Here is a 57,355-nt window from a genome sequence, read left to right as displayed (position 1 = left end):
CTCTTTGTGTAGGTGTCATATAAACTTCTTTATTTTAATTACGCGAATTATATATAAAAGTTGATTAATTTTAGTTCAAACTATTTTTCTAAATTTAGCCGTAATCTCCTTGACAAAGATATCTTATTTACATATAATTCCACTCCGACAAACGTATTACTTAGTTTGTCAAAACACCGCGGAATAGAGCAGTTCGGTAGCTCGTCGGGCTCATAACCCGAAGGTCATAGGTTCAAATCCTATTTCCGCAACCAATTTACTTTTTTTTAAATGATGGGGATTCGCCAAGCGGTAAGGCCTCGGCTTTTGGTGCCGACATTCATAGGTTCGAATCCTATATCCCCATCCACAAACTCCCCCTATTTTTAGGATATGTCGCGGAATAGAGCAGTTCGGTAGCTCGTCGGGCTCATAACCCGAAGGTCATAGGTTCAAATCCTATTTCCGCAACCAATCAACAACTATTTTACAATCCACAAATGACTATACCAATACCATCTATCGCCGTTTGCTTTTGCAGTACATGTATATTTATCTCTTGGTCTCTTAAGCCTATTTTTTGCAATAATATTTACCTCTGTTTTAGATATCCACTCAAGCGATAACGGCTCACCGCTAGAGAGATAGCATTGTAAGTTTTTTATAGGATTTTTTAATTCAAGAGTAAGAACGGGCGGATTTTCTGATGAGATTAAAGGCTCTTTAGGCGATACAGAGCTTATAGGAAGCGGTAAAGTCTTTAGTTTAAGTACAAAGCTATCTATATCTGCGAAAGCTTCAGCCATTGGAAATCGAGGCAAAGCTTTAGTATCACTTTGCATATCAATAGAGCCAGATGTTTGAGTAACTCCTATATATCCCAAATTTTTAATAAAATCTGATGTTTGCTCACTGTATTCGCCAAAAGGATAAGAAAAAATTTTAGGATTTTCATTTGTATCTGCGCCAAGCTCTTCATGGAGTCTCTTTTGCGCAGTTTCAATCTCATATCTGATTCTATTTTGCCACTGCTCTTTATTTTCGTTATCTTTTGGCAACATGTAATCATGACTTAGAGAATGGTTTGCGAACTCTGCACCAAAGAGCTTTATTTCACGCATCTCGTCCCAGCTCATATAGCTTTTTGATTTACTATCGATTGATGCAGTATTTACAAATATCGTAAATGGAAACTTTTTTTCTTTTAGCCTTGAAAATGCATCCGTATATATACTTTTATAGGCATCGTCTATCGTTAATGCAACAGTTTTCTCAGGAATATCCCTGCCCTCAAGCAAATAATTTACAATCTTTGATAAACTCCAAACGTTATAACCGTTTTTTTCCAAATATGCGAGATGAGCTTCAAACTGTTCTGTCCTTATGCTTGTCGATGGGTATTTTGATTCTCCAAAACGATGATACATAAAAACTGTCGCACTGCTTGAATCTGCAAATATTATCTCAACTGTAAAAATCAAAAATATTAAAATATATCTCTTAATTTTCACTCTTTAGCGCCTATTTCTAATACCTTATTTGATTTATGTTTAACATGTAAATCAAGTTGCGGAAACGGTATCTCTATACCATATTTGTTGAGTGAATTATAAATCAAAATTAAAAAATCTGATTTTAGCGAGTTAGGACGAAGTTTACTATCCCACTCTACCCATACAAGCAGCTCAAAGTCCAATCTGCTGTTGTTCATGCCTATCATCCAAATCTCCGGTTCTTTGGTGCTATCGTCATTTATATAGGTTAATTTACTCTCTTTTAACTCATTTATTATAATTTGTTTAACGTAATCTACATCCGTTCCATATGCTACACCAAAAGGGATATGGAGCCTTCTTGAAGGATCTTCTAGCGTCCAATTAATTACATTGTTTTGTATAAAAGAGGAGTTTGGAATTACTATATCAATATTGTCAAATGTTTTTATGGTCGTAGAACGAATACGCATGTCTGTAACCCTTCCGCGCAGTTTATCGCTTATCTCTATCATATCCCCTATTCTAATAGTGCGTTCAAACATCAATATAACGCCGGCTATAAAATTTGAAACTACCGTCTGAAGCCCAAAACCGATACCGATAGATAAAGCACCTGCAATCATAGAGATAGAGGTCATATCTATCCCCAAACTGCCTATTGCAATAACAAACGAAATTGTTACAATCATGTAGTAGCCGATATTTGAAGCGAGTCTTATTGACATCTGGCTCATATCAGGCCACTTTCTTGATATACGGGCTATCCAGCGTTTATAAAAAATACCTGCAAAAAACCCGAAAATCACTAGTACAATAGCTTTAATTAGACTTATCAAACTTATTGGTTGCTCATTAAAAACAAATATAGCAGAGACAAAATAGCTTTGTATCTGTGTAAAAATACCCTTTATTTCGTGAAGAGTCGATCCAAAAAATAGTTTTGTAGTACCAAATACTCCTTTTGCAATTTCACGAAGAATATTTAACTCCTCTTTATGAACAAAACGATGTTCTAAAGTAATTTCATCAATGTTGAACTCAATCTCACTAATTTTTTGAAAAAAAGGTTTATTTTTTTTCTCTTTTAACATACATAAAGATTGCTCTATTTTATAAACTACTTTTTTATTTATCAACTCTTGATATTGCGTCTCTGCACTATCAAGTTTCTTTTGTGTCTGTTCAACTTTAGTACTATCTTCTATAAGCGCTTTTTCCAAATTTATCTGCAAAGCTACTTTTTGTGAAGATAGCACATTAATATCTTTGTCGTTTAGTTTGAGTTTTTCATCGATACTGCCTATTTTGTCACACTCAATCAAACCAAGAGTACTAAAGAGCATCTTTTTTATCTCTTGCTCATGTGCTTGCAATAGTTTAATTTTTGCTTCTATATTTTTTTCTTGAAGTTTATAGTAAGCATATTGCAGTTGATAAGAGAAGAGTTTAGGCTTCTCCTCTTCGATAATGTTTGTTATAGCTTGTTTTAAAAATAGTGATTTAGAATTAATAGTATTTAAAATTTTACGATTTTCATTCTGTTTAACATGTAGTAATGCGGCAAAATTTACAGCACTGTAATAGTTATCCAAAGTCAAAGATTTGTTAGACAAAGATTCTAAATCATACTTGTCAATTTGAATATCTTGTGAAGCGGCACTACGTACTCTTTGCAGATATAATCTTTCCTCTTTTAATATTTCTACGGTTTTTTTCTTACCCTTTTCATCGGCAGATATCTGATTTTGTATCTCTTGATAATAGCTCTCTTTTTGTCCGTCTTCATATAACTTTGTATCTACGTCCGCTGAAAAGGAGATAGTGACTATAAGAAGTATAAATATCAATATTTTCATATATTTTTTTCCTTTAGATAGCTTTTTTGCTATATCAAAATTATACTCGCTAATCCGAGAAAACTAAAAAATCCTACTATATCCGTTACGGTAGTTAGCAAAACAGAAGAACCGACAGCCGGATCAATATCTGCTTTTTGCAATAACAGCGGTATTAATGAACCAAAAAAACCGGCAGAAATAAGATTTATAATCATAGAAGCTCCTATTACGACTCCAAGCATCGGCATCGAAAACCATATCCAAGCTATAATTCCCATAGCAACCGCAAAGATAGTTCCGTTCATAAGAGATAAATAGACCTCTTTTTTTATAGTTTTTTTAGCATCATCACTGTTAATCTCTCCTAGAGCCATCTGTCTTACCGTTACCGTTAAAGTTTGCGTTCCTGCATTTCCGCCCATTGAAGCTACTATGGGCATTAAAACGGCAAGTGCTACAAGCGACTGCAGCGTAGTATCAAAAAGTCCGATAACAATAGAAGCGGCAATAGCCGTAAAAAGATTTATTGCAAGCCAAAATGCACGGTGCTTTCCGATGTGCAAAAGAGACTCCTCTTGTTCTGCTTCATCATTAACTCCGGCAAGGTTATAAAGCTGTCCTGTCGCGCGTTCTTCGATAATATCGTATATATCATCCGATGTAATACGACCTAAAAGTTTCCCTTTTGAATCAACAACAGGAATAACACCCATATCGTAATTTGATGCAACCTCTACTACATCATGTATATCATCCAAAACATTAACCGAAATGGTGTTTATGCCCTCTTCTACAAGCTCTTCATAATTTACGTTTGGACCAAGAAGAATTAAATCTTCTAAAGGTATAGAACCCAAAAATTCATTTTCTCTGGTAATTACATAAACTTGATAAACGCTATCTACCTCTTTTTTTGCTTTTTGACGTTTTAATCTTCTAATAGAATCCCCTACTTCTTCATCTATAAAAGCAGAAAAAAGCTCGGTTTGCATATATGAACCGGCTTCATAATCGCCATACGAGATAAGTGACTCTATATTTTGACGATCTTCATGCGCCAAACTTTGAAGAACCTCTTCCGCGACATCTTCATCAACATCTTCAATGTTACGAATTAGCTCCGCCGCATCATCCGTGTCAAGATTATTGGTTAAATCTGCAAGTTCGTTAGGAGTAAAATGCTCAACAATCTCCTCATGACAATGACGAGGTAGTTCAATCATAACAAGAGCTTTAAGCTCCTCTGGAAATTTTGCCAACTCTTGCAGATAAATTTTCTCATCATACTCACGTAACTCAAGCAAAAGTTCTGCAATGTCATAGGGATGGACATTGGCATCAAATCCCTCTATATACTTTTTTATCTCATTGTCAAGTTCGTGAATTAATTCTTGTAATGATAATTTCATTTATATTCCAATTCCATAAGATAGGCATCACAGCCGTCTTTATAAAAAGCTCTAAGCTCTTTAACTACTTTAAAACCAGCTTTTTTGTATAGCGCTATTGCTACTTTATTATCGGTACGTACTTCAAGCAAAAGTTGCTTAAAACCTAAAGAAATTAACTCTTTGGATGTCACTTCAAGCAACTTTTGTGAAATTTTTCTGCCGCGATAAATCTCTTTTACCCCGATAGAGTATAACTTTGCTTTTGTACGTTTTATAAGTACCAATAAATATCCGACTACTTTGCCCTCAATCTCTGCCACATAAATCAGATTGTTACGTACATGATATATAAAAGAACCCCTTGAGAGTGGATAATTATCTATCGTAAAGAGTTCTTGCTCTAATGTATAAAGCAAAGAGACATCTGATGATATAGCTTTTCTAATTGTCATTTTTGATAAATTGTATATTTTGGAACCAGTTTGAAAGGTCTATAGGACATTTTCACTTTACGAAGATTTTCAAAGCCCATATCATCGCCGACATTTATATACGCAACACCATAGTGTTCTTTTAGCATTTTAGAAAACTCTCTAAAAATAAACTGCGCACATCCCAAAACTTCAAAATCTGTTTTTTCTATAATAACCGTTGCCGTATCTTTGCTTATACGCTCGCCTACGGTAAAACCTTTTAACTCGCCGTTTATATAGATAACAAGACCTAAAAGAGAGAGAGCTTCATAATGTTTTAGCATCTGTTTTACGGCATGTCTCTCTTGATGAATACCCTCTAGGAAAACTTCTGCTTCTTCTTTTGGCATATACCTAACTCTATCGGATACCCATTTGTTAAAAAGATGCACAATCTCATCTTTATGTTTAACACTGTCTAAAGGCTCAATTACATAATCAGAATATGATTTTATAAATTTATTTATCTCAGTTCTTTTTGTGTGATAACTGTTTCCGCGAAGTTCTATAAGAGCATCTACCTCATAAACATAATCAACCAATTTTTTCTCAACTATATATGATTCAAGCATCTCAAACATACTTTGCGCTTCATCAGCACTCTGAACAAACTCTTCTAACATTGATGATTGCACATAGTCTATACGTGAATAGTATGGCGAGCTGTTATTTGAGTTCATTATCTCAAAACATTTTATAATTGCGTCATTTATATGCTTTTTCTTTCCTAAAGGCGGCAACAGCATTGTGAGTTCACCGCCCGTCATAACAAATAGACAGAAACATTTATTTATAATTGCATAAAACCCGCTGCTGTTTGCAAGCCAAATAAAATTTGCGGCAAAAGTATAGTCGCTTAAATCTACTTCCAATTTTGAAAGATATTTTTCCATCACGGGTTTTGAGGCTATCGCAAATCGTTTTAATTTATGTTTGTTAACTGTTAAACTGCCCATTTTAATCCTTAATAATTTTAAATATAAATGCAACTATACATCTTTTTTTTACTTTTTCGGCAACTATTTTTTAGCACCCCTAAAACAACATATTATAGGGATTTTTTCACAAATATTTTACTATTTTGACTATCTTTTTAAAATATTTAGAAAATAAAAAATCATAGACCAAATTAAGGCTAATATAAGGTGACACTCTTTATAATTCCACCCGTTATATTTATTATAACTAAAAGAAGTATTATTTAATTAAACTATCTTTTTTCTACAACTTACTGGGGATTCGCCAAGCGGTAAGGCCTCGGCTTTTGGTGCCGACATTCATAGGTTCGAATCCTATATCCCCATCCATTTTTAAAATCTCTTACAATGAAAGTCTTTATTATGGAAACGCAAATAGATATGCTTACTTTATCCATTAGAACTACTATTTTTGTCTCAATTGCATTATTATTTTTTTTCGTACTTAAATCTAAAAAAAACTAGCTTTTTACTTCAGTAACATAAACTTCAATTAGACTTTTAATCTTTTTATACACTTTTTCAAAATCAGTTGAATAAACTCTATTGTTTGCTACTGATGTCATAAAATTGGTATCTTTTTCCCAACGTGGAACTAAATGCAAGTGAATATGCTCGGCAATCCCTGCCCCGCCTGCATGTCCTAGATTCATTCCGATATTTACGCCCTTAGCACCAAACCCATCTTTTAAAAGCCTAACACCTTTTTGAGCAAGAGCACTCATGTGCAACCAAATTTTACTGTCTAGTTCTTCAAGTTTATCGGTATGCACATGAGGAATTATCATAAAATGCCCCGGTGTATATGGATAGCGATTCATTACCATAAAGCAATACTCATCTCTATAAAGTACATGTAACTCTTCATCCATATCATGTGAGCTAATATGACAAAAAACGCAACCTTTTATCTCTTTATCGTTTATATACTCATCACGCCACGGTGCGTATAAAATATCTTTCATGACTTACTCCTATAAAAACGCGAATACTAGATTTGGAAACATTATAACCAAACATAATGCTAGAAATTGAAGCAAAATAAAAGGAATAATTCCCCTATACATATCCATAGTCTTTATGCTATCTCCGGCTGCTCCTTTTAGAAAAAAGAGTGACAAACCAAAAGGAGGTGTTAAAAAAGAGGCTTGCAAATTTAGTGCTATTAAGATTCCAAACCAAACAGGGTCTATACCAAAAGCATTCATAACGGGAACTAAAATAGGAACAACGATAAAAGATATCTCTATAAAATCTATAAAAAAACCAAGGATAAAGATACTAACCATTGCTACTGCTATAAAAACCCAAACATCGCCTATATCTTCACTAAAAAATTCTAATATTAAGTCACTGCCGCCAAGCTCGTTAAATACAAGCGAAAAAGCGGTTGCACCTATTAAAATCATAAATATCATACCTGTTAGTTTAACACTTTCAAGTGTTGCATACTTTAACATGTCAAAATTTAGCGACTTGTTTAACAACGAGAGTAAAATAGCACCGACAACACCAAATGCCGCCGATTCCGTAGGAGATGCTACTCCTATAAAAATGCTTCCTAAAACAAAAATAATTAAAAGAAGAGGCGGAACTATGGCAAAAATAGCCTCTTTTAAACTTATATTTTTTGTACCTAAAGGTATCGGTGCAACTTCTGGTTTAAAATAGGATAGAATTAAAATATAGATTATGTAAAGCGCGACCAAAACAAGTCCCGGTAAAACAGCACCCATAAAAAGCTCACCGACACTCACACTCATAACATCGCCCAAAATTATGAGTATTATAGACGGCGGAATAATCTGCCCTAATGTTCCCGAAGCCGCAATAGTTCCGCTAGCCAAGCCTTTGTCATATCCGGCTTTTAACATCAAAGGAAGCGCTATAACGCTCATCATGACAACCGAAGCAGAAACTATCCCCGTAGAAGCGGCAAGCATAGCACCTACTAAAACAACACTAACCGCCAAACCGCCTCTAACACTACGGAACATAGAACTCATAGCAATCAAAAGCTTCTCTGCCATAAGAGACTTTTCAAGTACTAAACCCATCGCTATAAATAGAGGAACAGCCATCAAAGTCGTATTTGACATAATTCCGTAGATACGAAACGGAAGAATTGAAAAAACATCAAAACCGAGTTCAGGAATGATAAAAGCAAAGGCAATAGCAACGCTTCCAAAAACAAAAGCAACGGGAATACCGACTAAAAGCAGTGCTAAAACAACCCCAAACATAAAAAGAGCAATCATAATGCTCTCCACATGTCAAAATTGTTTTTGGCGTCTTTAGCAGCCTGAAGTGATAAAAACAAAAATGAGAGCGGCATAAGAGATTTAACTAAAAATCTATACTCCAAACCTCCTGGATTTGATGAACACTCATTTTGGACGAAGCTTAAGCTTACAAAATCTATCCCTATATAGATAATTAAAAAAGAGAAAGGCAAAATAAAAAAGAGTGAAGATATCATATTTACAAGAGCTTTCTTTTTATCACTAAATGAGGCGTAAAATATATCTACTCTTACATGTGCATTTTCTCTTAGAGTATATGCAATTGCAAAAAGAATTATAAGATCAAAAAGGTGCCACTCAAGTTCTTGAAGTGCTGTTGAACCCTCAGAAAAAAGGTATCTTGCCGTCGCGTCATAAACTACCAACAAAACCAAAATTGCTAATATAAAAGCTGTAAAATAGCCGAGATATTTTATGGTTTTGTCTATAAATCTCATTTAATTAAACTTATATAAAATTCGGTGCATCATTTGCAAAAAGTATAATATCTCCGGCTTTTGTCTGAATTCCAAGCACATCGGTAAGTGCAGATTTATCAGCAAGCATAATTTTATTTTTAACATTTAGATTTTTATCAAACAGCTCTGCATTTAATGCGCCTGTGACAATTACAATATCAAAAACATCATTAATAGCTTTAATCAGCTTCAAATTAAGCTCATCACTGCTTTCAACAAGTCCCGGTGTGACAATAACTTTTCTGCCCTCGTGAAGCGAACAGAGTCTTACGGCTTCAAGCATTCCGTCTATGTTGCCGTTGTATCCGTCATCAAGGATAATTTTTCCGCCTGCCGTTATCTTTTGAAGTCTATGCTCAACAGGCGTAAGTCTGCCGACAGCTTTTATTATCTCTTCATCGCTCATACCAAAAGCTTTAGCTATTCTAACTGCTACGGCAATATTCATAGTTTGGAACGAACCTAAGATATTTGTATGTAAAGACAAAATATTGTCATTGATTTTTAATTCAAAATTAGTCCCGTCTAAATTGGCATCTATATTTTGCACTTCATCCCCAAAAAATGTGACTTTATCGTGAGGCTCATCAGTAACCGAGGTGTGAATAAAAGCACGTTCTAGCTTTGGAGACTGCATGATTTCGAGCTTCGTTGCGATAATATTTTTTAAACTTTTAAAGTACTCTACATGTGCGAGTCCTACTTTGCCGACAACAACGCTCTGAGGCTCTAAAAAAGTTGTGATTTCATAAATATCGCCGCTCTCTCTAGCACCTGCCTCGCAGATGTAAATCTCGGTATCAAGGGGTAGTGATTCGTTTACGTCTTTGATAATTCCGCCAATTGTATTTACGCTTCTAGGAGTTGCATAGACTTTGTACTTTTTGCTTAAAATTTCACGCACAAAATTTTTAATACTTGTCTTACCGTAACTTCCGGTAATTGTCACTATCTGCAGTTTGTTCATATTTTTTAGCTTTTTTTTAGCCTCTTTTTTAAATGCTGCAAATAAAAATTTCTCTATCACAACACTGCCGACATAAGCTACTGCTAAAGGCATAAAAACACCGTAAATCTCACACGCGTCTTTTATAGTACAAAGAATATCTTGAAAGAGAGTCAGCGAAACTAAAAGAATCAAAAATCGTTTTACTCTCCATGTCAAGACAAGTTTTTTATCAAGATTTTTGTACCAAATAAAAATAGCAGGCAATACGGCAAAAATAAAAAAGATGATAAAAAATTCACCCGTCATGTAGTAAGCCCCAAAGGGTATCAAGAAATAGATAATATGCCAATGAGGCTTATGATGTTTTAAAACAACGCGCGAGAGTTTATAGTCATACCATTGAAGATTTGTTATCAGGTACCACCCTAAAACAGTGACAAACAATATATTTGTAACAAATGCTACAAGTATTTCATAGTTTTGCATTATTTATGCTCCAGTGTTTTTAAAAAAGTTTTTTCTATATTCTCTGATACATCTTTGGCATGATTTAAAAAAAAGTAGTGATCCCCAGCATAAACCATAAGCTTAGAGTCTTTTATAAGCTTTTCAATTTTTACGGCACTGCCAAGCGGCGTTGCGGTATCATCTCTACCCCAGCATAAAAGAGCTTTTCCGCTATAGTTTGAGAATTCATCAGACAAATCTTCATCAACTACGTTTTTAAAAGTTTGATACATCGGCTCGCTTAGCTTTTTTGCATCTTGTGCTACAAAAAATTCTCTAAATTTTGCCAATCCAAATGTTTTTAAAATTTTAAAGAGTGCTATTTTTGCTCTTATTTTTAGTGATTTTGGCATATAGATACCCGCACTTGCAACCAGAACAAGCACCTTCGGCTCAAGCAAAAGTGCGACTTTTCCCCCAAAAGAGTGACCCAGAACTATATCTTTAGACGCATTTAGATGAATCATAAGAAGTTCAACTATTCTTGCATAATCTTTTGTATAAAGCGCTAAGTTACATGTAGAGTTGCCAAACCCAGGCAAATCAATATAGATATGACGAAAACCATCCATAAAAGGCGAAAATGCTTTTTTCATTAACCCTTTGTTGCTACCCCAGCCGTGCAAAATAATCAAATCAACTTTTGCATCAGGATTTATAATCTCATAGCTAATATCTAAAGTATGCTGATTAAACTGAATCGACTTTACAGCCATTACTTACCTTTGGCTTTAGAAATAGAGTGAATATACTCATAATTTATTTTTGCTCTTTTTGCATGAGGAAGTGAGTTTGCCAAAAGTTCTAAAGAGTCTTTAAAATCCTCAAAAAGATAATTCGCCATAGACCCCGGAATCGGGTTTATCTCATTTAAATACACTTCGCCATCAACGACAAAAAAGTCGCATCTAATAAGCGCTCCCTCAAATAGATTTTTATAAATCTTCTCAAAATTAGCTTTTAGTCTTGACTCTAAATCTTTTGATATATCAGCTTTTAAAACCTGCTCACTTCTTGAAAAATCCATATATTTTTTCTCAAAATCCAAAAACTCCTCTTTATGAGGCTCCTCTACAATTGAAAAATTAATTTTCCCGTTCGCCCAAAATCCTGCAAGGTTATACTCTTTTACACTTTGTAAAAACGGCTCTACTATAACACTGCTATCAAATTCAAATGCGCTGTCTAGTGCATAGTCAAGTTCACTCTCCTCTTTGACTATACTAACTCCTATTGAGCTTCCAAGACGAGACGGCTTTACTATGAGCGGATAAGGAATTTTTATATTATTATGCTCTTTTACGCTTAACTCTTCATGCTTTAGACATTTTACGCCTCTTGCATTGCAAAGCCATTTTGTATATCTTTTATCATAAGAAAATACGCTTGCATCAATTCTAGGACCTATATATTTGATAGAAAAAAAGTCTAAAAGTGCAGCTATACTTCCATCTTCTCCGTCTGCTCCGTGAATCAGATTTAAAAACATACCGCCATGATCACGAGAACTAAAGAGTCCTTTTTGAACAAAAGCTCCAAGCGAAAGAGATAACTTTGGCATCTTTTTGTATTCGCCTTTTGAAAAGGTAAGAGCTTTCATTTTTGAAGCATCGACTAAATAAAATTGATGATCTTGATCACAAAAAATAAAACTCAAATCAAAACCTGATAACTTTTGTTTTAAAGTAATAGCACTTACAATACTGATTTCGTGCTCAAAACTAGCACCGCCGAATAAAATAGTTAATTTCAATATATATTTCCTTGATTAAATTAAATTGTTTGTAGAAGCTTTAGAGCCTCTTTTACTAGCGAAGCGGTATCACTTCCGCTACATGAACTCAGCGCTTTTGATATCTTCTCTTTTTTAAATCCTAAGGATTCCAATGCCTCGCCTGCTTGAGTAAATGCCAAATTTTTAGGTTCGCTTGATAAGATAAGCTCAGCATCAAATCCGCTAAGTTCTACTAGTATGCGTCCTGCATTTTTGGGACCTATTCCCGGAACTTTTTTAACGCCGTTTATGTCTTTATTGTTTATTATAAGTGCAAACTGTTCAGGCGTATATGTAGAACAGATTGCCATTGCGACCTTTGGACCGACTCCGTTTATTTTTATAAGACGCTCAAAAAGTTTTTTCTCACCTATCTCTAAAAACCCGTAAAGTAGCTGTGCATCCTCTCTAATTACATGTGAAGTAAAAAGTTTTACCTTATCATTTCCTATTGCCGAAAAACTCTGAAGCGATATAAAAACTTCATAAACTATACCACTTACATCTACATGTACAAATGCCGGCTCTTTATGTACTACAACTCCTCTTAGCCCTACTATCACTCATTTACCGCCTGAATTTCATATGTTCCGTTATCCTGTTCTACAACACGAAATATCATATCAGTCGAACCCTCTTTAGGTTTAAAACTCAGTTCAATGCGCGGCTCAATAAGCTTAAATATCAATTCATTATGTCCAAACCATCTGTCTCTGTTGATAATTCTTGCATTTTCAATACTGTCTTGGAAGGATGCGACCTTGCTAGTCAAAAGAGTCAATTTGTCATTTTTGACATTGTACTCTTTTGTTATTGCTTCTAAATGTTCCTGTGCTTTTTGAAACTGTTTATATTTTGTAACAAAAGAGAGAGGCATTTTTATACCGTTCTTTTTATAATGCATCAACCTTTTTTTCACTTCGTTGAATGATGCAGTATTATCTTTAACAAGCTTTATATACTTTTCAACCTCTTTTTTTATCTCATTGACACTAAGTCTAAGCTCTTTAATTTCACTTTGATTCTCACCGAATCCATCTTTTTTATCGTCTTGAATTAACGGGTCTATAGTAAAAACATTTTCACTTCCTTGAAGTTTATGAATCTCAATCAATCTTGAAGCGGTTGCCTTTACATACGAGACACATATACCTATATCTATCTCTTTTGCTCTAATATGACCGCCGATTGCTTGAGAAATTTCTACTTTTTTGCCTTGAACATTTCCTTGCTCGAGTCGTGCAATTTTTACATGTTCGCCAGAAGCATTGCCCTTGTGTATATTTATCGTCAAATCATCTGCTTTTATCTGAGAAGTTTTATGCGTTTGACCCTCTACTGTAGCTCTTCTTGCATGTACTTTAGAGTTTGGTCCTACGTTTCCTTTTATATCTATTTCACTAACTTCAACTTCCATACCGCTTCCGATAGCATCTTTTTGTGAATCATTCTCTTTTACGTTTAAGGAGACATCCGAATCCAAACCTGTAGAGATAGAACCTGTAGTTTTGAAACTAACTTCTCCTACATCCATATCCGATTTTACCATATATGTCTTTCCGTCTTGACTTATATAGCCGCTTGCTTTTGCACGATAAAGTATATTTTCTTTGCTATCTACTGCTTCTATCGTACTATCAAGAGTAAAATCGGGTGCATGACTAACCAAAGGCTCAGTAGGTTCTATAAATTCACCTCGGCAATTTCTACCAGGTTTTCCCTTTTTGGGTTTAATATACTCCATCAATATATCGCCGTCTAAAACACTATGAATAAAACCTCGCTTAGAGTAGTCTATCTTCTCATTTTCAGATATAAGGTTCTCTTTGTCATAGTGCACTATAAGTTCATCATTTATTGTGGGCGTAGGTTCATATGCCTCGGCTATAAGTATAATTTGATTTTTATCATATCTTATATTTCCATCTACTTTTGCTATTGCGGAGATTCTAGAGATAATATCAGGAACCATTTCATCAAAGATATTTACCAATATTCCGGCTCTGATTTTGCTTTTATTTAAGTAGTTTAAAAAATCTTCTTCAATTTTCGGACTAACAACTACCTCAGAACCTGCTTTTATGCTTAAATAAACTTTACATTTTGTTGAGTTTGCTCCGACTGCCGCATGAAAATTTTTAAATACATTATTATCATCTTTGGAGTATATCTCAACTTCATATATCTGTTTTAGCTGAAAATTTTTATTTAGTATAGCGGTAGCATCATCTAACTGATGAAGTTCATCAGGAGTTATCTCTTCCCAATCAGATTCAATATTGTCTTTATTGAGTCTTTTATATGTTTGTACTTCAAAAATATCAAAATCTAAACTGTTTGCATTCACGCCGTTCTTTTTTGCTAAATCCATTAACTCTTTAGCAACATTTTGCGTTTTAACTACTGTAGGACGAATTTTTTTTGCTGATTGTTCTGTATCATTGCTTGATCCAAATAATGCCATAATTTTCTATCCAAAATTAAATTTTTAAAAATTAAACTCTACATTTTAATCAAATATTTGTTAAACTTTCGTAAAAGTTATACCATTCCTCTAAAAGAAGCCCATGTTTAAAGCAATTTTTACCAATAGTTTCGGAATTTTATTCTCAAGAGTTTTAGGTTTTTTTAGAGATTTGTTAACGGCATCTGCTCTTGGTGCAAACATTTATAGCGACATTTTTTTTGTTGCTTTTAAGCTACCCAATCTCTTTCGCAGAATCTTTGCAGAGGGTGCATTTACTCAGGTTTTTATTCCTGCGTATGCACATTCAAAACATAAATCTGTTTTTTCGGCAAACATTTTTTTTATCTTTTTATCAATTATCATCATAATAACTCTGCTTGTCAACATCTTGCCGTCTCTTGCCGCACAAGCCATAGCAGTGGGCTTTGACGAGAAAACAATTGAGCTTGCTTCCCCGTTTATAGCCATAAATTTTTGGTATCTGCCTCTTATCTTCGCAGTTACGTTTCTAAGTACTATGCTTCAGTACAAACGTCATTTTGCCACTACGGCATTCTCAACCGCACTGCTAAATATATCGCTTATCGCAGCACTCTATCTATCATCCGACAAAAGCCAAAACGAGATAGTTTATTATCTTAGTTTTGGCGTAGTAATAGGCGGTATTTTGCAACTAATAGTACATGTACTTGCAATACATAGACTCGGTCTTTTAAAACCTTTGTACGGCGGTTTTAAATATTTAAGAGTTAAATCAGTTGTCATAAAACATGAAACTGCTAAGTTTAAAAAGCAGTTTTTTCCTGCTATCTGGGGAAATTCCACACCTCAGGTAAGCGCATTTTTAGATACGTTTTTAGCCTCTTTTTTAGCAACGGGCTCTATTAGTTATCTTTACTACGGCAACCGCATTTTTCAGCTGCCTCTTGCTATTTTTGCTATTGCAACTTCTATCGCTCTATTTCCTAGCATCGCAAGATATATGAAAAATCAAGATATAGACAAAGCCAGAGTGTATATGGAAAGAGCTTTTTGGTTTTTGACATTTTTACTAACGGCTAGCACCATAGGCGGTTATATGCTCGCACATGAGATTATATGGATTTTGTTTGAGAGAGGCTCATTTACCGCGCAAGACACCATAAACACGGCATCGGTTCTTAAAATGTACATGATAGGACTGCTGCCTCTTGGTCTTCAAAAACTCTTTTTACTTTGGCTCTACGCAAACGAGCAACAACTCCGCGCTGCGAAAATAGCAACATATTCTCTTACGTTTTACATAGTATCTGCTCTTGTTCTTATAACTCCGATGGGAGCCGCAGGTTTGGCACTAGCAGGAACTATAAGCGGATTTATAGGCTTTATCTTAACCGTAAAAGAGTTTGGAGTAAAAGAGTTTTTTAACATGTTGGTATCTAAAAAAACTATTTACCTTGTGGTTGGATCTATACTACTTACGGTTTTACTGGCTATTTTAAAGGATTTTATTATTCAATACATTTCATAAACTATTATATGTGATATAATAATGCACATACTTTATACACATAGGAAATGTAAATGACGGCACTGTATAATCTTCATGCAAAGAAAAAAGCGACAAATCTTAGTATAAATTCAGACCTGCTTAAAAAAGCAAAAGAGCTTCACATAAATATATCCAACTCTTTGGAAAAAACACTTATTGAGCTTATAAAAGAACAAGAGATGAAAAAATGGGAAGCCCAAAACAAAACTTCTATCAACAGTTACAACGAAAGAGTTGCAAAAAACGGCACTTTTAGCGATGAGATAAGAAGTTTTTAATGGCTCAATTCGATGTTTATGAGAACAAAAATAGTAGAACAAAAGAAGATATACCATACTTGCTAGATATTCAAAACAACATGTTAAAAGAGCTCTCGACAAGAGCGGTCGTGCCTTTGGTTTTAAATATGAAACCTGCAAAAATATTAAATCCAAAGTTTGAGATAAATGGCTTAAATCTTACTATGTCAACAGCAGAATTAGCGGGTGTATCTATGGATAATTTAGGTACATGTATATGCTCATTAGAAGATAAAAGAGATGAGATAATCTCTGCAATAGACTTTATGATAACCGGTTTTTAACAAGGAAATAATTTAATGACAATTTACGATTCAGTACAAAAAACAAAAAGAGAGTTCATCCCTCAAGACGACAACAAAGTATCGCTTTACGTATGCGGCCCGACCGTATATGACGATGCCCATCTAGGACATGCAAAAAGCGCTTTGGTCTTTGATCTTCTAACTCGTGTTTTAACGGCAAACGGCTATGATGTAACTTATGCCAGAAATATTACGGATATTGACGACAAAATCATAAAAAAAGCGCTAGAGCAAAACAAAACCATCAAAGAGATTACGGACTTTTATACGGATGCTTATCACGAAGAGATGTCGCAGCTTGGTATTTCACGTCCAAATATTGAGCCAAAAGCAACAGAGTCGCTTGAGGCAATGTTTGAGCTTACCAAAAAGCTTATTGCTTCTAAACACGCTTATTTGACCTCTGAAGGCGATGTATATTTTGACACTTCAAGCGATAGCGAATATCTCTCACTCTCAAAAAGAGTCCAAGATGAAGACGAGAGACAAAATAGAGTAGAGAGTTCGTCACACAAAAAAAACCCTGCCGATTTTGCTCTTTGGAAAAGCGTACATGACAAGAGCGTAACATTTGACTCTCCTTTTGGAGCCGGTCGTCCGGGATGGCATCTGGAGTGTTCAGCAATGATAGAAAAACATTTAGCCAAACCAAATATGAAATTTGCGGTGGACATTCACGGAGGCGGAGCCGACCTGCTCTTTCCTCATCATGAAAACGAAGCGGCACAAACTAGATGTGCTACAAACCATAACCTAGCAAACTACTGGATGCATAACGGTTTTGTAAACATAAACGGCGAGAAAATGAGCAAATCTTTGGGCAACAGCTTTTTCTTAAAAGACGCACTTAAAGAGTATGACGGAGAAGTGCTACGCTTTTACCTTCTAAGCACTCATTACAGAAGCAACTTTAACTTTAACACGCAAGATTTGGCGATATCAAAAAAACGTCTGGACAAAATTTACAGGCTCAAAAAACGTCTTTTTGGAATACAACTTGATTCAAAAGATACTGATCCTGCATGGAAAGCGATATTATTAGAAGCTTTAAATGATGATATGAATGTATCATTAGCCCTTGCACATATAGATGAAATGGTTTCTGATGCAAATAATACATTAGACCAACCTGGAAAACATCAACTTATAAAGAAAGAAACTGTCTCACATCTAGCTTACATTGAAGAAGTTTTAGGTTTTGGAGTTAAAAACCCGTTTGAGTATTTTCAATTCGGTATTGATAAAGAGACAAAAGCAAAGATTGACATGTTGATTGAAAAACGAAATGAAGCAAAAAAAACCAAAGACTTTGCAGCATCGGATAAAATTCGAGATGAGATTTTAACTTACGGTGTAAGCATTATGGACACTGCACAAGGCACTTTTTGGGAAAAGGTATAAATGACTATTTTAGATATACAGTCACATTTAGAAGAAAATTCAAAAAATCCAACAAACGAATTTAAGAGGCTGTTTCACGGTCGCGGCGGACTTTATGACGGTTGGAAGCATCTGAGTATCGACTCGATAGATGAGATTTTAAGCGTTGCTTTATACATGCAAGAGTCATCAGAAGATGAACTGCTTGACATGTTAAAAGAGTTTATAACTTCAAGCGGACATAAAACTATCGTAGTTCAAAGACGCTATATAAAAGGAAGTCCGAGCGAAGTTATAATCGGAGAGATTAAAGAGAATCTACATGTAGTCGAAAACGGCATGAAGATAAAACTTAATCTTCTCTCAAACCAAAACAGTCTCTATTTTCCGGATATGAAAAACGGCAGAGAGTTTGTTAGACAAAACTCAAAAGATAAAAATGTCTTAAACCTTTTTTCTTATACATGTGCTTTTAGCGTAGCCGCAAAACTAGGAGGCGCAGCGAGCGTTTCAAATATCGACATGAGCAAAAGCGCACTTAGCGTAGGGAGTGCAAATCATTATCTAAACGATATAAATCCAAAAGGTGTAAGTTTTCTACCTTACAACATTTTAAAATCGTTTTCGCGTATAAAGAAAAAAGGTCCGTACGATTTGATTATAATCGACCCGCCGACTTTTCAAAGAGGGAGTTTTGAAGCTACAAAAGATTATGAAAAAATTGTAAAAAAACTCCCTGAAATTGCATCAAACGAGTGCGTGATTTTGGCTTGTCTAAACTCGCCTGATTTGGATGCAAATTTTACGATTGAGCTATTTAAAGAGTTTGCGCCTGATTTTAGATTTGTAAAGAGGCTTGAAAACGTGCCTGAGTTTGCAAGCGCCGACGAAGAGAGAAGTCTAAAAAACTTGCTCTTTACTAACTGCTAGAGCTATTTTTTAGGTCTAAAAGCTTTTATAATATCTTCGTTTGTCTCCATATAAGGACCTTCTATAAGGTCTATACAATACGGAACGGCAGGAAATACCGCATCAAGACACTCTCTTATGGATTTTGGTTTTCCCGGTAGATTTATAATAAGAGATTTTCCTCTTATTCCGGCACTCTGACGAGATAAAATAGCAGTAGGTACATACTGAAGGCTTACTTGACGCATAAGTTCGCCAAAACCGGGCATCATCTTTTGGCAAACATTTTCCGTCGCTTCAGGAGTAACATCACGAAGTGCAGGACCTGTTCCGCCTGTTGTTACAACTAAACAACACCCTTCTTTGTCACAAAGCTCTATCATGGTCGCTTCTAAAACATCCTGTTCATCGGGAATACATCTGTAAACTATCTCAAACTCGCTTTTTAAGTACTCTCTCATAGTGTCTTGAATAGCAACTCCTGATATATCCTCATAAATACCCTTGCTTGCTCTGTCGCTTGCTGTTATTACGCCTATTTTTATTTCACCCATACTTTGTACTCCATCTAATTAAACTAATTTGTTAATAAAAAATGATTTGCATCTTTTATATATGTTACGGTAGCAACATGTAAAAAAAACTCTCTTGCTCCAAGAACGTCTATTATTTTATCTTCGCTGCCGAGGTAAACCTCTATCTTTACACCTTTTTGCGCAATGCTTTTTAACTCTTCAATATTCCATTTAAAATACAAAAGCTCTTCCAACTCTTCAACACTATTCTCATTATACTCAACTACTTTTTTTTCATACGGTAAAAAACATGCCGCAGAAAAATTTTTTAAATACGCCTCTTTATCTTTTTTATATCCCATAAGCTGTATTTTTTTAAACTTTTCATCTTTTGTCTGAAAAAAGGCAGGAGAAAAAAGCTGCAGAGTATCTACTCTTTTTCCAATCTCAAGCTGCTCTTTTACATGTAAGAATGCCTTTATCGCTCCGTAACTAAAACCGCAGACAGAGTACTGTGAAGAGTTTATGTACTCTTTAAAATAGTGCTCTTCATCCTTTAGAGCAAACCCGCTATAAAACTTCATTTAACTGCTTTTTTACATCCGCTTTTGTTATGCTTTCTCGCTCGTTTAAAACGCTCTCTACATACTTCATAACATCTTGCAATGACTCTAAAAGATTTCTTGTCTCATCATAGAGTTTTTTCATCATAATCTCTTTTTCATGCTCGCTTGAAATCAAAGATGAACCCATACCGTACTCTTGAATCATCTTATCTACTATCTCTTTTGCTTCATCCAAATCATTTTTTGCACTGCTTGCATGTTCGTTGTACTTAATATTACAAGCAACTATACCGGCAAGAAGCATTTTTATTCTTGACTCTAGTTCATGCTTGATAAGAGGCTCATCTGTTGATGGAGTAAGTTTTTCATTTGAGAGAAGCAGTTTTTCAAAAGGAAGGTCAAAGTAAGTTGCACAGATTACCTTTGCCGCCTGATACGTCACACGATAACGTTTTTGCTCTTCACTTAGCATCTGCAGTTTTTTCTTGCCAAACATTACTTTGTCTTTTACCTGATGAAAATGTTCAATCGTTACTTGAAAATCATGTTGTCTTATAGCAAGAAGTGAAGCTTCATTGACAAGAGCGGCAAGTGATGCGCCGTTAAATCCGACCGTCATATTTGCTACCGAGTCAACATTTAGTTCATGCGGAACTTTGTCTAAATATTTCGATAAAATCGATGCTCTCTCTTTTTTTGTAGGAAGCTCGACAAATATTCTTCTATCAAAGCGTCCTGCGCGAAGAAGTGCGGAATCCAAAACATCAATTTTGTTAGTAGCGGCAATAACAATTACCCCGCTTGAGTTTTCAAACCCGTCCATCTCAGTTAAAAGCTGATTTAGAGTTGCCTCTCTCTCATCATTTCTCTGACCGTCTCTCTTTTTTCCGACTGCATCTATCTCGTCAATAAAAATAATAGAAGGCGAGTTGTTTTTAGCGGCAACAAAAAGCTCATGAACTCTTTTTGCTCCCATACCTACATATATCTGAACAAAAGAGGCTCCGCTTTGATAGTAAAACGGTACGCCTGCGGCATTTGCAACCGCTTTTGCTATCATAGTCTTTCCTACGCCAGGAGGTCCTACGAGCAAAACACCACGCGGCATTCTTGCTCCAAAACTCTTATAACGTTTTGGTTTTTTCATAAAATCAATAATCTCTTCAAGCTCTATTTTAACATCGCTGATTCCACCGATATCGCTAAACGTAACATCACTTTTTATGGACTCAATAGGTTGTGTATTTTCTAATGAGGAGCTATATTTATTACTACTTACGTTCTCTCTTTGCAACAGCTTTCTTTTTTTAAACCAGATAAATGCAAACAGAGCAAAACCTAACAATAGAAGTAAAAGGAGGAAGTAAACAACTATCTCAAAGCCGCCTTTAGTTACCACTTTATAATTAGCAAGCATTGAGGGATTAAGTTGAGATGATGCAATTTTATATATATTTTTATCGGTCTTTAGATAGACATACTCTTTTGAGACTATTACACTTTTAACGCTACGGTTTTCTAAAATTTTAGTTGCTTCTTTAAGGGTAATAGAGTCTGAATTATCTCTAAGAATAGCAAATAAAACTAAGACAATTACTAAAAAAGCAGATGCAAAAAGGGCAACTTTATTTGACTTAGACCCTACCATAGTTAGACTCCTTTTTAACCTCATAATCCTCTAAATTAACCCAATTTCCTATTAAATCCTCATCCGAGTCAATCAAAATCTTGTTAAAGTGCTGATCATATCCGACAAACAAGCCCTCTTTTTCGCTCTCAACCAAAATATCGAGATTGCCTTTAAAAGCATTTCTAAACTCAAAGTTTTTCGCCTCAACAATTGATTCAAGCTCATGCAGTCTCTCTTTTGCAACCGAACCGTTTACTTCCGGCTTCATTGTAGCCGATGGCGTATTGTCACGTTTTGAGTATGTAAAGGCGTGCAGATGAGTCAGAGGCAAGTCTCTTACATTTTTCATAGCTTCATCCCATAAAGCTTGAGTCTCTCCCGGATGTCCGGTTATAAAATCGGTTCCAATCGCAAAGCCTTTAGTTGCCAAAAGCTCAAAAAGTTCTCTGTCTTGTTTGTAAACATTTCTTCTGTTCATAAACTTTAACATCTGAGGCGAAGTGTGTTGAAGAGCTATATGAAGGTGTTTCTCAAGCCATGGCTCACCTAATATCTCTTTAAACTCATCAGTTATCTGAATAGGCTCTACGCTTCCTAGTCTTATGCGTCTTACACCCCTGATTTGAGAAATTTTTTTCATAAGTGAGGCGATTGAACTATCCGTTTTTTGACCATAACTTCCGACATTAGTTCCGGTTAATATAAACTCTCCAAAACCGTTTCGTGCAAGTTTTTCAATCTGTTCTAGTATCTTACTCTCATCCATACTTCTTGCATCACCGCGCACATGCGGTATGATGCAGTATGAACAGCGAAAACTGCACCCCTCTTGAATCTTTATAAATGCTCTGCTCTTACCTACAAAATCATCCACAACCGCTTCGTCTATATAGTTCAAATCTCCCGGTTCGTAAAAAGGTTCTTCTTTATTTAGCAGTTCATCAATTTTTAGTTTTTCGCTCTGCCCGAAAACGCCTGCAACTCTGCCTTGTTCTAGTAGTTTTTCACCTTTTGTATGAGCGCCGCAGCCTGTTAAAAATATTTTAGCTCCGCCACTGTTTTCTACATGTGAAATATATGAACGTACATGTGAATCTGCTCCGTTTGTAACTGTGCATGAATTAATAACTACAACATCTGCTTCACTCTCAATTTCGGTTACTTCGTACTCTTGCATTGCGCTCATCATAACCTGAGAATCATAAAGATTTGTTCTACAGCCAAAAGTTTTAAAATATACTTTTTTCATAATTTAGACAACTTCTTTATTAGTCGCAAACGGCGGTTTTCTTTTAGCAGACTCTTCCATGTGAAGCATTTGGGTAGGGTATGCAATGGTAATATCGTCTTCTGCCAAAAAAGCATCCACAATCTCTGTTGATATAACGCTTCTTAAGGTAAGAGTACCGTAAGCATTTGTCAAATACCAAGCATCGATAGTAATACCGTTTGGCTCTATAAATGAAAAAATTCTAGGCTCTACATTCGTATTTTTCAGACTGTAATTATTTCTTAGTTTATTCAACTGCTTTCTTGTAATATCCGTATAACCTTTTGAGAATTTTTTAGTTATCTCCTTAGCTATGTGCATAGCTTTTTTATGATTTGAGTCAAATGTAATAGTTATATAAACACCGTCCCAAACAGTCTTTAGAGAACTATGCGTATAGTTTGCAATCATTCTTGTAAAAACATAATTATTCGGTACAAAAATAATTCTTCCGGCCCTTCTGTTTGTCATAACGGCGGTAAGCGTAATATCTTCTAATATTGTCATTCTAAGCAGTGAGATATCCATAACATCGCCTACATACTGCATACCGTCCATATCGACACGAATTCTGTCTCCTACATGTATGCTGCCGCCAAAAACAATTACAAGCCATCCGAGGATACTCATAAACCAGTCTTTCATCGCAATTGCAATACCTGCAGATGCAAATCCCAAGATAGTAACGAGATAACTTACATTTTCTATATAACTAAAAAATAAAATTAAAATAATGAGTGTAAAATTAATAAATGTGATTATTTTATTTGCCATGTAAAAACGTTCATTATCTGTTATATATTTTTTGATAATTAATTTAAGCAAAAAGAAAATAACAAAAACGACCAAGACAATAACACCTATTTTAGCCAGTTTGAGTATTTGAGCTTCTACATCTTTGTTTATATTTATTCTAATTATGTCTAATCTTTTTTGATAAACATCTATCGTAACGTTCATTGTATCTAGCGCAGATTCAAATCTCTCTAACTGTTTGATTTTTAAATTTGCCTGCTCTTTATAGAAAGCATCTTCATTAATACTCTCTATCTCTTTGTAAATGCGTACCTCTTCTCTTAAAAGAGCAATAAGCTGATCTAACTCCTCTTTCTTTAATGAATAGTCATTAAAGCCTTTATCAAGCACTTTAATCAAAGAGATACCTGCAAATATATCAAATGGGTTTTTTATAGGCGCTATTTCATCAATATTTGGAGGAGTCAAAAGGTTTGAAAACGGAGAACTGTCTTTTTTCTTTAATTTTTCAATCTGCGATGTTAAAATCTTCTCTCTTGAAGATAACGCATTTAGTTCATCCATCTCGGTAAGATTTTTGGCTCTTTTTTTCTGTAGATAATCCATTCTCTCTTTTATTTTTTCAAGGCTCTCTCTTACATCCAAAGATGTCAAATATGAAGCATAATTTTTCATCCATACGCTATCTTTTTTTGTAATTTTTGATTCAATCTCTTTAAGTTCAAGATTATATTTTGCAATTTGCTCTTTTTTCGCACTCTCTTGTGCAAGTTTTACGCGCTGAATCTCTTGTTCATCTACTTTTGAGACATTTTTTGCGTTATCCGAAAATAGCAAAGAGGTTGTTACAAAAAAGTAAAAAATTATTTTTTTCATATATCTCTTCCAAATTTGTTTAATGTACACAGAACTGTTTCTATATCTATTTTATCGGTAATAGTAACATCTCCGATACCAAGGGGAAGAATAAAAGTAATAGAAGAGTCTGAGCTTTTTTTATCCAAGAAAAATGTATCATAAAATCTTTTAACATCTTTTATCTCATAAGTTGTAGGAAGGTTATATTTTTCTAATAGATTTTTGACTCTTAGTGCCTCTTTTTGGCTCATAAAGTTCATTTTAACTGCCATCTCGTTTGCCATAACCATCCCGATAGCTACTGCTTCTCCATGTAAAAACTCTTTATATTCAGTCTCATTTTCAATAACATGTCCAAAAGTATGCCCATAGTTAAGAGCTGCTCTTATACCATGCTCTTTTTCATCCTGAGTTACGACTTCTGCTTTAGTTTGAACTGCTTGTTTTATAGCTTCTTGCAAAATTTCAGGGTTTTTCAAGTCAGCTCTTTCTAAAAACTCAAAAAAATCTTTGTTAAAAGTTACAGCCATTTTAACTATCTCTGCAATTCCTGCACCAAACTCTCTTTGCGGAAGAGTAGTTAAAAAATGCGGATCTATATAAACGGCGCGGGGCTGATGAAATGCACCTACCAAATTTTTACCGTATTTGTTGTTCATCCCCGTCTTGCCGCCGACACTTGCATCGACCTGAGATAAAAGCGTAGTGGGAACTTGTATAAAATCAATTCCTCTTTGATAGATACTAGCAGCATATCCGCTCATATCGCCGATAACACCTCCGCCAAAAGCTATTAACATTGATTTACGGTTAAAACGGTGCTCAAAAAGAGAGTCTAAAATAGTATCTATGCTCTCTTGATTTTTATACTCTTCACCGTCTTTTAGAGTTATTACATGTAACTCTTTTGCACTGATTTTTGTAAGAAAATACTCCAAATGAAGTTTTGAAACGGTTGAATTTGTAACAACTGCTACTTTTGTATCAAAATGGAGTTTTGGTAGCGTATCTATAGTTATATCGTATGAGTTATCGACGATTTTTTTAAGAGGAATATGTACCTGCATTATTTGTCCAAAATTTAATTAAATAAGAGGATATATAATACTTAAAAAATAATAAAGAATCGCTAAATTAGCGACTCTAAATCTGCACTGGTATAAAAACTTGATGATAATTGCTAAGCTTGTGATAAAGTCTTTCGCTATCTGCCGATAAAATAGAGTAAATCTTTCTGCTTGTCAACTTTTTCGTAAATGGTAAAATCTGAATAAAATCCTCTTTTTGTTTTAATTTTTTTATAGGATTTTCACTCTTTTTTATAACTTTAATATTTTTTGAAAAAATAGTAGAGAGATTATAGTAATGCTCAATAACCTGTTCTTTTGCCTCTTGATGTTCGTTAGTATAGTTATAAAGTTCTATATTAAGACTCATCTGTTCAGATATGTCAAATATCGTAGATGATATCTTCTCTAAATCACGATTATCACTTAAAATAATGGAAGCATCTTTTACGCTAGAGAGCTCTTTTTGCGCTATTTTAAGAACAGGTACATGCGCTTCATATAAGCTGTTTCTCATCTCATAATCTTCAAACAGCTCGTTTGATACAATAATCAAACCTACATGATAAGCTTTTATATCATTAAAAAAGCTCCCTTTTAAATTGACGCTATCATAATTTATATCTATAATAATATCTTCATCTCTATACTCTTTAATCTTCCAGATAACATCTATATTGCTCGGATTTACAACCCTTATTATTAAAATATGCTTTAGCCTGTTTTGAACAAACATTGCTCTTTGTATTAACTCTTCAACGGTATCTAAATTTAGTAGATTCATATCCAGATAAAGATAGATATTTGAACCAAAAGGCTCCGGAAACTGCCCAAGTTCTCTCTTAATTGCCTTATAAACAGATTTTAAAACGGCAGGGTCTCCTACTAAGACTAAAAGGTCGTTTGGCTGAATCATTCTGCGGCGGTTTGGCATAATTAGTTTTCTGTTTCTATATATTGCAACTATACGCCACTCTTTTTGCTCTATAACGCCTATATGTTTATAAACAAAAGAGCTTCCAAAGGGAACTAAAACTTCCATTATTTCGCCCTCGCCTATTCCGACATTTTGGGCAATGACCGGAACATTTGGCAGATAATCAATGAGTCTTGAAGATAAAATTTCGTTAGAGTTGATTAAAACAACGTTTGGGTCTTCATTTTTCATATTCCACTTATTTAAAACTATAGTTCGCAGCTGCTTTTTAATGGTTCTAATGTTTTTAATGGTGTTTTCGACATCCATTTGATTATCCATGACAATTATTGCCTGAGCAAACTCCATCTTTAACAGATTTGCCAGTTTATAGAGGCTTGTCGGGTCAAACTCATAAAATTTAAAGCGTGAAAGATTTACGTTTTTATATTTTTTTGCTTTTGTCTGAACTATATAGTATATATTTTCACTTGTGTAGGTATCCATGACCCTGTGTATAAAGTGATGAGCGATTTCACCGTCGCTTATAATTAATATTTTTTTCATTTACACTCTTTTAAATGTTTTTTTGAAACTTGCGAAATCTTAATCCACATCTCTTTTTTAGCGCTTTTCCACTTTTTATCTACAAAATAGCCGCCTATTTGAATCCAGTTAGACGTTTTTTTGTTTGAGGTAAATGAGGTATTTTTCTCCCATTTATCAATTCTTTTGCCATCAATCGCATCATATATAACACTCTCTTCTTTTAAGTAAAAGGCTGTTGCTTTAAATTTTATAACACTGTTTTTTTCTAAGTTCTCTTTTTGAAACTCTTTTTTCATCATCAGTTTTGGAAATTGATTTTTAGCCATATTTTCTTTGAGTTTTAAAAGTTCATCTTGTTTTTTTACTATTTTTTCTAATTTTTCAATCTTTTTGTTTAATTCTTGATTTATTTTTTGATTCTCTTGAGTTTTACCTAATAACAACTCAGTCTTACACTCTTTATAGTTATTTCTTAGTTGAGTAATTTCAAGAATTACTGCTTCTATCCTCTGTATCTCATCAGAGTGCAAAAATGACAAAATAACTAAAGTTAAAAATACAATTCTCATAAGTGATTCCTTTTTTTAGTTAGTTTTACACCCATCTCAGCGTGATGTGTATATGGAAATTGATCAAACAAAGCCATCTCTTTTACTACATGTGTTTTGCATAAAATAGTTAAATCTCTAGCCAACGTCTCTGGGTTGCATGATATATATATAATATTTTCATACCTTGAAGCAAAGTTACATGTAGTTTCATCCATTCCGCTTCTTGGGGGATCTACAAATATAGTATCTATAGTATATGATTTTATATCAATACCTTTCATTCTGTTAAACTCTCTAACTCCATCAAGTGCTTGAATAAACTCTTCAACACCCATTCTAACAAACTCAACATTTTCTACGTCATTTAAGCACATATTTACTTTAGCCGCATTAATGGATGATTTTGATATCTCGGTAGCTAGTATTTTATTGTATTTTTTTGCAAAAGGTATAGTGAAATTTCCTGCACCGCAGTAAAGTTCAAGCAAATCTTTATCAGTACCTGACAAACCACTTAAAGACCACTCTATCATCTGCTCGTTTACTATAGAGTTTGGCTGTGTGAAACTGTTTTCTATATAGTTAAATTTAAATATTTGCGAGTTGATATTTAAAATTTCCGTAACATAGTCTTGCCCAATTACTACTTTTTGTTTTCTGCTTCGCCCTATAATATAGATACCGAGTTCGGAGGCAATTTTAGTTGCGATATCTCTCCATAAGCTATCCAGAGGTTTATGATAAAGCAGCGAAACAACTATTTCACCGCTGTTTGAGCTTAAAAAATCAGCACCGAATAGTTTAAAACCTATATTGTTCTCTTTTATAGCCATTAAGAGTTTCGGCATCAAATCAAATATAGGTTTACTTACCTGTGGGCATTCATCTATTAAAACTACGCCATTTTTATCTATGTGGTTCATAGCATAATGAAGTTCATCTTCGATATGCCAAATCTTAAACTCGCTTCTTGAGCGATAATTGCTCTGCAATGACTTAAAAACTGATATTTCATCGCTAAAAAAAGGACTAAATCTCTCTTTATTAACCTCTAATTTTAAAAAGAGTTGATGTTCATAACCATTCTCGTAAACTATACATGCACCGCACTCTCCAAAATATTTACAATTCATAATTTCTACTTTATACTCTATTTTATTGAAGCTATTAGATTGCCGATTAATAAATTCCAACCGTCAATAAGTACAAAAATAAGTATCTTAAAGGGCAGCGCTATCATAATTGGCGGGAGCATCATCATACCCATAGACATAAGAATAGATGCAACAACCATATCTATTATTAAAAATGGCAAAAAGAGCAAAAAACCTATCTCGAATGCAGTTTTTAGCTCACTTATAACAAAAGCAGGAATAATTATGGATAACGGCACATCTGCAACACTTGTAGGATTTTGCATTTTTCTGATTCTAAAAAAAAGAGCTAAATCTTTCTCTCTAGTATTTCTAATCATAAAATTTTTAAAAGGCAATGCAGTTTTATCAAATGCCTCTTCATATCCTATCTTCTCTTCTATATATGGCTTTATACCATCCTCATAGGCTTTTATCCCAACTGGCTCCATTACAAAAAATGTTAAAATCATGCCTAGCATTACAAGAAGTTGCGTAGGAGGAACCTGCTGCGTTCCAAGAGCCTGTCTTAAAAAACCAAATACAATAACAAATCTTGTAAAAGTAGTCATTACAAGAACCATACTCGGTGCTAAAAAAAGAAGTGTTAAAAGAACTAATACATTTAATGAACTGACAAGCTGTCCAGGAGTATTAGGTGCTGAGAGCTCGAAATTCATCGTAGGAATAGCAACACTCTCGGCTCCCAAAATTGAGAATGCACCCAATCCTAAAATTAGCAAAAAGAACTTCAACATTACTTCTGTGCTGCCTTGTCTAAAACTGTCTGCTTGACTTTTGATTTATCTTCAGGTTTTGCCCCGAAAAAGTGCAACTCTACTCTGCGGTTTTTTTCTCTTCCTACTTCAGTAACATTAGTTGCTTTTGGAGAAAACTCGGCAAATCCTGCTGCATTGATACGTTTTGGATCTACACCGTCAAGAAGCAACTCTTGTAAGACTGATATAGCTCTAGCTGATGAGAGTTCCCAGTTATCTTTAAACGGACTGTTTGAACCGGGTCCTTGATTGTCGGTATGCCCATGTACGCTTACTCTTGTCTCATTTGGAAGTTCTCCAACAATAAGAGCTATTCTTTTTAAAAACAGCAGCGCATCCTCATTTTGAATTACTGCACTTCCTGACTTAAAAAGAAGTGAAGCAGGAAGTTCTATAACAAAGCCATCTTGAGCTTCTTCGAGAGATACTACAGACTCTTGCCCTTTTCCCATCATCTCATTTGCTTCCATTATTGCCGCAGCAACTCTGTTTACCTGTTCAGAAGTCTCGTCAGTTACTTCTATAGGAGTTGATTCTTGGATACGCTGTTTTGAAACTTCGGTTTTTACACCGCCTTCTAAAACACTCATTGCACCGGATAGTGAACCGATTGCTTCGGATACTTTTTTAGCATCCATACTAGACATTGAGAGAAGTAAAACGAAAAAGCATAAAAGAAGAGACATCAAATCCCCGAATGCCGCCAACCATTCAGGCATACATGTAGGACAATCAGGACACTTATTTTTAGCCATTAGTTAAATTGACTCACACGCTCTGAAGGCGCTAAAAAACTTAAAAGTTTCGCTTCTAATGCTCTTGGTGCATCTCCTGATTGAATAGACATTATCCCTGCTAAAATCATCTCTTTAACAAGCGTCTCTTCATCGTTTCTAATACCTAATATATTTGCTATTGGATTTCCGACAACGTTTCCGATAATAGCGCCGTACATGGTAGTAAGTAACGCAACCGCCATTGATGGACCAATTGCAGACGGGTCAGCCATATTTAAAAGCATCGCAACCAGACCGATAAGAGTTCCAACCATACCCATAGCTCCTGCAAGTCCTGCCCACTGACTAAATATAGAACCATTAACTTTGTGTCTGGTACTTGTCTGTTCCATCTCAATCTCTAAGAGATCTCTTATACTATCCGGTTCATTACCGTCAATAGCCATAGAGAGCCCCTTTTTTAAAAATTCGTTCGGTTCGCTGTTTACTTCACCCTCTAACGCCAAAATCCCGTCTTTTCTGGCTTTTGTGGCAAATTGCACAAGTTTTTTAATAAGTTCTGCCTTATCCTCTTCTGGTGGCTTAATCGCTATCATAAAAATTTTTACAAAAGATTTCATCTGTGCAGGTTTAAACGATATCATCAACGCACCGATACTACCGCCGATAACAATCAAAACAGACGGTATATCGATATATGCACCGACACCGACACCCATTGCCATAGCGCCAAGTAAAAGCGCTATGATTAAAACCATACCAATAACCGTACCTAAATCCATTTAAATACCTTATGCCAAAATATTGGGCTTATAATACCACAAAAAATATTAGCCTCAACAATTAAAAAGAATTTTTCGCTTATTTTATTTCAAATATAAGAGCTAAAGGATATAATCCCACAATTTATTTAAAGAGCAATTATGAACAAAAATATGATAAGTATAGTAATTTTAGCTGCAGGAAAAGGGAGCCGTATGAACTCTTCCAAAGCAAAGGTTTTACACACTATAAGCGGCAAACCTATGCTTTATCACATCATAAAAGCAGCTCGTAAAATCAGTGATGACGTAACTGTTGTCGTAGCACATCAAAAAGAGGTTGTAGAGACTCTTATGCACTCTTATTTTAATGATATAAACTTTGTAGTTCAAGATACCGAGAACTTTCCTGGAACCGGCGGAGCTATGAAAAATGTCAGCACTAAAAATGAAAAAATATTGGTTTTAAACGGTGATATGCCACTAGTTACTCCTCACTCTTTGGAAGTTTTTTTACAAAACGATAATGATATTATGATGTCTATATTTAATTTGCAAAATCCTAACGGTTATGGTCGGGTTATAATAAAAAACAAACAAGTTAAAAGAATAGTTGAACAAAAAGATGCTTCAGCCTCAGAACTACTAGTAACAACCGTAAATGCAGGTATTTACGCTTTCTCAAAAGATGTTTTGGATAAATATATTCCTCTTTTGAATAATGAAAACGCTCAAAAAGAGTATTATCTAACAGACATAATATCTATGGCAAAAGCCGACGGTTTAAATATCATTCCACTTTTAGTAGATGAAGAGTATTTTAAAGGGGTAAACTCCAAAAAAGACCTATCATCTGCAGAAGAAATTATGCAAGAAAGAATAAAAACTAGATGGATGGAATCAGGCGTAACAATGCAACTTCCATCTACCATTTACATAGATGAAGGAGTGGTTTTTGAGGGCGAATGCACCGTTGAAAACGGATGCCGCATAACCGGAAATACTCTCATAAAAGAGTCACACATAAAAGCACACAGCGTTATAGAAGATAGCATTGTTAAAAACTCTGACGTTGGACCATTAGCACATCTTCGCCCTGCTTCACATATTGAGGATTCACATGTAGGAAACTTTGTAGAAGTTAAAAAATCAACTTTAAAAGGCGTAAAAGCCGGTCATTTAAGCTATATTGGCGATGCAACCGTCGATGAGGGAACAAACATAGGTGCAGGTGTTATTACATGTAACTATGACGGAATTAACAAACATAAAACGGTTATCGGCAAAAATGTTTTTATAGGAAGCGACTCTCAGCTTATTGCTCCCGTAACACTTGAAGATAATGTTATGATAGCTGCCGGAACAACTGTAAGAAGCGGGAAAATAAACAGCGGAGAACTCGCGCTTAGCAGTGCAAAACTAAGAGTTATAAAAGATTTTTACTATAAGTTTTTCTCTAATAAATAGATACATATCTTCTACCAACCATATTACTTGATAATAAATATCAAAATCATAGAACTTTAAGCTTCACTCCGTTATTATTATGATAACTATTATCATAATAAGGATTTACATGTCAGATATAGCTATTACAAGTGAAATAAACAAGCTAATAAGAGAGTCAGGGTTTACAAAAAACCAGAAGATGCTTTGTCCAATAACAAGAATATTTAAAATGCGATATCCGCATGTTGATAGTTCTAAAGTCTGTATTATTGCAGGCAAAGTTTTAAAATAGAGAATTGGCTTATGAGTATCCTAATAATCGGTGGAGATAAAATCAGCTCCATAGAGTCAATATTAAAAGCTCTAGGAGCTTCATCAATAGTTCATTGGAACGCAAGAAAAAAAGCAAGTACATGTAAAAAAATCATACCTATAAATATAGAGTGTGTAGTGATGCTTACCTCTTTTTTAAATCATAATGCTATGAAACACTTTAGAAGTGAAGCCAAAAAACGAGACTTACCCGTAGTTTGTTCCAAACACAACAGTAGCTGCTTTTATGATGAATATATAAAAGTAATGGGAGCTTCTAACTGCGTAGATTGCGATAAATACAGTAGTTGCAAAATAGATAAAGGATAAAAAATGGCGCTACAAATTATAAATGAAATAAATAAATCCGTCACTTTTAGGTTTGACGATGCAAAAAACAGAGTTATAAATATAAAAACAAACAGAGACGTTGAAGTAGATGAATTTTTGGATATCCAGTATATACTTGACTGCAATAAAATCAGGTATAGTTTTGAGAAAAATTTTGAAATACAGATATTGAATTGAGAAAGAATGTGCAAATTAACTATACCAAATAAAAATCTTATAGATTTACAAAACATAAAAGATATTTTAGTACAAAAAAACTTGCGCACGAAGTATCAACCGATAGTCTCTTTAGCTGATAAGAGCATATTGGCTTATGAAGCACTTGCCAGATTTTATATTGATGGCAAATCAATACCGCCTGACATTATATTTGATGTTTGTCATAAAGATTTATCTCTGTTTTACGAACTTGAAATGAATGTAAAAAAACATCAATTTCAAAATAGACCAAAAAAGAAAAAACTTTTTATAAATTTTGACCCTCATATTTTGCACTATAAACAAAGAACAAAAGAGATTTTTACTCTTATGTCAAAGCAGAGCGATTTTGTTATAGAACTTGTTGAGAATTCTCATGAGAGCATCAATATAGAAAAATTAATAGAAGTGTTTAGTAAATTAAAATATCAATTTGCAGTAGATGATTTTTTTAAAGAAAACAGCATTATTTCGCTCTATCTGCTTAACTTAAGGAGTGTCACTATTTAAAACTTGACAAAGATATTTTAAAGCAAATCAAAATAGACAGTGCATTTACGGAAGTGGTAAGAGGGATTTGCAATTATGCACATAAACTAGGAAAAGAGGTCATACTAGAGGGCATAGAAACCGAGGATGATTTATACTTAGCTAAAGAGTGCAGAGTCGATTTTGTTCAGGGTTTTTTATTTAAAGAGCAGTTTATTTTGGCATAAATAATCATGTATTTTTCTCAAATAAAATTTATGACGGATTTAGCTCTCACTTAGAGCAGCTAAATCCTAAGAATTTCTTATCTTTCTAAGCTCATAAAGAGCACCGCTTATCATAACCGCAAATAACATCATGAGCGTAAAATAGATTGAGTAATCATTCTCTTTTTTTAGCACTTCTTGTTTTTGAAGCTTTTGTCCTTTTTTCTGCTCTTTTGCCTCTTCTTGCAGTTTTGCCTGAGCATTTGCAATAGTTGTTTTTGCAAAAGCAAGACCGAAACCGCCTACTTTATCGCTCTGTAGAAGCTCCTTGAATTTTTCGTTATAGCTTTTGATATTATATTTTTTCTCAAGCTCCTTGTACCTCTCTTTTAGCTCTTTGATTGTGGCTTCGTCGGTTTGCCAATACCCAAGTCTTGCGGCTTCAAGCATTCTCTCCATGATTTGCGCAAGATTGTCGGGGTTGGAGTTTTCAAACCACTCTTTAAGATTCATATCATACTTATCTTTTACATAAACTTCAAAAAACTCTTGCCACTGATCGTCTCTTACAACATCCGGATCTACGACTTGCCAGCCCCAAAAGTTATTTACTACGTCAAGCACGTTTTGTGTACCGCTGTAACCTTCTGCTTTCATCTCTTTTATCCAGTTTGGATGAAAATATCTGCTTCGCAACTCTTGTGCCATAAACTCCGCACTTGATTGCATCTTTGCGTTGTTTATATCTCTTAGATTAGATATATATGTCTTTGGATTTTTCTTATCTATGCTTCTTATAGCCAAAGACAATGCGCCGAAGTAACCGTAAGGATCATCGCTTGTTAACATTCCGTAAAGATTTGAACTTCGTGAAAAGATAACCGCGTCCGTTTTACTCAGATTTTTGGCATAGAGATCAACTCCCTCAATCTGCTTATTCCATGAGCCTTCATCGCTTCCAAAATAGTATCCCCGCTCTTTGAGATAATCTTTTGCTATCTGTTCATCCGCATCTTGCGTAAAGTTCTCTGTTTTTTCTATCTTGTTTACACCGCTGCCGTAGTAGCCTGTTTTATTGGAAAACACTCTAATTGTTGAGAGCGTTTGCGCATCTTCTTTACTTAAATTTTGGTCAACAAGAGTCTGCTTTAACGCCTCTGAATTTATATAAACAAAATTGTTCTCCTCTTTTAACTTAGCAACTTTTTCTACTGCTTTTGCAAGCAGTTTCATAGCTTGAGGAAAAGTATCACGGTAAAGTCCGGTTGCCGATATAACGGTATCGACCCGCGGTCTTTTAAGTTCACTATACGGGATGATTTCAACATCAACTATATCTCCTTTGTTTGCAGATTTTGCATGGGCTATCATCTTTTTTGGTTTTTTAGAAAATCTATTGGGCAGCAAATCAAGAACAAATTCAACTCTTGGAAGCGTTATCATAGAAGCTATCCACTCCGCCATAAAAGTAGGAAAATAGCTCTTGAGAAAAGGCAACGCCATATCTTGAATAAATTTATCGCTAAAACCCTGTTCATTCCAAATGGGTTTAACTCCCATAGCATAAAGAATCTGAGCCTCAACGACGCCATGATGACGCATAGTCTCAAGCGACCAAAGGTTAAAAGTCAGCTTTTTTGGATATTCGCCGTTCTCTTTATAGTGGTTCTCTATAAACTCTTTCATGAGTTTTGAACCTGTCTCATAAGCCGCTTTTGTCGGCACTTTATTTGGGTCAAATCCGTACATGTTTCTTCCCGTAGGCAAACATTGGGGATTTCTTATGGGATCGCCTCCCGTGCTTGTCTTGATATACTCGCCCTCTAATGCTCTGAGAAGATTTATAATCTCCTCTTGATTTTTAAAAGAATTTACATACTCTTTTGCTTTTTGGATATATGGTTTAAACTCCGCCTCGGCTTCATCTATATTTGCACCATCTATTGCATATTTTTTAATGAGCGTATATGAGTTGGATTTGTTAAAATCTTTATACTCTTTAGCACTATATTTCTCTCCATCCGCTTTTTTCATAAACTCCTTGCCCACCATCTGCATAACGGTAGTTATAAGATGCTCCTCTTTTGGGTATGTGCCGAAAGTGTGCATTCCAAGAGGCTGTGCAGAAGCAGAAGTTCCTAAAATATAATCTTCTATCTTACTTAGAAAATCAACAAAATCACTCTCTATTTTTTCAAGCGTAAATCCAATATCCTTATGAATATTTGTAACTGTTGCTTCATGTATAATACTTTTTTTAAGGTTTTGTTTTACAGCTCCCTCATCTACTGTTTTATATTGAGTAATCAGTTCCATAATTTTTGAGAGTTCATTATATGTTCCGCTTATAGCAAACGGCGGTGTCTGATGTGATATAAGTGTTGCTCTGCCCCGTCTTTTTACTTGAAGAGCTTCTGCGACATTGTTTGTGATGTAGGGATAAAAAATAGGAACATCTCCTAAAACGATAAAAGGGTCATCATAAACACTAAGCCCTCTCTCTTTTCCCGGCATCCACTCCTGTGTTCCATGTGTTCCAAAATGAATAATTGCATCGGCATTGAAATTTTCTCTGACATAAAGGTATGTTGCAAGATAGCTGTGATTTACCGCTATTTTTGTGTTATGCCAAAGTGAACCTTCACTGTTTTTGGAAGTTTTTTGCTTGTCTCCGCGACGAGGCTGCGGAAGAAGCAGAACATTATCTAGCTCTATAGCCGGAACTAAAAAATATTTTTTACCGTTTTGTTCTACTATCATAGCACTTTGTGAAGGCTCGCCCCACTCCAAAATCATTTCTTTTGATACTTCACCCGGAATTGTTTTTAAAAACGCCTCATACTTTTCAAGCGGATACAAAAGAGCACTTTTTTCTTTAAGCATCTCATCTTCATGTCCTTGTTCGTAGTAGGCTTTAAGTGTTTTAATAGCCTCTTTTTCAAACCACTCTTGCGATTTTTGTTCGGTTTTATAGCCCTTTTTAACAAAAGAGGCAAAAAGATTTTCCAAACTTTGCGGAATATTCATAAACGAAGCACCCATATTACTAATTCCGTGAGGGTAGTTGTAAAACATTACCGCAATTTTTTTCTCGCTGTTTTTTGCTCTTTTGAGTTTTGACATGTTAAGTGCTTTATTTGCTAAAGATTTCAGCTGCGGCACTATAGGTTCTAATGTTTTGGTTGTTTGATTCTGTGCGGCGGTTATCATAGAATCGGTATAGCCGATAGTCTCAGGTATAATGTAGCTCATGGGAATCATAGCAGTCGTAGTGCCGCTATTTGACTTCTCCCACTCTGCTTGTGTTCCTTCAAAGTTTAAAGCATGGAGTATCGGGATATTTAACTTCTCATATTTTGGTTTCAGGCTCTCATGGTCTATTATCATGATTTGAAAATTGATAAGTATATCAGCTACCGTTTTGCCCTCAAGCGTTAAAAATTTTTCGCCTATAAAGTCATCTCCGTCAACTTGCGTAAAGTATGGGATTGTAATAGCTCCTTTTTTTTCAAGATACTCTATAGCCCATTTTATATGCGCGAGAGAATTTGAAGAGATGGCGTTTCTATGCATACCTAGAGCGATTACGGGTCTCTTAGCCTCATTTTTTAAAATATCTACTCCCAAAAAAGTTTGATACTCTTGTAATGTGTTAAACACTATATTTGGGTTTTTCGGATGGTAAATTCCCTCTTCCGGTATTACCGAGACAGCTTCTATAACATCATTGTTTCTTTTTAAAATATGCGTATTGATATATTTTGCAAAATTGGTAAAGTTTTTTTCCCCGCCGTTATGCCAATAATCATTAAGCATCTTGTTTTGTTCAAGTGTAATACCGTTTCGATAAGGAGTTTCATCTAATATAGATATTGGCAAAACGATTGTACCTTTTTGAACCTGCTCTATTGCATCCGAAAATTGCGACAAAAGCGCTCTAATGCTTCCTGCACCGGCTAAAGAATCAAACATAACGATTTTGTATTGATTTATTTTTGAGATATATTCATCTTTTTTTAACGCTGTTTCAAATAAAAAATCAACACTAAGATTCTCTTTTTTAGCAACTTCTATAAAAGCATGTACTTTAGCTTCTTGGGGCAGCGCACCCATATTTGTACTTATAACAAGCATATCTTTTTTTTCTGCCGTATTTGCAAAGAGCCAACATACAAAAAGTAGTAAGAGTGCTATTTTTTTCATTAAAATTTTCCTTTGTTATTCAGGTACATAGACCATATTGCCGTCTTTTAGCTTGTATGTTATACCCGCTTTTATACCGTCACCGTTCGCTATATTTCCTTCTGATTTGTATGTAATCATCTCTTTGCCTTTTTTGACTATAACTTCCATATTTTTTTTGCCTGCATTTTTAACTACCGTTACATCGTCGTTGCTAAAGGGATTGAGCGGATTTTGCGCTATGGAGATAAGAAGTGCTGCGATAATTACCAAAAAAACATCGATTAGATTTACCGTTGACAATATAGGGTTTAGGCTCTCATCATCACTTAGTAGTTTCATCTTCAAACCTTTGCATATACTCTCTTATCTCACCTGCATACCATCTTTTTCTCACGGCAGTTATCCAGTATGTTATAGAGGCACTTATGAGTGAAAATATAACCGCACTAAAAGCAACTATAAGATTTTCGCTAACTCCTGCTATATTTCCATCGGAGAGTGCCTTAAATGCCGGTCCCATAGGTATCATAGTCGCAACAAGACCTAACATTGGGGCTATACGAGTAGCGATTGATATTGTTTCTAGTTTTGAAAAAGCAAACAGCTCTAAATCATCACTGTTTGTTATATTCTCATATTCAGCATAATTTAGGACTATATAGCCTTTCTCTTTGTTAAAAGTATGTTTTTTCCTAACATACGACTGCATCGCAAACACTCCGATTTGAAAAATGGAGTAGAAAAAAAGAGCCAGTATGATAATGAGTACCGGCAACAAGAAAATATTTGAGACTTCGTACATTAACGATTCTATAAGACCACTCATACACGCTCCTTAAAATTTATAATTAAGACGGCTATAAACCAATCTTCTTTTTAATGCAAAATCATAGTCATCATCCAACTCTTTATCGGTAAGATTTTCAACTCCCGCATAAAGCGTTAGATTTTTCAATATCTCTTTTGAAAACTGCAACCCAACCGTTGCATAGGCACCTATATCTTTATTACCGTTGTACTGTTTGCCTATATAATTGACTCTTAAAGTACTTTTAATGTCATAAGGCAGCTGTGTAGTCAATTTTAGATTAACTTTATGAGATGGTCTAAGCAACAACTCCTCACCTGTTGACTCATCTTTTGTATGGAGGTAACTATAACCGACGTAGATGTCTAAGTTTGACAAAAGCCTCTCTTTTTCATACTCAACTTCTAACCCATAAATAGTGGCTTCATTGACATTTGAATACAATTTTTCTTGATATGTTATTGGTCCGCTTACCGTAGTGCCATTATCTTTATATGTTATCAAATCGCTTACTTTCGTATAAAAAGCAGTTGTTTTAAAAGAGGTCGTATCTTTTGCATACTCATATCCTAACTCATAGCTATCTGAGACTTCGGGTTTTAAACCGCTGTTTCCATGAAATCTATAAAAGAGCATTGGAGGTGTTGTCGTAATCGGATACGAGAGAACATAAGCATCTGAGTTTTGAGTTAAAGATGGAGCATTAAATCCGTGTCCATAGCCGCCTTTAAGTCTGTTTGCTTCGTCAAGTTTATAAACAAGATATGCTTTTGGACTAAATTCTCCGCCAAATTTCTCATGTTTATCATATCTAGCACCAAGTGTTAAGAGTGTTTTATCCATCACTTCTATTTCGTCTTGCAAATATAGCGATGTATAATCTATCTTATCTTTAAAATTTTTTGCAGGAGTATTATCATACGCTTTGTGATACTTTTCCGTCCTTCTCTCAGCTCCGACAACTATGTAGTTTTTTGCAAATGCACTTACGGCAAACTCGGCATTGGCAACCTCATCATCCATTTTATGTTGATATAAAAGACTTGCATCATCACTATGAGCATCAAGAGATGATACATAATATTTTAAGTTTATCTTTATATCATTAAACCTTTTTTCATAACCTATGGCATTGTGAGATTTATCGATATCATAATACTCATCATATTTAATGTTATCCCTTATCTCGTTACCAAACATGGATGAAATGGATATCTGCTGCGTATCGTCGATGTCATACCAAAGATTTAATGCACCGTTTTTACTATCTCTGCCTTCCATCTTTGCCAGTATAGCGTTTGGGGTATCTCTTGTAGGTTCTATATCTATTATCTGCCCTGAGAATATAGCAGATAATTTATCGGTTATTTTGCCGCCAATGCTTATGGAGTACTCTTGTTCATCTCCTCCATCTGCACTACTTATGCCGTATTTTGCACTAAACTCACCCGATAATTCATTTTGCGGTTTTTTTGTTATGATATTTATGACTCCGCCGATTGCCGATGAGCCATAAAGCGAACTCATAGGACCTTTTACAACTTCTATCTTCTCTATTGCATTTAAAGGTATCCAGTTATATGCAAAATCGCTCATTCCTATAAGTGCATCACTTGCACTTATTCTGCGTCCGTCTATTAGTATCAAGGAGTGTTTAGAATCCATTCCTCTTAGGTTTATAGATGATCTGCCGTATTGTGAACCTGAATTTACGCCTGTACTTATTCCTGCATACTCTTGCAGTACTTCTGCTATATTGTTTGCATTCATCTGCTTTATCTCTTCTTGCGAGATAATTGTATAACTTCCTGCCGTATCTATAGCCGCAGAGGGAGATTTTGCAGTAATGACAATACTCTCCAGTTTCTCTGAAGCGCCAAGTTGGCTAAGAAGCAACATGCTTGTAATAATACTGATTGGTAGTTTTTTCATAGTAATCCTTCGTAAGATTTATTATCTTGCTGGCTACTATCTGTTGTGGATTTTGCTGGCTAACTGTTTTTTTAATATATATTTTTTATATTATTTGCAAACGAATCCGTTCGCACCAAGTGTCAATACGATTGTTAGTTTCATCACTTTGGTTATCATCATCTAGTGCCAAACCAATGAAATTCTCTCCATCTTGCGCTTTTGAGGAGTCATGATAATATCCTGCGATAGACCATCCGCCTATAGTTTTTGCACCTTGTGATACAACAACTTCATAAAGTATGCCCATAGCGCTTAAAAACTCATCCGGATACTCTTCTTGATCGCCCAAGCCAAAAAATGCAACGGTTTTGTTGCTAAAATCAACCTTTTTAAACTCTTCAAAAACATCTTCCCAATCATCTTGAAGATCTCCGTCACCCCAAGTAGATGTACCGATAATCAACTTTTCATACTCTGACATTTTTTCTAAAGAAACATCAGCAATATTGTAAATATCCACACTCTCTTTACCGCCTAAATTTTCTAAAATTCGCTCAGCGGCTCTTTGGGTATTTCCCGTACTGCTCCCATAAAAAATCGCGACCTTTGCCATTTATATTCTCCTAAAAAAGCTAAAGCACACACAAAGTGTGCTTTTTTATTGTTATTTTTGTCTTAGTAGAGCCTCTATCTCTCTATCTATCATGTAAAGACCTCTTCCTTCCATGCCTATTATTTCAAATTTATCTAAGATATCTTTAAAAAGTTTCTCTTCCTCGTGTTGTTCACTCACATACCATTGCAAAAAGTTAAATGTCGCATAATCTTTTTCGCTAAGTGAAATATCAACCAAATCCAGAATTGATTTTGAAACCAAAAGCTCGTGATTGTAAGTTTTTTCAAATACATCTTTTAGGTCTTTAAAACCACCGTCAGGTTTTGCTATAGCATCTATTTGTGCAATCGCACCTGTAAAACGGTTTTTGAAATGATAGTATTTTGTATTTAAAATGAAAGTCCAACCTTTAAAACGGGTCGGATACTTTCATTCTATGTGCAAAATTAAACACCGTTTAAATGGTATTTAATAGTTAGTTATAAAGACTTCTTGAACGCTTTTCTTAACCCCGGACACATTCGCACCAAGTGTATAATCAATCTCTTTGGTCTTTGTGATAGTGAACTCCTTATATAGCTCTCTAACCAGCCGACAATCATTATATGATACAAGGAACTTTCCTTTTGCTTTTGCCAGTGCGCTTGCAAGTTTCTCATGCTCTGCATGACCAAAGCCTCCAGTGTTCTTATAATATGACTCAGTGTCAACATAAGGCGGGTCACAATAAAAGAAAGCGTCATCGCTGTCATAGGTTCGGATTAGCTCTTCAAAGCTCATATTCTCAATAGTAACCATCTTGAGACGAGAGCTCCACACCTGAAAGCTTTTATAAATGTTTTTAGGCTTTCTACTCTTGGCAGACATAGCAAAGTTATCTCCTTTTGAGCCAAAGCTTTGAGTCAACTGGTAGAAATAATAAGCCGCTCTCTCTATCTTATTGCGTGGGCGATAAAAGCCTTTTTTGATGCCGTCGAATATAGCACGGCTTATAAGCATGTTATTGAGATAGAACGAGAGTGTTTGAGGCTGAGTTTGTATCATTCAATGCAGATTGATAAGGTCTCCATTGATGTCATTGACGACCTCTGCTTGCTTTGTTCCGGTAGGCTTTGGTTTTGCATAAAGAACATTTAATGCGCCTCCAAAGACTTCAACATATAGCCTATGATCCGGCATTGCCGCAACGATGTCTTTTGCAAGTTTCGACTTACCGCCGACCCAACCGAAAGGTGCCTTGAGCTGTTTATTTGTAGTGTTCATGTGTACTCCTCATTGATAAAGATTAACGGCGCAAATGCCGATATAGTCAAAGCAGCCATGAGGAGTTGAGGGTGTGGCTGCTTCTCGCTTAGTTAGTTTTCAAATTCTACGGATGTTTCCCAGCCACTTGACGAAAATGTGTGGCTCACGCTTTTTATGCTGTAAGTTTCATCGTCTTCACCTCCTAATGTATTTGATAGAGTCAACTTGCCTCCGGCATATATCTCAACGCCAGCACATGAGAATGAGCCTGATTTTATGCCTTGATTTGCTTTTTGAAGCTTCGCCTCTGCTTTTATCTTTGCGTCTGCTTTATCCTTGAAGCTTCCCTCGAGGACTAATTGAGGAGCACCTGAACCGACAACAACTTCCTTTTTTACATTGTCTTTTGTGTCGTGCCAAACAGCTTTGCAAGAGTAGTACAAAAGCTTATTTGAGTGCTTTATGGTAAGACCTGAGACTTTGTTTGCGTCAATAAAGAACTCAGGGAGCGCATCATTCTTTTTGCCGTCTTTTTGTTTCTTCAGAAAGACCAGGACATTATTTTTTATGCTAAAAATCGCATTAAGCTCTCCAGCGAGTCGCTTTAAAAAATGCAAGTCGCTTTCATTGTTTTGAGCCTGATGAGAGATGAAGACATCATCATAGTCACTATTAAGCGTAAGACCGTTGTGAGATGCTATTTGCTCGCACAAAGCCTTAACACTCATCTTCTCAAAACTTCGACTCTTCTTTTGCTTTATAGAGTCACCAAAGTCCGCACCAGTTGCAGTTATTTTGAGTATATGGTTGTCAGTTCGCTCGCTGGTTTGCACCTTAAAGAGACCGCAATAAAAAACACCGCTTTCTTTGTAGCCAAGCCAAAGCTTGAGCTCATCTTGATACTTTGGACGCTGGAAGTCTCCATAAACATTGATTGTCAGCTCATCACTAACATTGCCGTCCTCATCTTTAAATTGTAAATCAATAAGGTTCTTGGCGATATGACCGGTAACATCGGTACCGTTTGCCTGAATGGCGAAAATTGGTGTCAATTCCATAGTGATTTAAGCTCTTTTACTTTGATTTGATTTTCTATTGTCGGTAGATAGACAATATCTCCAGCGTCAAGTATTGTCTTGCCGTATATATGTTTATTAACATCCATAACCGACTTAAAAACATCAAGCGTCTTGTAATTGTCATAAATGATTTTGTCTAATCTATCGCCATCATTTGCTATATATCTAAGCATCGTAATACCTTGCCAGTGAGATTGATACATCACGCTTGACAGCCTTGCCGTCTCGCACAAAGTCTCTACTTGTAACCTGAATAGACTGCACCAATACATTTCCGATTACCTTGCCGTATCCAAGCACCATAAAAAGAGGCTTTTTCTCTTTTGCGGTCTGTATGAACTCATCAAGCACGCTTTGCTTTTGCATAATCAAAGAAGCCTTGAGCTCTATCGTTTCCGAATATTCATTGACAGACTGAAAAGCCGGTAGCGTTGCAAGACGATCAATCTTTTTCCAACCAAACTCAAGTGAGTATGAAAGTTCATCAAGCTGATGCTTCGTGAGCTCCAACTGATACTCTCCTATCATTGCGTAAAACATCAAATCACCTCGTCTTCAAAACTTCTATTTTTTGCACTGTCTTTAATCCTTGAAAGAGCAACTCTAACCTGGTCTTCAAGATTGCTTTTTAACTGCCCGGCTTCGACCACTTTACCGTCAGTAGCTTTGACGATGATGTCTCCGGTGAAAGTAACATCGATTTTATACTGCTGTGGAGACTTTGACTCTTTAGCTGTTTGTGTAGCCGGTGCAATGTGAGTCTTAGGCATTACGGTACTTGCTGGCATACTTTGAGGCGCAGCAACGAGAGAGCCTCCGATCATAACAGCAGCCGCAGTTTTTTTGGCAGCAGATGAACCGCCTCCAGCACTTACCTCGGTGTTGTTTACTGGTTTTATGCTTTGTTTCCTTGACTCAGATAATGCGATTGGTTTTGGTTGAGGTGCCTGATACCCCTTATCCGATACCGCAATCGGCTTAATGACTGGAGCTACTGTCTTGCTCTCGGTGACCTTGACATCTTTTTTAAATACCTCACTACCTATGTTTTGAGTATTATTTGTCAGCTTGACGGTTTTCTTTGTGTCTTTGTCATCCCCAAAGCCCAAGAAGCTTTTGACACTTCCCCACATCTCTCCGACTTTTTCAAATGTCTTGACAAATCCAGCAACAAGCCCTTGCCATAGATTGATAAAATAAGTCTTTATCCCTTCCCAGCTCTGCATGACGATACCAATTGGATTAAAGCCAAGGACTCCAGTGATTGCCGTCCAAGCCTGACCAAATACGGATAAAACAGAGTTCCAAACCCAAACAAAAAAGCCTCTGATTGGTTCCCAGTGCATAGCAATTAAACCAATAGGGCTAAAAGATAAAGCCATTTTTATCCCGTCTTTAGCTGCACCAAATATCGATAAAACACTATTCCAAACGCTTGAGAAAAAACCTTTAATTGGCTCCCAGTAAGTATAAATAGCGTAAGCGGCTCCAGCTATTGCGAGAACTGCCAAGCCGATCCAAGCAATGCCACTGCCAACAAATCTCAAAGCGGCACCAAACTTTAATGATGCACCACTTCCCACAGTTGCAGCCGTATTGTAAGCCCATTGCATAGCTGTTAAAACTCCAGTTTTTGCAGATGTCAGCATCTTTGTGAGACTCAATCTGTTAAAGGCTAGTCTGAGACCATTTACGACCGGTATTTGAGCAAGCAATGAGCCCCTCAAAACAATTGTTGCCATTTGGAAAAGTGTTTTTGTTATCGTAGCAATTTTAATGACTGCGACAAGTCCAAAAAATCCCATTGCAACACCGCCGATAACAGAGCTAAGAACGGGAAATGTATTGATAAAACCATCAACGCCGTTTACCATCACGCCGATACCGCTTGCAAGTAAAGTCGCTGCCGGCATGAATATTTTTCCTATGCTCGCTCCGAGATTTCCAATTTGCTGACCAAGCAGCTCAAACCCCTTGCCTCTTTGCATTGCATCAGCCATTTGCTTGGTTATGCTAGTGCCTTTTTCCATCTCATCATTAATCTGTTTTTGGCTCGCTGTCAAATCTTTTGTTTTATCAATAAGAGCGGTCACGATCTTAACTGCTTCATCACTTCCGAAAGCTTCTTTGAGCTTGTCCATGTTTTCAACTTTTTCCAAGTCTCCAAACTTATCCTTTAAACTCTCAAGAATTTGAGACATAGGAAGCATCTTGCCTTGAGAGTCTGTCATTTGGACTCCGAGCTTCTCTTGAGCTTTTCCAACATTCATCAAGAACGCACGATAACTGGTTGCGGCTTCAGATGCAGAGTTAAACGCACCTTTGGCATTTCCTATAATTGAAAGCTGCTCAGATAAACTAACGCCGAATTTTGTTGCGACTGCACCAAGAGTTGATAAGCCTGTGCTTAAGTCAACACCATCCGTTCTAAATGCCATAACCGAGGTAGAGATTGCTGCACTGAATTTCTCACCAAAATCAAAGTCACTTTTAAACTGGTCTCTATAAATTCCATATCCAAGCGCAAAAAGCTTTGTCATTTCAGATGTTGAAGCTTTTGTCGCAGTAGCTGTCATCGCTGCTAAACTCGTAAACTTAGCAACACCCTCATCAGATAAAGAGGCTATACCGGATTTAATGTCGTAGCTTGCTTTGATAAAATCGCTTGTAGTTGTACCGGCAAACTGATTACTAAATTCTCGACCGGCTTTTGTGATTTTTTGGATACCGGCTTCGTTAATGCCAAGAGATGATATTTCGCCTTGAGCTTGCTCGACTTGCATTTGAGCCATAATGGGAGCCCTGATAACCATTGCAGTTCCAAGCACTCCCAAAATAGCGTTTTTCTGAGCCAAAAGCTCTTCTTTTTTGGTCTCAAATTTCAGATGAATAATTGCATCTTTTTTGAGCTTTAGAAGCTCAGCATTAACTTTTCTAAGTTCAATTTTTGAAGACTCAGTGTCCATTTTACGAAGCTCAACCCTTTGAGAGTTGAGTCCGTTTATCTTTTCTTTAAGTCCACCTATGCTATTAATTGCGGTACCAATTGAGGATTTAAAAGATGATGAAACAGCTGCTCCAATTACGATACCAAGTCCCATTGCTTTCAATGACATCTCTTATCCTTTCTATTTTATTAACTATTGCGGTGAACTACTACTGGAGAACGCTACCGGATTACAATTTACCTTTTGCAATCAGCTTCAGCATTTTCTTTTTCGTTCCACTCTTTTATAAAATCATTGCTTCTTTTAAACACTCTGTAAACAGCTGATAAAACACTTTTTTCAACCGTTTAAACACCGTTTAAAGCGAGGGTTTATTTAACCCTCAGCTCTTCTTATCATCTCATCTTGAGCCATTTTATTAAGAACCACAAAGTCCGAAACAAACATCTCGAGAGAGTCGCAATACCCTTGATTAAACATATTGCCCAAAGAAGCTATGCCGATGAGCATGTCGCTCCACGGCACGCCAATTAAGCCAAAAAATCATGCAACTCTTTTTGTAGCTTCTTGTAATCTTGGACACTTAAGTCATCAATCTCATCGACACTCATACCGGTAAGATTTGCAATCAAATGTACCTCTTTATCCTCTTCGCTTGCATGATGTGCAACTGCACGCATATCTCGCACTTTTGGCTCTCTAACCGTTACTTCTTTTCCGTTAATAGTAATTTTTTTCACTGTTTACTCCTTATAAAATGTTTTCTCGAAGCTCTTGCCACACATCTTTGCCGTCAATCTCACACACATAAGCGTCAAGGTCAATAAGCAGTTGAGTCGTGCCGTCCTCCTCAAGCTTATAGAATGAGCAAGCCAGCTCCATACTAGCCGCCGTCTCTTTGCCGTATTCAACCTTTGGAGACTCAAACTTCTTAATTTCTCCTCTGAAGGTTGCTACATGAGAGAAGTTTCCTTTTTTACCGGTGACATTCCATTTAACATAAATGCTTGTCTCTTCCGTCCCATGTTTGCCTAAGCTCTCGTAAAGAACCTTATTGTATTCGCCGAACTTTAGCTTTGTTGTCAACGCCTTGAGCATCAAAGTGTTAATGTCTCTTTTATAAACGCCGCCGTTCCCTTCAAATGTCTCGAACTCAATTGCCGGAAGCTCAACCTCTGAGGTTGTGCCGACAAAGCCCATTCCCTCAACATAAACTACCGCCCCGTTGATTGTTTGTGATTTTCTTACATCAGCCATGATCTACTCCTTTTATGAAATTTGTTTGATGAGAACATCAGCGTATTTGTCAACATAGCTGAAGTTGACCTCAAGACGCTTGACGATAGGCATGTTTTGCATCTCAGCAACCATGTAAAACTTACCGGCTGTAATGTTCGCCCTGGTATTCTTGTTTGGATCCCAGTACACATTGAAGCCGAGCAATACTTGAGAGCCTTTAAGAGCCAAGAGCATTTGCTCAACGGAGTCTTTTGCACTTTTTAAAATGTCAGCTCGACGGTCAATTGCCCAAAACAACCCCTCAAGAGCAGCCTCACATACACGGTCGAATACACGCACTCTTGTAAGGTCTTGCCAAATCGGGTCAATATCAGTCGTCTCGCCGCCCCATGCTCTGAAGCCTTGATAACGAATAAGCGTTGTTACCGCTTTGGTTCTCAAGCGATCAGCTTCACACTCTTGCCCTGGAGTAAACTCAACATCACGCTTTGTTCCACTGATGCCGTTTACAACTCTATTGGAGAAGCTGTCAGCCCATCCATACTCAACCTCGCTGTCAGTTCGTGCGATCATACCCGCTATCCTTGCAGACATAGGCTCATAAGCTGCTGCACTTGCAACCGTATCCCAAACCTTGACATAAGGGTCACAAATCAAAAGGCGTTTTGTGCCGTAATTTGCAATCTTAGTGTTTGCGTCAGCCTCATCGTCTGCATTTAGATCGATGATACCAGTTGCAAGAAGTCCATCTGCAACCGCTTTGAGTTCAGCATTAACATCAAGGTCATGTGAGAAATATGGAGCGATTAGTAAGTTTGGTTTAACTCCAAATCTTGCAGACGATTTTCTCAAAGCTCCGATTGCAGTGATGATGTCACTTTTAATCTCAGGCTCAGCGTAAAACTCCTCCGGCTCTCCAGCTGCTTTTTGTAGCGCAGTGATTTGAACGATTGAGAGAACAACCGGACAATTTACATTTTGATCCACAATACCGTCAAGCGCATTTCGCACGGTTCCGAGGTTCTCACTGAATACCTCAAGAGCTTCGTCAGGACTTCCGTAATACAAAAGACCGCTGTTTTCTGTAAGCTCTGCAATGATTGCAGCATCAGCCGTATTGTTTATGTCAAGTAACGCTGTCGCAGCGATACCGATTGGAGTGGAGCTTGCGATTTTAATTGGTCTCGCAGCGTTGACCGTTGTGATGGTATTTACACCGTAATTTGATGCCATGTTATCTCCTTTGAAGTAGTTTATAGAGTCTATTTGGGCTTATTCTCCCTGGATTAAACTCACCTAATTTGACGCAACCGGCGATTTGAAGTATTCGGCTTGATAGCTCTGAGCAAAACCACTTTGACTCATTATCCCTGACCGCCACAACAAAGCCTGAAACACCGAACCAGTCATAAGACTTACCAAGCTGTGTCTCGGCAAATACCCGGGCAGTTGACTCGTCCAAGCCTGAAACATCAATATAATCCCATGCTTCAGTGTTGATCGTATGCTCTTTGGCTCTAACTGTCGCTTCTCTTGGAGATGATGAAATCATCACTCCATCCGAGAAAACAATCTCAGTGTGAGAGTATCCGAGCTTCCAGCCACCGTTAAACTTTTCTTTAAAATCACTCGTCCACCAAGCAATCACTTTGTCAAGAGCGGTTGCATTTTGCTGAGTGACTTTGTAAAAAGCTACTTTCATTCGTATTTCTCCCAAACGGTTTTCATTTTATTGATTGCCGCTTCTTGAGCCTTAGCAAGGCTTTCAATTTGAATGTCGTGGAACTCGTTATCTTTGCCTTTCCAAACAACGGTCGTCTTGTAAACAGCCGCATAAGCTTCAGCTGCTGTCATACCTCCGGCAACGGCTTGATTGAACTTCCAATTTGCCAGCGTAAGGATACGGTCAACCCTATCCATTGCGGTCTCATCAGCATCGTACTCAATAGAGTTCACGACAACGGTTGCGATTGTAAGCTCAGACGCACGCTGTTTTTTCATAAACTGCCACTCGAGCATCCACTGCTCGCTTTGTGATTTTCCAAGCGTAAAAGCAGCAACATCGATGTCAGTCATTTCGACAACCTGAGCATCGAGCCACTCCAAGATTTCTTCATCCGTACCATCAACCGAGCAAACCTTGCCCTCTGCTGTCGGGTAGATTTTGATTTTGTCATTTGGCAAGTTGTGATAAACCAAGCTCAGTGTTGCATCGCTTGTCTTTTCATCAACAAAACTAAAATATCTCATGTCAGACTCCTTTGAATTTTTGTGGGTAACTTTTGAACCATGTCGCACTCCTCCAAGATTCTTTTGTAATAGGGAATTGTTTGCGTGTTTTTCGCATGACCAAGCATGCTCGCAATAGACTCCACTTTTTGTTTTTTGCACGCTCTTCTAAATTTGTGCATCGCATACTTTCTGACAAGCCTATGAGATTGCCAAGTGCGATACCCTACGAAGTTAATGCCCCGTTTGATTTTGGCTCTTGTTGCTTTTGATAGCTCAAGACCAAGCTCACTTTTTAGAAAATCCGTAATCCGGGACAGATACTCTTTTGACTGCTCAAGCGTCAAACCAACCAGGACAAAATCATCAACATATCTGACATAATTTTTAACCTTGAGTTCTCTCTTCACAAAATGGTCGAGAGGGTTAAGGTAAATCAAGCCATAAAGCTGAGACAGCAAGTTTCCAATAGGCACGCCCTTGTCAGAGTCATATTTGGTAAATTGCATCAGCAGATCAATGACCGCCTTGTCTTTGATTTTTCTCTCAAGCATGCCTTTTAAAGCTGCTCTGTCAAACGAGTAAAAATACTTTCTAATGTCCAGCTGGAGAAAGTAGCTCTCCGGGTCAGAGTCTCTCATCACCGTTTGCAAATACTCACTCGCACTTTGACATCCGTGATGTTTTCTGCATCCATGTGATTGTGTGATAAAACCCTTTTCAAAGATAGGATAAACCACTCTATACAAAGCATGCTGCACAACAATATCTCTAAACGCCGGAGCAAATATCTCTCTCTTTTTTGGTTCATAAACTATAAATTTGTTGTACGGTTTCGGCTCATAAGTGCCTTGTCTTAACTCAAGGATTAAGTCGCCCATCTCTTTTCCAAAGTTGAGCTCAAACTGGTAAACGGTCTTTTTGTTTCGCTTATTGTTCTTTGAGTCTCGAAAGGCATTAAACATATTCTCACTGCTTATGACCTCTTCGTATAAATTTCCATAACGCTTCAAATGTAATCCCTTTAGAGCTTCGGCTGTGCCTACCACAATCGAGGTCTTAGTATATTTCGCTAAAAAGCCAGACACCATATCCCTGTCGATCCACTTTTTGAAATACGAGGATTTGCAGTCACGCCCGCCAACATTGTTGTTCGAGTTCGAGCGAACATTATTCAAATTCCGAGTCCGCACGCCGGACAGACCGGAATTGTTCCAATTGCCGCCGACAATCGGACACAAACATAATCGTATGGTGCCTGATGGTGTTACCATTGATTTTCTTCTTTGACCTTTTTAATCCATCCTCCAATCATGCGCCCGAGCTCATCAGCCATTCTTGAAAGAACGGCAAAACGCTTTTCGCTCATGGTCGTTGGATTTTTCTCATCCGTCTTCCCGTCTTTGAACTCAAAGTAACCGAGATGATAAGCCAACAAAATCTTTGCCTTAAGCTGCTCAAATTGAACATCCATATTTGACAAAGAGGTCTTTTTGTAATATCTCTTTTGACCCTCAACCATCAAGTCAAAGACATTGTAAGCGTCTTGCCTGATTGACTGACACAAAGCATATTTCTCATGCCTTGGAAAGTGATTGAGATAGAGATTTAACTGCTTGAGAAAATCAATGTATTTTCTGACAAATGCAGTCTCCGCATCAACTGTCATAACTCTCCTTTATTTAGGATTCGCAGGGTTCTCACCCTGCTACAGAAGGCACCAAACAGGCACGGCCGCCAACATCGGTGGACGAGCTCGAGCGAACATCAACCAAATTCCGAGCCCGCACGCCGGACAGACCGGAACTGTACCAACCGCCGCCGACAAACGGACACATTTCGTTCACCTGGTATCGCCAAAAACCATCGCCGCCAAATCTATCCGTACCGCTTGCACTGACTGCACTATCATTGAGAGGCAAGCCAAGATTATCAAGACGATAAGCGTTGTTAGTTCGGACGGTCTCACCGCTGAAAAATTGATTTGTTCCATTGCCGAAAGCGACTTGAGTGTTGCTCAATGTCAGAGGCATAGTCAGTGCATCATAATTGGTCGTTGTGTAGGCTACCGCCGCAGTGAGGTTCTTGACATCAATGCTCTCTTTGAGCACCAAATGAGCTCCAGCGGCACTTGTAATGTAACCGGCTGCAACCTCATGCATATTTCCGTTTAGGTCAACTACACCGCACTTTTGACCGTTGTGAGCAATTTTTGCAAACACCGTATCTGTTACGCCTCCCGTCAGACCACATGTACTGTATGGCGAAGTCGTATAAACAACATTCGCATCATTGACATCCTTGAGAGCATTGTTGTTACACCCTTTCGGCTGATAAGGTGCAATGTCAGCCCATGCACACGGAGCAAAGTTATTGTTGCGATAGCACGCTTGATAATGAGCATCGGCAAGGTTTGCCAGCATCGTATAAGTAAAAATGGTCGTGAGCGAGTAGTTAGCTCCTCTCGTTTTAACTGCTGCATACATACCCTCATAAGTAGCCGCTGGAGCTTGAGAGTTTGCAGTCAGTGTTGTAATAGGATTGTGAGCTGCTGCCGTACTGACTGGATCAAGGTTTCGCTTAGAAACCATCACCGTTCCCTCTTTACCACCAAGGTACTTATCAACGAAAATACCGGCAACCTCTACACCGTTATTGACAAAACATCTCGGCAAGCCGTACCCAGCTTGAGCAGAGCCGCTGATGTCAACTTGCAAGCCGTTGTAAGGTGCAGCCGTGTTGAGCGAAAGTTTCACATAGTGCTTAGGAATATAAACCATCACCGAGCCTGAAGCATCAGTATAGTTTCCAAAGTTTGCGTGTGCCGGGTCATTGTATCCGGTCATCGGAGTCAAGCCAAAAGAAGTGACAAGCGTATCAGGTGCAACACCGACACCAAATCCAACTCCTCCAGGTACCCCAATGCTTGAGAGCTTGAGTTGAGCCGTTACGGTGATACCTGAGCTATAAGAGCCATAATTGTCTTTTGCACGAACCCTGAAGGTTACAGTCTCATCCGTTGTCACGCTTCCGACCGTAAACACATGAGCAGAGCCAGCGGCAACCTCAAAAGTTGCAACACTCAAATGTGCGCTTGAGATTTGATCCACAATGTAATGCGTTACGGTGCCGTCTGCATCAGTAGCACCCGCAAAGGTGTGATTGTATGTTTGGTTATTGTAAAGCGTCGCCGGAAATGTATTTGTCGGATTTGTCGGCAGTTGGTTCGGCTGAATAGTCGTGCCATTGCTCCCAGTCCACATGTTCGCACCTGGTGTATTATCTGAGCAAACAAAAAGCTCAGCTGTAGTGATATTGAGCCATTTTGCATTCAAGACAGTAGGATTGACATTAATGCCAGGATTTGCAGCATCCTCATAATCAAAGCCTGATGGAGCTTGAAGATTTACCCATTGACCCCAAGTGCCGTCGTTTTGTTTGAAACGCACAGATGTACCGTCCCACTCATGCTCAAGACCGACACCATTTGCCAACTCTTGCAGTTCAGACATAAGCTCATAATGCAAAGCGTTCAATCCTTGCACTGCCGCACCTGATTGACTTCCGATTGCAGCGAAAGCTCCGTCGTATTTATTGAAAACCTCTCTTGCTTTATTTAGCAACTCTTCAATTGCTAAATTCAACTCCTCAGTTGTTAACATCGATTACTCCTTTATCAATTAGTTTATTTGTCAAATCAAAATAGTTCGTTGCGTTTGCTACGACTGGTCTTAAAACATTTTGTTTATGGTTCAAGAGCTCAGCCGGTGTCACATACTCACTATTTTTAAAGACAATCACGCCAGGACTGCCCTTTACCGCCACCTTGACGACAAATGTGCCGCCGACACCTGAGATAAGCACTATCTTTGGAGTCGGTGTGATACTTACTAGCTGATTGTCAGTCGAGACAAGACCTACCGCAAAAGTATATTTTTGCAAGTCCTCCTCGAGTGGCAAAAGCAGCTCAAAAGTAAGCACGCCCTCATCATCAAAATATGCAGTCTCAACAACACCGTGATAAAAAACATATCCCTGAATGTCGGTATAAGTCACGACCTCGGTGTCGGTTAAGATTGCGTCAAGCGTTGCGTTCGTGTAATTAGTTGCACCAATGAGAACGAACTTAGTGACCTGATTTCTCAACTCAGTGTTTAATATGCCGATACCCTGATTGGTTGGTACGGCGGTTAGATTCGCCATGTAATTCCTCCTATTGCGTTAAATTCAAACCCCATGCTCTTTTGGAGCAAGAGGTCTGTTTGACTCTCGACTCTTTGCACGCTTGCACATGCAAGAGAAAGGTCAGCCTTTGCATTGTCTTTTTTTGTCGTTGTTAGCCGTGATCCATCAACATAAGCTGCTCCCCAGTAGTTATTTAAAGCACCGCCTGAACTCTGCTTGAGGTCTGTTTGACCCGATGTGTCAGTTATCCAGTTTAAGCCAGTATCACATCCGAGAAGACCTTTGCTTTTTGGCAGCTCTACATAAAAGTTGAGAAAATGCGAACGGGCATTTTTGGCAGAATTGATAAGCTCTCTGCACTTCTCGAACTTCTTTGCGTCAAAGACAGCATCAAGCGACACACCAATAGTTACTTTTGCGTTAAAAGTGTAAGGCTCCCCACCGATGTCAAACCACTCTAAAATCTCAGCTTCAGAAAACACCGATAGCAATACTTTTTTTACTGCGTAAAGAGTCCCTTGATAGCGGTGTATTTCGATTGCATTTGCGATTAATGCTCTGCTCTCTGTCTCAGATAACCCCGAAATATTTACATCAAGCATGTGAGCGAGATATGGGAGCAGCTCAGCCCTTGCATCTTGAGGCAGTATCGTGACTCCTGAAATATCAAGCGTTGAAGCATTCTCAAAAACACTATCAAGCCCTTTAAGTGTCGAGCTTTCATTTTGAGGCAATAGCGTCATGCAGTCACCTCAAATGAGAGTTGAACTTCGTTGATAATGATGACATCTGCTGCCGTCGCAACAACATCGCTTGTTGGCTCATTGATAACGACTTTATAAACTCCATCAACATGACAGCTTCTTATGATGTCCGAGAGCGTGAGGTTTTGTTTTATTCTAAATCTGCGGTTTAAATTGGTTCTGATTGTGCTTTCAATATTGACAGCACGACTCAAGTCAAAAACAGTTATTGACGCATTGATAATAATATTGACCGGATTTGCCGCCGTTACATTGACGGTGTCCGTCAAAGGTCTTACTTTTTCATGGTTCAAGGCAACTTCGACACGATCAATCATTTGCTCATCCACGCCGTCAGCTGATGCAAGATAAACATTAACGACACCAGGTGAAGGAGAAACAACGCTCACATCATCGACACGCTCATCGGAGCTCATTGTGTGATAAATGTAACTACCAACACTTCCGGCAGTGCTAAATCTTGAGAGAGACAAAAGATACCGCTCACGCAGTTCCTCATCACTCTCCGGTCTGCTTCCATTTGCGAACGGATCAAGTGATTTAGCTTTAAGCACATAGGGCAATGGCGTTGTGATATTCTCTGTTTTGGCAGCATCAAACTCAATAAATGACTCAAGCTCAACAACTCCGACGGCTTTTATCTCTCCGGCAACAATCGTTAAATTGCTTTTTAAACGGCTTTTAAACGCTCCATCGTCACTGATTAAAGACAGACCAGCTGGAATGATTACATCAGAGGATGAGATGCGACTGAGCTCAAATTCATATTGTGCATAAGGATAGGCACCAGGAAGACGCTCAACTCCAAGACCGGCAACAAAGTTGTCAAGGTCAGTTCCGGTCGAAGTAGGCAGTAGCATCGCTTTGATTGCCTCATTTATTCTCGCTCTAAGAAACATCTCTTTATATGTAAAGCTTTCGATAAGCACCATCCAGTCATCTGACTCGATAGGCTTCCATGCAGGGAAGATAAGCTGAACTTGAGCTATGTTTTGAGCAAGAAGCGTCTCATATTCAAGCTCTTCAATTACTGCTGGTTTAGGCAACGCCAATAAATTCACGCTCTATCTCCTCTCCATTGTCAAAGTGCAATGTGTAATAAACCTTGCCGTCTTCTAATTTGCGAAGCTCTACATCAGTGAGCTTCACTCGTTTTTCCCACTTGTCAATCGCTTCAGCAGTAAAGCGCACAAAATCAAGTTTCCACTTCTCATCCATTCGTTTGTCGATAAGCTCATGGAGCCTACTTCCAAACTCGGGACGCATCACTCTTGTACCGATAGGCGTTTCAAGTATTCTGCTAATTGACTCTGCAATTCCTACTTGGTACATGACTTGCCTTTACCTTGTAGATGCGTCGGGATGATTGTGTGATGTCAAGTCACCTTTCACATCTTCAATCGTTCCGCTTACTTTTAAATTGCCAATGACATTGACATTGCCTTCAATGCTTACGGACGGGCATTTAATCTCTATTTTTCCTCCGGCAACCACTTTTATGTCTTGTACGCAATTAAGAAAAAGAACCTTTGCTTTTGTGTCATACAAAACAACCGTGCCGTCTTCAAACTCCATGACCTCGGTCGTGTCGTTTGCAAGCTCGGGCTCTCTGCATCCACGATTAAAAATACCACGGATCACAAAACCGCTGCTTGCCTCACCGTATGGAGAAATGACAATCACTTGCTCTCCGACTCGAAGCGGCACAAAATGCTTTTTAAAAGTATTTGCAAACATCAGCACCGGCAGCAAATCAGTCACTCTATCAAGTAGCGTCACCCTGACCAGGGCTTTAGCTTCAACAACCTCGCTGATAGTTCCAACGGCTGCTATGTTTCCAAGCTTTCGGAGTAGTTCTGCATTCATTTTTCTATCTCCAGCATATATTGCTTAAAGTCATCGGGCGGCAAATGTTTGAAAAAGATCGCCCTTAACAACTTTAGCTCTTCGCTCTGCTGTTTGACAATCTTTTTAAGCTGCTCAATCTCTTGTTGTTGCTTTTCGATTGTCTTTT

The 57,355-nt window shown here is 37.0% G+C and carries 63 protein-coding genes and 4 tRNA genes (1 of these 67 cut by a window edge); 15 read left to right on the top strand and 52 right to left on the bottom strand.

Annotation, left to right across the window (positions count from 1 at the left end):
* On the bottom strand, positions 1-19 hold the 5' portion of the coding sequence (locus tag A2530_RS10285) for a bifunctional 3,4-dihydroxy-2-butanone 4-phosphate synthase/GTP cyclohydrolase II (protein WP_294885466.1). Its footprint begins 1,010 nt before the window's first position; 19 of the gene's 1,029 nt are visible here — the first part of the coding sequence; the start codon lies at positions 17-19; its stop codon lies off the left edge, out of view.
* Positions 20-177: 158 nt separating this feature from the next.
* Between A2530_RS10285 and A2530_RS10280 the strand changes: the two genes are divergently transcribed.
* From A2530_RS10280 to A2530_RS10270, 3 genes are all read left to right on the top strand, one after another.
* Positions 178-254 (top strand) — tRNA-Met (locus A2530_RS10280).
* A 20-nt stretch (positions 255-274) separates the two neighbouring features.
* Positions 275-349: transfer RNA gene (locus A2530_RS10275), tRNA-Gln, on the top strand.
* A 27-nt stretch (positions 350-376) separates the two neighbouring features.
* Positions 377-453 (top strand) — tRNA-Met (locus A2530_RS10270).
* Between the two features lie 8 nt (positions 454-461).
* On the opposite strand, the gene A2530_RS10265 is transcribed toward A2530_RS10270, so the two are convergent.
* From A2530_RS10265 to A2530_RS10245, 5 genes are read right to left on the bottom strand one after another with little or no spacing between them, the layout of a single operon-like run.
* On the bottom strand, positions 462-1,490 hold the full coding sequence (locus A2530_RS10265) for a polysaccharide deacetylase family protein (RefSeq protein ID WP_294885467.1): 1,029 nt from the start codon (positions 1,488-1,490) through the stop codon (positions 462-464).
* The gene (locus A2530_RS10260; RefSeq protein WP_294885468.1) at positions 1,487-3,331 is read right to left on the bottom strand and encodes a mechanosensitive ion channel domain-containing protein; all 1,845 of its coding nucleotides are present in this window, start codon (positions 3,329-3,331) and stop codon (positions 1,487-1,489) included. The genes A2530_RS10265 and A2530_RS10260 overlap by 4 nt, the downstream gene beginning before the upstream one ends.
* 29 nt (positions 3,332-3,360) lie before the next feature.
* On the bottom strand, positions 3,361-4,722 hold the full coding sequence (gene mgtE, locus A2530_RS10255; protein ID WP_294885469.1) for a magnesium transporter: 1,362 nt from the start codon (positions 4,720-4,722) through the stop codon (positions 3,361-3,363).
* Entirely contained in the window at positions 4,719-5,156 is a 438-nt protein-coding gene (gene rimI / locus A2530_RS10250; protein WP_294885471.1) for a ribosomal protein S18-alanine N-acetyltransferase, read from the bottom strand. The genes mgtE and rimI overlap by 4 nt, the downstream gene beginning before the upstream one ends.
* The gene (locus A2530_RS10245; RefSeq protein ID WP_294885472.1) at positions 5,153-6,133 is read right to left on the bottom strand and encodes a phosphatidylglycerol lysyltransferase domain-containing protein; all 981 of its coding nucleotides are present in this window, start codon (positions 6,131-6,133) and stop codon (positions 5,153-5,155) included. The genes rimI and A2530_RS10245 overlap by 4 nt, the downstream gene beginning before the upstream one ends.
* 276 nt (positions 6,134-6,409) lie before the next feature.
* Between A2530_RS10245 and A2530_RS10240 the strand changes: the two genes are divergently transcribed.
* Positions 6,410-6,484 (top strand) — tRNA-Gln (locus tag A2530_RS10240).
* Between the two features lie 131 nt (positions 6,485-6,615).
* Here A2530_RS10240 and A2530_RS10235 read toward each other — a convergent pair.
* The 8 genes from A2530_RS10235 to A2530_RS10200 are packed head-to-tail and all read right to left on the bottom strand — an operon-like array spanning position 6,616 to position 14,609.
* Positions 6,616-7,119, bottom strand: coding sequence for an HIT domain-containing protein (locus A2530_RS10235; protein ID WP_294885473.1), 504 nt, complete (start codon positions 7,117-7,119; stop codon positions 6,616-6,618).
* A 9-nt stretch (positions 7,120-7,128) separates the two neighbouring features.
* The gene (locus tag A2530_RS10230) at positions 7,129-8,412 is read right to left on the bottom strand and encodes a TRAP transporter large permease subunit (RefSeq protein WP_294885475.1); all 1,284 of its coding nucleotides are present in this window, start codon (positions 8,410-8,412) and stop codon (positions 7,129-7,131) included.
* Entirely contained in the window at positions 8,409-8,894 is a 486-nt protein-coding gene (locus A2530_RS10225) for a TRAP transporter small permease subunit (RefSeq protein ID WP_294885476.1), read from the bottom strand. The genes A2530_RS10230 and A2530_RS10225 overlap by 4 nt, the downstream gene beginning before the upstream one ends.
* A gap of 10 nt (positions 8,895-8,904) precedes the next feature.
* Positions 8,905-10,350 carry a UDP-N-acetylmuramoyl-tripeptide--D-alanyl-D-alanine ligase gene (locus tag A2530_RS10220; protein WP_294885478.1) on the bottom strand — a complete coding sequence of 482 codons (1,446 nt, stop codon included), beginning with the start codon at positions 10,348-10,350 and terminating at the stop codon, positions 8,905-8,907.
* A complete protein-coding gene (locus A2530_RS10215) occupies positions 10,350-11,087 on the bottom strand; it encodes an alpha/beta hydrolase (RefSeq protein ID WP_294885480.1) in 738 nt (245 codons plus the stop codon). Before A2530_RS10215 ends, A2530_RS10220 begins: the two co-directional genes overlap by 1 nt.
* A complete protein-coding gene (locus A2530_RS10210; protein ID WP_294885482.1) occupies positions 11,087-12,124 on the bottom strand; it encodes a D-alanine--D-alanine ligase in 1,038 nt (345 codons plus the stop codon). The genes A2530_RS10215 and A2530_RS10210 overlap by 1 nt, the downstream gene beginning before the upstream one ends.
* A 20-nt stretch (positions 12,125-12,144) precedes the next feature.
* The gene (ruvA, locus tag A2530_RS10205) at positions 12,145-12,708 is read right to left on the bottom strand and encodes a Holliday junction branch migration protein RuvA (RefSeq protein WP_294885483.1); all 564 of its coding nucleotides are present in this window, start codon (positions 12,706-12,708) and stop codon (positions 12,145-12,147) included.
* Positions 12,705-14,609, bottom strand: coding sequence for a flagellar assembly protein A (locus A2530_RS10200; protein WP_294885485.1), 1,905 nt, complete (start codon positions 14,607-14,609; stop codon positions 12,705-12,707). Before A2530_RS10200 ends, ruvA begins: the two co-directional genes overlap by 4 nt.
* A gap of 103 nt (positions 14,610-14,712) precedes the next feature.
* Between A2530_RS10200 and murJ the strand changes: the two genes are divergently transcribed.
* The 5 genes from murJ to A2530_RS10175 are packed head-to-tail and all read left to right on the top strand — an operon-like array spanning position 14,713 to position 19,057.
* Positions 14,713-16,122 (top strand): murein biosynthesis integral membrane protein MurJ, encoded by a 1,410-nt coding sequence (gene murJ / locus A2530_RS10195; RefSeq protein ID WP_294885487.1) that lies wholly within the window; start codon positions 14,713-14,715, stop codon positions 16,120-16,122.
* Positions 16,123-16,175: 53 nt separating this feature from the next.
* Entirely contained in the window at positions 16,176-16,421 is a 246-nt protein-coding gene (locus tag A2530_RS10190) for a type II toxin-antitoxin system CcdA family antitoxin (RefSeq protein ID WP_294885488.1), read from the top strand.
* Positions 16,421-16,726, top strand: a complete 306-nt coding sequence (locus A2530_RS10185) for a CcdB family protein (protein WP_294885490.1) — start codon at positions 16,421-16,423, stop codon at positions 16,724-16,726. Before A2530_RS10190 ends, A2530_RS10185 begins: the two co-directional genes overlap by 1 nt.
* A gap of 15 nt (positions 16,727-16,741) precedes the next feature.
* Complete coding sequence (gene cysS / locus A2530_RS10180; RefSeq protein ID WP_294885491.1) at positions 16,742-18,148, top strand: cysteine--tRNA ligase; 1,407 nt, start codon at positions 16,742-16,744, stop codon at positions 18,146-18,148.
* Positions 18,149-19,057, top strand: coding sequence for a class I SAM-dependent methyltransferase (locus A2530_RS10175; RefSeq protein WP_294885493.1), 909 nt, complete (start codon positions 18,149-18,151; stop codon positions 19,055-19,057).
* Positions 19,058-19,059: 2 nt separating this feature from the next.
* Here A2530_RS10175 and mog read toward each other — a convergent pair whose 3' ends face one another.
* From mog to A2530_RS10115, 12 genes are all read right to left on the bottom strand, one after another.
* Entirely contained in the window at positions 19,060-19,590 is a 531-nt protein-coding gene (gene mog, locus A2530_RS10170; protein ID WP_294885495.1) for a molybdopterin adenylyltransferase, read from the bottom strand.
* 23 nt (positions 19,591-19,613) lie between these two features.
* Complete coding sequence (gene bioV / locus A2530_RS10165; RefSeq protein WP_294885497.1) at positions 19,614-20,135, bottom strand: pimelyl-ACP methyl ester esterase BioV; 522 nt, start codon at positions 20,133-20,135, stop codon at positions 19,614-19,616.
* Positions 20,122-21,765, bottom strand: coding sequence for an AAA family ATPase (locus tag A2530_RS10160; RefSeq protein WP_294885499.1), 1,644 nt, complete (start codon positions 21,763-21,765; stop codon positions 20,122-20,124). Before A2530_RS10160 ends, bioV begins: the two co-directional genes overlap by 14 nt.
* On the bottom strand, positions 21,752-22,996 hold the full coding sequence (gene mtaB, locus A2530_RS10155; RefSeq protein ID WP_294885501.1) for a tRNA (N(6)-L-threonylcarbamoyladenosine(37)-C(2))-methylthiotransferase MtaB: 1,245 nt from the start codon (positions 22,994-22,996) through the stop codon (positions 21,752-21,754). The genes A2530_RS10160 and mtaB overlap by 14 nt, the downstream gene beginning before the upstream one ends.
* A 3-nt stretch (positions 22,997-22,999) precedes the next feature.
* Positions 23,000-24,649, bottom strand: coding sequence for a mechanosensitive ion channel domain-containing protein (locus tag A2530_RS10150; RefSeq protein ID WP_294885502.1), 1,650 nt, complete (start codon positions 24,647-24,649; stop codon positions 23,000-23,002).
* Positions 24,646-25,698 carry a 3-dehydroquinate synthase gene (gene aroB / locus A2530_RS10145; RefSeq protein ID WP_294885504.1) on the bottom strand — a complete coding sequence of 351 codons (1,053 nt, stop codon included), beginning with the start codon at positions 25,696-25,698 and terminating at the stop codon, positions 24,646-24,648. The genes A2530_RS10150 and aroB overlap by 4 nt, the downstream gene beginning before the upstream one ends.
* Positions 25,699-25,774: 76 nt before the next feature.
* Positions 25,775-27,181, bottom strand: a complete 1,407-nt coding sequence (locus A2530_RS10140) for a COG3400 family protein (protein ID WP_294885506.1) — start codon at positions 27,179-27,181, stop codon at positions 25,775-25,777.
* Positions 27,178-27,732, bottom strand: a complete 555-nt coding sequence (locus A2530_RS10135) for a hypothetical protein (protein ID WP_294885508.1) — start codon at positions 27,730-27,732, stop codon at positions 27,178-27,180. Before A2530_RS10135 ends, A2530_RS10140 begins: the two co-directional genes overlap by 4 nt.
* Positions 27,729-28,847, bottom strand: coding sequence for a tRNA (uridine(54)-C5)-methyltransferase TrmA (gene trmA, locus A2530_RS10130; protein ID WP_294885510.1), 1,119 nt, complete (start codon positions 28,845-28,847; stop codon positions 27,729-27,731). The genes A2530_RS10135 and trmA overlap by 4 nt, the downstream gene beginning before the upstream one ends.
* Positions 28,848-28,864: 17 nt before the next feature.
* On the bottom strand, positions 28,865-29,605 hold the full coding sequence (gene fliP / locus A2530_RS10125) for a flagellar type III secretion system pore protein FliP (protein ID WP_294885511.1): 741 nt from the start codon (positions 29,603-29,605) through the stop codon (positions 28,865-28,867).
* Positions 29,605-30,381, bottom strand: a complete 777-nt coding sequence (locus A2530_RS10120) for a flagellar motor protein MotB (RefSeq protein ID WP_294885512.1) — start codon at positions 30,379-30,381, stop codon at positions 29,605-29,607. Before A2530_RS10120 ends, fliP begins: the two co-directional genes overlap by 1 nt.
* The gene (locus A2530_RS10115; RefSeq protein WP_294885514.1) at positions 30,381-31,145 is read right to left on the bottom strand and encodes a motility protein A; all 765 of its coding nucleotides are present in this window, start codon (positions 31,143-31,145) and stop codon (positions 30,381-30,383) included. The genes A2530_RS10120 and A2530_RS10115 overlap by 1 nt, the downstream gene beginning before the upstream one ends.
* 141 nt (positions 31,146-31,286) lie before the next feature.
* On the opposite strand from A2530_RS10115, the gene glmU reads away from it, so the two are divergent.
* The 6 genes from glmU (at position 31,287) to A2530_RS10085 (ending at position 34,150) form a co-directional block, all read left to right on the top strand.
* Positions 31,287-32,591 carry a bifunctional UDP-N-acetylglucosamine diphosphorylase/glucosamine-1-phosphate N-acetyltransferase GlmU gene (gene glmU, locus A2530_RS10110; RefSeq protein ID WP_294885515.1) on the top strand — a complete coding sequence of 435 codons (1,305 nt, stop codon included), beginning with the start codon at positions 31,287-31,289 and terminating at the stop codon, positions 32,589-32,591.
* Between the two features lie 109 nt (positions 32,592-32,700).
* Complete coding sequence (locus A2530_RS10105) at positions 32,701-32,865, top strand: hypothetical protein (RefSeq protein ID WP_294885517.1); 165 nt, start codon at positions 32,701-32,703, stop codon at positions 32,863-32,865.
* Between the two features lie 11 nt (positions 32,866-32,876).
* Positions 32,877-33,215, top strand: coding sequence for a DUF2325 domain-containing protein (locus A2530_RS10100; protein WP_294885518.1), 339 nt, complete (start codon positions 32,877-32,879; stop codon positions 33,213-33,215).
* A gap of 3 nt (positions 33,216-33,218) precedes the next feature.
* Positions 33,219-33,413 carry a hypothetical protein gene (locus A2530_RS10095; protein WP_294885520.1) on the top strand — a complete coding sequence of 65 codons (195 nt, stop codon included), beginning with the start codon at positions 33,219-33,221 and terminating at the stop codon, positions 33,411-33,413.
* Positions 33,414-33,419: 6 nt separating this feature from the next.
* Complete coding sequence (locus A2530_RS10090; protein ID WP_294885522.1) at positions 33,420-33,944, top strand: EAL domain-containing protein; 525 nt, start codon at positions 33,420-33,422, stop codon at positions 33,942-33,944.
* A gap of 14 nt (positions 33,945-33,958) precedes the next feature.
* Positions 33,959-34,150, top strand: a complete 192-nt coding sequence (locus A2530_RS10085; protein WP_367187999.1) for an EAL domain-containing protein — start codon at positions 33,959-33,961, stop codon at positions 34,148-34,150.
* Between the two features lie 66 nt (positions 34,151-34,216).
* On the opposite strand, the gene A2530_RS10080 is transcribed toward A2530_RS10085, so the two are convergent.
* The 26 genes from A2530_RS10080 to A2530_RS09955 form a co-directional block, all read right to left on the bottom strand.
* Positions 34,217-38,332, bottom strand: coding sequence for a cobaltochelatase subunit CobN (locus tag A2530_RS10080; RefSeq protein ID WP_294885524.1), 4,116 nt, complete (start codon positions 38,330-38,332; stop codon positions 34,217-34,219).
* A gap of 15 nt (positions 38,333-38,347) precedes the next feature.
* On the bottom strand, positions 38,348-38,653 hold the full coding sequence (locus A2530_RS10075) for a DUF2149 domain-containing protein (RefSeq protein ID WP_294885525.1): 306 nt from the start codon (positions 38,651-38,653) through the stop codon (positions 38,348-38,350).
* Complete coding sequence (locus tag A2530_RS10070; protein ID WP_294885527.1) at positions 38,637-39,140, bottom strand: MotA/TolQ/ExbB proton channel family protein; 504 nt, start codon at positions 39,138-39,140, stop codon at positions 38,637-38,639. The genes A2530_RS10075 and A2530_RS10070 overlap by 17 nt, the downstream gene beginning before the upstream one ends.
* A 9-nt stretch (positions 39,141-39,149) precedes the next feature.
* Positions 39,150-41,054 carry a TonB-dependent siderophore receptor gene (locus A2530_RS10065; RefSeq protein WP_294885529.1) on the bottom strand — a complete coding sequence of 635 codons (1,905 nt, stop codon included), beginning with the start codon at positions 41,052-41,054 and terminating at the stop codon, positions 39,150-39,152.
* Between the two features lie 85 nt (positions 41,055-41,139).
* Positions 41,140-41,649, bottom strand: coding sequence for a flavodoxin (locus A2530_RS10060; protein WP_294885531.1), 510 nt, complete (start codon positions 41,647-41,649; stop codon positions 41,140-41,142).
* Between the two features lie 51 nt (positions 41,650-41,700).
* Complete coding sequence (locus tag A2530_RS10055) at positions 41,701-41,991, bottom strand: ferritin (RefSeq protein WP_294885570.1); 291 nt, start codon at positions 41,989-41,991, stop codon at positions 41,701-41,703.
* 129 nt (positions 41,992-42,120) lie between these two features.
* Positions 42,121-42,651, bottom strand: coding sequence for a DNA adenine methylase (locus tag A2530_RS10050; protein WP_294885571.1), 531 nt, complete (start codon positions 42,649-42,651; stop codon positions 42,121-42,123).
* A 45-nt stretch (positions 42,652-42,696) separates the two neighbouring features.
* Positions 42,697-42,915: a DNA adenine methylase gene (locus A2530_RS10045; protein ID WP_294885533.1), complete on the bottom strand. Its 219-nt coding sequence runs from the start codon at positions 42,913-42,915 to the stop codon at positions 42,697-42,699.
* 92 nt (positions 42,916-43,007) lie between these two features.
* The gene (locus tag A2530_RS10040) at positions 43,008-43,955 is read right to left on the bottom strand and encodes a phage late control D family protein (protein WP_294885535.1); all 948 of its coding nucleotides are present in this window, start codon (positions 43,953-43,955) and stop codon (positions 43,008-43,010) included.
* Positions 43,946-44,149 (bottom strand): phage tail protein, encoded by a 204-nt coding sequence (locus A2530_RS10035; RefSeq protein ID WP_294885536.1) that lies wholly within the window; start codon positions 44,147-44,149, stop codon positions 43,946-43,948. Before A2530_RS10035 ends, A2530_RS10040 begins: the two co-directional genes overlap by 10 nt.
* Complete coding sequence (locus A2530_RS10030; protein WP_294885537.1) at positions 44,142-44,516, bottom strand: phage tail protein; 375 nt, start codon at positions 44,514-44,516, stop codon at positions 44,142-44,144. Before A2530_RS10030 ends, A2530_RS10035 begins: the two co-directional genes overlap by 8 nt.
* Positions 44,516-47,092 (bottom strand): phage tail tape measure protein, encoded by a 2,577-nt coding sequence (locus A2530_RS10025; protein WP_294885538.1) that lies wholly within the window; start codon positions 47,090-47,092, stop codon positions 44,516-44,518. Before A2530_RS10025 ends, A2530_RS10030 begins: the two co-directional genes overlap by 1 nt.
* Before the next feature lie 207 nt (positions 47,093-47,299).
* Positions 47,300-47,434, bottom strand: a complete 135-nt coding sequence (locus A2530_RS10020; RefSeq protein WP_294885539.1) for a hypothetical protein — start codon at positions 47,432-47,434, stop codon at positions 47,300-47,302.
* 20 nt (positions 47,435-47,454) lie between these two features.
* Positions 47,455-47,664, bottom strand: a complete 210-nt coding sequence (locus A2530_RS10015) for a phage tail assembly protein (protein WP_294885541.1) — start codon at positions 47,662-47,664, stop codon at positions 47,455-47,457.
* A 10-nt stretch (positions 47,665-47,674) separates the two neighbouring features.
* Positions 47,675-48,181 carry a phage major tail tube protein gene (locus A2530_RS10010; RefSeq protein WP_294885542.1) on the bottom strand — a complete coding sequence of 169 codons (507 nt, stop codon included), beginning with the start codon at positions 48,179-48,181 and terminating at the stop codon, positions 47,675-47,677.
* Between the two features lie 12 nt (positions 48,182-48,193).
* On the bottom strand, positions 48,194-49,396 hold the full coding sequence (locus A2530_RS10005) for a phage tail sheath subtilisin-like domain-containing protein (RefSeq protein ID WP_294885544.1): 1,203 nt from the start codon (positions 49,394-49,396) through the stop codon (positions 48,194-48,196).
* 1 nt (position 49,397) lies between these two features.
* Positions 49,398-49,880 carry a hypothetical protein gene (locus tag A2530_RS10000; protein WP_294885545.1) on the bottom strand — a complete coding sequence of 161 codons (483 nt, stop codon included), beginning with the start codon at positions 49,878-49,880 and terminating at the stop codon, positions 49,398-49,400.
* Positions 49,862-50,461 (bottom strand): hypothetical protein, encoded by a 600-nt coding sequence (locus A2530_RS09995; protein ID WP_294891526.1) that lies wholly within the window; start codon positions 50,459-50,461, stop codon positions 49,862-49,864. The genes A2530_RS10000 and A2530_RS09995 overlap by 19 nt, the downstream gene beginning before the upstream one ends.
* Complete coding sequence (locus A2530_RS09990) at positions 50,410-51,405, bottom strand: reverse transcriptase/maturase family protein (RefSeq protein ID WP_294885549.1); 996 nt, start codon at positions 51,403-51,405, stop codon at positions 50,410-50,412. The genes A2530_RS09995 and A2530_RS09990 overlap by 52 nt, the downstream gene beginning before the upstream one ends.
* A gap of 254 nt (positions 51,406-51,659) precedes the next feature.
* On the bottom strand, positions 51,660-52,061 hold the full coding sequence (locus tag A2530_RS09985) for a four helix bundle protein (RefSeq protein ID WP_294885551.1): 402 nt from the start codon (positions 52,059-52,061) through the stop codon (positions 51,660-51,662).
* Positions 52,062-52,092: 31 nt separating this feature from the next.
* Positions 52,093-54,054 carry a hypothetical protein gene (locus A2530_RS09980; RefSeq protein ID WP_294885552.1) on the bottom strand — a complete coding sequence of 654 codons (1,962 nt, stop codon included), beginning with the start codon at positions 54,052-54,054 and terminating at the stop codon, positions 52,093-52,095.
* The gene (locus A2530_RS09975; RefSeq protein ID WP_294885553.1) at positions 54,041-54,538 is read right to left on the bottom strand and encodes a hypothetical protein; all 498 of its coding nucleotides are present in this window, start codon (positions 54,536-54,538) and stop codon (positions 54,041-54,043) included. The genes A2530_RS09980 and A2530_RS09975 overlap by 14 nt, the downstream gene beginning before the upstream one ends.
* Before the next feature lie 44 nt (positions 54,539-54,582).
* Entirely contained in the window at positions 54,583-55,320 is a 738-nt protein-coding gene (locus tag A2530_RS09970; protein ID WP_294885555.1) for a phage tail protein I, read from the bottom strand.
* A complete protein-coding gene (locus A2530_RS09965; RefSeq protein WP_294891525.1) occupies positions 55,317-56,402 on the bottom strand; it encodes a baseplate J/gp47 family protein in 1,086 nt (361 codons plus the stop codon). The genes A2530_RS09970 and A2530_RS09965 overlap by 4 nt, the downstream gene beginning before the upstream one ends.
* A complete protein-coding gene (locus A2530_RS09960; RefSeq protein WP_294891523.1) occupies positions 56,380-56,673 on the bottom strand; it encodes a GPW/gp25 family protein in 294 nt (97 codons plus the stop codon). Before A2530_RS09960 ends, A2530_RS09965 begins: the two co-directional genes overlap by 23 nt.
* A 9-nt stretch (positions 56,674-56,682) precedes the next feature.
* Complete coding sequence (locus A2530_RS09955; protein WP_294885560.1) at positions 56,683-57,207, bottom strand: phage baseplate assembly protein V; 525 nt, start codon at positions 57,205-57,207, stop codon at positions 56,683-56,685.
* Positions 57,208-57,355: the final 148 nt, after the last annotated feature.

Source organism: Sulfurimonas sp. RIFOXYD2_FULL_34_21 (assembly GCF_001830805.1).
Classification (GTDB): Bacteria; Campylobacterota; Campylobacteria; order Campylobacterales; family Sulfurimonadaceae; genus Sulfurimonas.
Note: the sequence above shows the minus strand (reverse complement) of the source record. Positions and strands in the feature narration are given on the sequence as shown.

What these genes read in the sequence shown, in the direction of transcription:
- A2530_RS10260 (WP_294885468.1), bottom strand. Translation starts at nt 3,331, where the DNA reads ATGAAAATATTGATATTTATACTTCTTATAGTCACTATCTCCTTTTCA.
- mgtE (WP_294885469.1), bottom strand. Translation starts at nt 4,722, where the DNA reads ATGAAATTATCATTACAAGAATTAATTCACGAACTTGACAATGAGATA.
- rimI (WP_294885471.1), bottom strand. Translation starts at nt 5,156, where the DNA reads ATGACAATTAGAAAAGCTATATCATCAGATGTCTCTTTGCTTTATACA.
- A2530_RS10245 (WP_294885472.1), bottom strand. Translation starts at nt 6,133, where the DNA reads ATGGGCAGTTTAACAGTTAACAAACATAAATTAAAACGATTTGCGATA.
- A2530_RS10235 (WP_294885473.1), bottom strand. Translation starts at nt 7,119, where the DNA reads ATGAAAGATATTTTATACGCACCGTGGCGTGATGAGTATATAAACGAT.
- A2530_RS10230 (WP_294885475.1), bottom strand. Translation starts at nt 8,412, where the DNA reads ATGATTGCTCTTTTTATGTTTGGGGTTGTTTTAGCACTGCTTTTAGTC.
- A2530_RS10225 (WP_294885476.1), bottom strand. Translation starts at nt 8,894, where the DNA reads ATGAGATTTATAGACAAAACCATAAAATATCTCGGCTATTTTACAGCT.
- A2530_RS10220 (WP_294885478.1), bottom strand. Translation starts at nt 10,350, where the DNA reads ATGCAAAACTATGAAATACTTGTAGCATTTGTTACAAATATATTGTTT.
- A2530_RS10215 (WP_294885480.1), bottom strand. Translation starts at nt 11,087, where the DNA reads ATGGCTGTAAAGTCGATTCAGTTTAATCAGCATACTTTAGATATTAGC.
- A2530_RS10200 (WP_294885485.1), bottom strand. Translation starts at nt 14,609, where the DNA reads ATGGCATTATTTGGATCAAGCAATGATACAGAACAATCAGCAAAAAAA.
- murJ (WP_294885487.1), top strand. Translation starts at nt 14,713, where the DNA reads ATGTTTAAAGCAATTTTTACCAATAGTTTCGGAATTTTATTCTCAAGA.
- A2530_RS10190 (WP_294885488.1), top strand. Translation starts at nt 16,176, where the DNA reads ATGACGGCACTGTATAATCTTCATGCAAAGAAAAAAGCGACAAATCTT.
- A2530_RS10185 (WP_294885490.1), top strand. Translation starts at nt 16,421, where the DNA reads ATGGCTCAATTCGATGTTTATGAGAACAAAAATAGTAGAACAAAAGAA.
- cysS (WP_294885491.1), top strand. Translation starts at nt 16,742, where the DNA reads ATGACAATTTACGATTCAGTACAAAAAACAAAAAGAGAGTTCATCCCT.
- A2530_RS10175 (WP_294885493.1), top strand. Translation starts at nt 18,149, where the DNA reads ATGACTATTTTAGATATACAGTCACATTTAGAAGAAAATTCAAAAAAT.
- mog (WP_294885495.1), bottom strand. Translation starts at nt 19,590, where the DNA reads ATGGGTGAAATAAAAATAGGCGTAATAACAGCAAGCGACAGAGCAAGC.
- bioV (WP_294885497.1), bottom strand. Translation starts at nt 20,135, where the DNA reads ATGAAGTTTTATAGCGGGTTTGCTCTAAAGGATGAAGAGCACTATTTT.
- A2530_RS10160 (WP_294885499.1), bottom strand. Translation starts at nt 21,765, where the DNA reads ATGGTAGGGTCTAAGTCAAATAAAGTTGCCCTTTTTGCATCTGCTTTT.
- mtaB (WP_294885501.1), bottom strand. Translation starts at nt 22,996, where the DNA reads ATGAAAAAAGTATATTTTAAAACTTTTGGCTGTAGAACAAATCTTTAT.
- A2530_RS10150 (WP_294885502.1), bottom strand. Translation starts at nt 24,649, where the DNA reads ATGAAAAAAATAATTTTTTACTTTTTTGTAACAACCTCTTTGCTATTT.
- aroB (WP_294885504.1), bottom strand. Translation starts at nt 25,698, where the DNA reads ATGCAGGTACATATTCCTCTTAAAAAAATCGTCGATAACTCATACGAT.
- A2530_RS10140 (WP_294885506.1), bottom strand. Translation starts at nt 27,181, where the DNA reads ATGAAAAAAATATTAATTATAAGCGACGGTGAAATCGCTCATCACTTT.
- A2530_RS10135 (WP_294885508.1), bottom strand. Translation starts at nt 27,732, where the DNA reads ATGAGAATTGTATTTTTAACTTTAGTTATTTTGTCATTTTTGCACTCT.
- trmA (WP_294885510.1), bottom strand. Translation starts at nt 28,847, where the DNA reads ATGAATTGTAAATATTTTGGAGAGTGCGGTGCATGTATAGTTTACGAG.
- fliP (WP_294885511.1), bottom strand. Translation starts at nt 29,605, where the DNA reads ATGTTGAAGTTCTTTTTGCTAATTTTAGGATTGGGTGCATTCTCAATT.
- A2530_RS10120 (WP_294885512.1), bottom strand. Translation starts at nt 30,381, where the DNA reads ATGGCTAAAAATAAGTGTCCTGATTGTCCTACATGTATGCCTGAATGG.
- A2530_RS10115 (WP_294885514.1), bottom strand. Translation starts at nt 31,145, where the DNA reads ATGGATTTAGGTACGGTTATTGGTATGGTTTTAATCATAGCGCTTTTA.
- glmU (WP_294885515.1), top strand. Translation starts at nt 31,287, where the DNA reads ATGAACAAAAATATGATAAGTATAGTAATTTTAGCTGCAGGAAAAGGG.
- A2530_RS10105 (WP_294885517.1), top strand. Translation starts at nt 32,701, where the DNA reads ATGTCAGATATAGCTATTACAAGTGAAATAAACAAGCTAATAAGAGAG.
- A2530_RS10100 (WP_294885518.1), top strand. Translation starts at nt 32,877, where the DNA reads ATGAGTATCCTAATAATCGGTGGAGATAAAATCAGCTCCATAGAGTCA.
- A2530_RS10095 (WP_294885520.1), top strand. Translation starts at nt 33,219, where the DNA reads ATGGCGCTACAAATTATAAATGAAATAAATAAATCCGTCACTTTTAGG.
- A2530_RS10090 (WP_294885522.1), top strand. Translation starts at nt 33,420, where the DNA reads ATGTGCAAATTAACTATACCAAATAAAAATCTTATAGATTTACAAAAC.
- A2530_RS10080 (WP_294885524.1), bottom strand. Translation starts at nt 38,332, where the DNA reads ATGAAAAAAATAGCACTCTTACTACTTTTTGTATGTTGGCTCTTTGCA.
- A2530_RS10075 (WP_294885525.1), bottom strand. Translation starts at nt 38,653, where the DNA reads ATGAAACTACTAAGTGATGATGAGAGCCTAAACCCTATATTGTCAACG.
- A2530_RS10070 (WP_294885527.1), bottom strand. Translation starts at nt 39,140, where the DNA reads ATGAGTGGTCTTATAGAATCGTTAATGTACGAAGTCTCAAATATTTTC.
- A2530_RS10065 (WP_294885529.1), bottom strand. Translation starts at nt 41,054, where the DNA reads ATGAAAAAACTACCAATCAGTATTATTACAAGCATGTTGCTTCTTAGC.
- A2530_RS10060 (WP_294885531.1), bottom strand. Translation starts at nt 41,649, where the DNA reads ATGGCAAAGGTCGCGATTTTTTATGGGAGCAGTACGGGAAATACCCAA.
- A2530_RS10050 (WP_294885571.1), bottom strand. Translation starts at nt 42,651, where the DNA reads ATGCTTATAAGCCGTGCTATATTCGACGGCATCAAAAAAGGCTTTTAT.
- A2530_RS10045 (WP_294885533.1), bottom strand. Translation starts at nt 42,915, where the DNA reads ATGAACACTACAAATAAACAGCTCAAGGCACCTTTCGGTTGGGTCGGC.
- A2530_RS10040 (WP_294885535.1), bottom strand. Translation starts at nt 43,955, where the DNA reads ATGGAATTGACACCAATTTTCGCCATTCAGGCAAACGGTACCGATGTT.
- A2530_RS10035 (WP_294885536.1), bottom strand. Translation starts at nt 44,149, where the DNA reads ATGCTTAGATATATAGCAAATGATGGCGATAGATTAGACAAAATCATT.
- A2530_RS10030 (WP_294885537.1), bottom strand. Translation starts at nt 44,516, where the DNA reads ATGTTTTACGCAATGATAGGAGAGTATCAGTTGGAGCTCACGAAGCAT.
- A2530_RS10025 (WP_294885538.1), bottom strand. Translation starts at nt 47,092, where the DNA reads ATGTCATTGAAAGCAATGGGACTTGGTATCGTAATTGGAGCAGCTGTT.
- A2530_RS10020 (WP_294885539.1), bottom strand. Translation starts at nt 47,434, where the DNA reads ATGCTCATCGGCATAGCTTCTTTGGGCAATATGTTTAATCAAGGGTAT.
- A2530_RS10010 (WP_294885542.1), bottom strand. Translation starts at nt 48,181, where the DNA reads ATGGCTGATGTAAGAAAATCACAAACAATCAACGGGGCGGTAGTTTAT.
- A2530_RS10005 (WP_294885544.1), bottom strand. Translation starts at nt 49,396, where the DNA reads ATGGCATCAAATTACGGTGTAAATACCATCACAACGGTCAACGCTGCG.
- A2530_RS09985 (WP_294885551.1), bottom strand. Translation starts at nt 52,061, where the DNA reads ATGACAGTTGATGCGGAGACTGCATTTGTCAGAAAATACATTGATTTT.
- A2530_RS09980 (WP_294885552.1), bottom strand. Translation starts at nt 54,054, where the DNA reads ATGTTAACAACTGAGGAGTTGAATTTAGCAATTGAAGAGTTGCTAAAT.
- A2530_RS09970 (WP_294885555.1), bottom strand. Translation starts at nt 55,320, where the DNA reads ATGACGCTATTGCCTCAAAATGAAAGCTCGACACTTAAAGGGCTTGAT.
- A2530_RS09960 (WP_294891523.1), bottom strand. Translation starts at nt 56,673, where the DNA reads ATGTACCAAGTAGGAATTGCAGAGTCAATTAGCAGAATACTTGAAACG.
- A2530_RS09955 (WP_294885560.1), bottom strand. Translation starts at nt 57,207, where the DNA reads ATGAATGCAGAACTACTCCGAAAGCTTGGAAACATAGCAGCCGTTGGA.